Annotated in this window: 34 protein-coding genes; 6 read left to right on the top strand and 28 right to left on the bottom strand. The window is 38.7% G+C overall.

Annotation, left to right across the window (positions count from 1 at the left end):
- Window positions 1-665: 665 nt before the first annotated feature.
- Window positions 666-1,040, top strand: coding sequence for a hypothetical protein (locus VB797_RS27960; protein WP_323241037.1), 375 nt, complete (start codon window positions 666-668; stop codon window positions 1,038-1,040).
- Window positions 1,041-1,105: 65 nt separating this feature from the next.
- Here the strand turns inward: VB797_RS27960 and VB797_RS27955 are convergent, their stop codons facing one another.
- The 5 genes from VB797_RS27955 to VB797_RS27935 all read right to left on the bottom strand — a co-directional run bounded on the left by VB797_RS27955 (window position 1,106) and on the right by VB797_RS27935 (window position 3,254).
- Window positions 1,106-1,468 carry an aspartyl protease gene (locus VB797_RS27955; RefSeq protein WP_323241038.1) on the bottom strand — a complete coding sequence of 121 codons (363 nt, stop codon included), beginning with the start codon at window positions 1,466-1,468 and terminating at the stop codon, window positions 1,106-1,108.
- Window positions 1,465-1,782 carry a hypothetical protein gene (locus tag VB797_RS27950; protein ID WP_323241036.1) on the bottom strand — a complete coding sequence of 106 codons (318 nt, stop codon included), beginning with the start codon at window positions 1,780-1,782 and terminating at the stop codon, window positions 1,465-1,467. The genes VB797_RS27955 and VB797_RS27950 overlap by 4 nt, the downstream gene beginning before the upstream one ends.
- A 150-nt stretch (window positions 1,783-1,932) precedes the next feature.
- Window positions 1,933-2,274 carry an HNH endonuclease gene (locus tag VB797_RS27945; protein WP_323241035.1) on the bottom strand — a complete coding sequence of 114 codons (342 nt, stop codon included), beginning with the start codon at window positions 2,272-2,274 and terminating at the stop codon, window positions 1,933-1,935.
- Window positions 2,275-2,310: 36 nt separating this feature from the next.
- Entirely contained in the window at window positions 2,311-2,595 is a 285-nt protein-coding gene (locus VB797_RS27940; protein ID WP_323241034.1) for a hypothetical protein, read from the bottom strand.
- A 44-nt stretch (window positions 2,596-2,639) separates the two neighbouring features.
- Complete coding sequence (locus VB797_RS27935) at window positions 2,640-3,254, bottom strand: hypothetical protein (RefSeq protein ID WP_323241033.1); 615 nt, start codon at window positions 3,252-3,254, stop codon at window positions 2,640-2,642.
- A gap of 465 nt (window positions 3,255-3,719) precedes the next feature.
- Here VB797_RS27935 and VB797_RS27930 point away from each other — a divergent pair, with 465 nt between their 5' ends.
- Together VB797_RS27930 and VB797_RS27925 are read left to right on the top strand one after the other, a co-directional pair.
- Window positions 3,720-4,685: a tyrosine-type recombinase/integrase gene (locus VB797_RS27930; protein ID WP_323241032.1), complete on the top strand. Its 966-nt coding sequence runs from the start codon at window positions 3,720-3,722 to the stop codon at window positions 4,683-4,685.
- Between the two features lie 192 nt (window positions 4,686-4,877).
- A complete protein-coding gene (locus VB797_RS27925) occupies window positions 4,878-5,150 on the top strand; it encodes a hypothetical protein (protein WP_323241031.1) in 273 nt (90 codons plus the stop codon).
- Window positions 5,151-5,480: 330 nt separating this feature from the next.
- Here VB797_RS27925 and VB797_RS27920 read toward each other — a convergent pair whose 3' ends face one another.
- A complete protein-coding gene (locus tag VB797_RS27920; RefSeq protein WP_323241030.1) occupies window positions 5,481-6,806 on the bottom strand; it encodes a hypothetical protein in 1,326 nt (441 codons plus the stop codon).
- A 218-nt stretch (window positions 6,807-7,024) separates the two neighbouring features.
- Between VB797_RS27920 and VB797_RS27915 the strand changes: the two genes are divergently transcribed.
- Entirely contained in the window at window positions 7,025-9,178 is a 2,154-nt protein-coding gene (locus VB797_RS27915) for a hypothetical protein (RefSeq protein WP_323241029.1), read from the top strand.
- Window positions 9,175-10,881 (top strand): hypothetical protein, encoded by a 1,707-nt coding sequence (locus VB797_RS27910; RefSeq protein ID WP_323241028.1) that lies wholly within the window; start codon window positions 9,175-9,177, stop codon window positions 10,879-10,881. The genes VB797_RS27915 and VB797_RS27910 overlap by 4 nt, the downstream gene beginning before the upstream one ends.
- Window positions 10,882-11,010: 129 nt before the next feature.
- Here the strand turns inward: VB797_RS27910 and VB797_RS27905 are convergent, their stop codons facing one another.
- From VB797_RS27905 to VB797_RS27820, 18 genes are all read right to left on the bottom strand, one after another.
- Complete coding sequence (locus tag VB797_RS27905) at window positions 11,011-11,949, bottom strand: ParB/RepB/Spo0J family partition protein (RefSeq protein WP_323241027.1); 939 nt, start codon at window positions 11,947-11,949, stop codon at window positions 11,011-11,013.
- Window positions 11,949-12,701, bottom strand: coding sequence for a ParA family protein (locus tag VB797_RS27900; protein ID WP_323241026.1), 753 nt, complete (start codon window positions 12,699-12,701; stop codon window positions 11,949-11,951). Before VB797_RS27900 ends, VB797_RS27905 begins: the two co-directional genes overlap by 1 nt.
- A gap of 881 nt (window positions 12,702-13,582) precedes the next feature.
- Window positions 13,583-14,743 carry a sucrase ferredoxin gene (locus tag VB797_RS27895; protein ID WP_323241025.1) on the bottom strand — a complete coding sequence of 387 codons (1,161 nt, stop codon included), beginning with the start codon at window positions 14,741-14,743 and terminating at the stop codon, window positions 13,583-13,585.
- Window positions 14,656-16,746, bottom strand: coding sequence for an iron ABC transporter permease (locus tag VB797_RS27890; RefSeq protein ID WP_323241024.1), 2,091 nt, complete (start codon window positions 16,744-16,746; stop codon window positions 14,656-14,658). The genes VB797_RS27895 and VB797_RS27890 overlap by 88 nt, the downstream gene beginning before the upstream one ends.
- Window positions 16,747-16,867: 121 nt before the next feature.
- Window positions 16,868-17,806, bottom strand: a complete 939-nt coding sequence (locus VB797_RS27885) for an iron-siderophore ABC transporter substrate-binding protein (protein ID WP_323241023.1) — start codon at window positions 17,804-17,806, stop codon at window positions 16,868-16,870.
- Window positions 17,803-18,609 carry an ABC transporter ATP-binding protein gene (locus VB797_RS27880; RefSeq protein WP_323241022.1) on the bottom strand — a complete coding sequence of 269 codons (807 nt, stop codon included), beginning with the start codon at window positions 18,607-18,609 and terminating at the stop codon, window positions 17,803-17,805. Before VB797_RS27880 ends, VB797_RS27885 begins: the two co-directional genes overlap by 4 nt.
- A 104-nt stretch (window positions 18,610-18,713) precedes the next feature.
- Window positions 18,714-20,567, bottom strand: coding sequence for an IucA/IucC family siderophore biosynthesis protein (locus tag VB797_RS27875; protein WP_323241021.1), 1,854 nt, complete (start codon window positions 20,565-20,567; stop codon window positions 18,714-18,716).
- 145 nt (window positions 20,568-20,712) lie between these two features.
- Window positions 20,713-21,912: an MFS transporter gene (locus VB797_RS27870; RefSeq protein ID WP_323241020.1), complete on the bottom strand. Its 1,200-nt coding sequence runs from the start codon at window positions 21,910-21,912 to the stop codon at window positions 20,713-20,715.
- Complete coding sequence (locus VB797_RS27865; protein ID WP_323241019.1) at window positions 21,909-23,246, bottom strand: lysine N(6)-hydroxylase/L-ornithine N(5)-oxygenase family protein; 1,338 nt, start codon at window positions 23,244-23,246, stop codon at window positions 21,909-21,911. Before VB797_RS27865 ends, VB797_RS27870 begins: the two co-directional genes overlap by 4 nt.
- The gene (locus VB797_RS27860) at window positions 23,210-23,785 is read right to left on the bottom strand and encodes a GNAT family N-acetyltransferase (RefSeq protein ID WP_323241018.1); all 576 of its coding nucleotides are present in this window, start codon (window positions 23,783-23,785) and stop codon (window positions 23,210-23,212) included. The genes VB797_RS27865 and VB797_RS27860 overlap by 37 nt, the downstream gene beginning before the upstream one ends.
- Before the next feature lie 34 nt (window positions 23,786-23,819).
- Window positions 23,820-24,713 carry an IucA/IucC family protein gene (locus tag VB797_RS27855; RefSeq protein WP_323241017.1) on the bottom strand — a complete coding sequence of 298 codons (894 nt, stop codon included), beginning with the start codon at window positions 24,711-24,713 and terminating at the stop codon, window positions 23,820-23,822.
- Between the two features lie 2 nt (window positions 24,714-24,715).
- Window positions 24,716-25,669, bottom strand: a complete 954-nt coding sequence (locus VB797_RS27850; protein ID WP_323241016.1) for an IucA/IucC family protein — start codon at window positions 25,667-25,669, stop codon at window positions 24,716-24,718.
- A gap of 244 nt (window positions 25,670-25,913) precedes the next feature.
- Window positions 25,914-27,446: an aspartate aminotransferase family protein gene (locus tag VB797_RS27845; RefSeq protein WP_323241015.1), complete on the bottom strand. Its 1,533-nt coding sequence runs from the start codon at window positions 27,444-27,446 to the stop codon at window positions 25,914-25,916.
- Entirely contained in the window at window positions 27,446-28,924 is a 1,479-nt protein-coding gene (locus VB797_RS27840) for an aspartate aminotransferase family protein (RefSeq protein WP_323241014.1), read from the bottom strand. The genes VB797_RS27845 and VB797_RS27840 overlap by 1 nt, the downstream gene beginning before the upstream one ends.
- 323 nt (window positions 28,925-29,247) lie before the next feature.
- Complete coding sequence (locus VB797_RS27835) at window positions 29,248-31,881, bottom strand: TonB-dependent receptor domain-containing protein (protein ID WP_323241013.1); 2,634 nt, start codon at window positions 31,879-31,881, stop codon at window positions 29,248-29,250.
- A gap of 328 nt (window positions 31,882-32,209) precedes the next feature.
- Entirely contained in the window at window positions 32,210-33,214 is a 1,005-nt protein-coding gene (locus VB797_RS27830) for an AraC family transcriptional regulator (protein WP_323241012.1), read from the bottom strand.
- Between the two features lie 155 nt (window positions 33,215-33,369).
- On the bottom strand, window positions 33,370-33,774 hold the full coding sequence (locus VB797_RS27825) for a biopolymer transporter ExbD (RefSeq protein ID WP_323241011.1): 405 nt from the start codon (window positions 33,772-33,774) through the stop codon (window positions 33,370-33,372).
- On the bottom strand, window positions 33,758-34,411 hold the full coding sequence (locus VB797_RS27820; RefSeq protein WP_323241010.1) for a MotA/TolQ/ExbB proton channel family protein: 654 nt from the start codon (window positions 34,409-34,411) through the stop codon (window positions 33,758-33,760). The genes VB797_RS27825 and VB797_RS27820 overlap by 17 nt, the downstream gene beginning before the upstream one ends.
- Before the next feature lie 418 nt (window positions 34,412-34,829).
- On the opposite strand from VB797_RS27820, the gene VB797_RS27815 reads away from it, so the two are divergent.
- On the top strand, window positions 34,830-36,161 hold the full coding sequence (locus VB797_RS27815) for an energy transducer TonB (protein WP_323241009.1): 1,332 nt from the start codon (window positions 34,830-34,832) through the stop codon (window positions 36,159-36,161).
- Between the two features lie 226 nt (window positions 36,162-36,387).
- On the opposite strand, the gene VB797_RS27810 is transcribed toward VB797_RS27815, so the two are convergent.
- The 4 genes from VB797_RS27810 to VB797_RS27800 all read right to left on the bottom strand — a co-directional run bounded on the left by VB797_RS27810 (window position 36,388) and on the right by VB797_RS27800 (window position 42,175).
- Window positions 36,388-37,167 (bottom strand): hypothetical protein, encoded by a 780-nt coding sequence (locus tag VB797_RS27810; protein ID WP_323241008.1) that lies wholly within the window; start codon window positions 37,165-37,167, stop codon window positions 36,388-36,390.
- Between the two features lie 97 nt (window positions 37,168-37,264).
- Window positions 37,265-40,276 (bottom strand): Tn3 family transposase, encoded by a 3,012-nt coding sequence (locus VB797_RS27805; RefSeq protein ID WP_323241007.1) that lies wholly within the window; start codon window positions 40,274-40,276, stop codon window positions 37,265-37,267.
- Between the two features lie 58 nt (window positions 40,277-40,334).
- A complete protein-coding gene (locus VB797_RS35075; RefSeq protein WP_416350943.1) occupies window positions 40,335-40,586 on the bottom strand; it encodes a double zinc ribbon domain-containing protein in 252 nt (83 codons plus the stop codon).
- 126 nt (window positions 40,587-40,712) lie between these two features.
- Window positions 40,713-42,175, bottom strand: a protein-coding gene (locus VB797_RS27800) for an IS5 family transposase (RefSeq protein WP_416350942.1) whose coding sequence is annotated in 2 segments (ribosomal slippage) — window positions 40,713-41,753 and window positions 41,756-42,175 — 1,461 coding nt in all. Because the reading frame shifts where the segments join, the coding sequence is not laid out codon by codon here.
- Window positions 42,176-42,316 lie beyond the last annotated feature (141 nt).

The raw sequence follows: 42,316 nt of genomic DNA, 5'->3' as shown, positions 1-42,316 counted from the left end.
ATTTAGTTGAAAGCGGAGATTATTTATCCTGTCAGTGCTTGGGCTGTAAATATGCCTCTGGCGATTATTTATTACCTTGCGCTGTTAATCCTAGTCTTCAAAAAGATGAGCATTGTAGTTACTTTGAAGTGACATCTTGAGAATACTATATAATGTCTCGTCATCAATTTTAACAAGCAAAAATAGTGGCATATTCAATATTTTTATAGTACAAATTGTACATGGCTTAGTCGATAAAAACGGAAACGAATTGTCAGAAGTGGAAAGAACGTTACCAGTATGGTTAGAAGCGAATAATATTTATGGGCATTTCAATAGGAATCCGATTAACTTTGAAGGCTAAATTATGAACGCAACACCATTTACTAATTGTTGAATGAATAAGAAAATCCCTCTCTAATAAGCGATCGATTAATTTAAAACTACTTTATTGAAGCATCAGCATTCCCCCGCTAGATGTTTTTATCTCCGCAGGAATAGCAAGTTTAATAGAGGTTGAATTTCATATTATTAAATGCTCAATAGAGAAGCAACAAAGCCAGCGGTTGCATTTAATTTAGTTAACAGGCTATATAGTGAAAGTTTGGTTTAAGATTAATAGCACTCAAGCTGAACTATAACTAAAACTTGACTATTTATAAGTACAAAATATCGTCATAATGAAAATGGAAGTAACACCTGTCGAAATCGATATTATATTTACCCAAACCCAACTAGCGCAATGCTGTAACGTATCGCTAACCACCGTAAAGCAGTGGTGTAAATATGGATTGGGGGAAGATAGCGCACCTAAGAAAGGTGAATATTTTAGCTATGATGAAATTGTTTTACTATCAGAATTTATCTTTGCTACTAGATACTTGGGAGTATATCAACACAAATATTTAGATGTAGTTATTCCTATTGGCTCCATAGATAAATATCTTCAATGGAAATTCCGTATTAGCTTGCATGACTATCTTGATAAATACCTAACACCGCGACAAAAACAAGGATTCTGGGAACACATTTTTATTAAATCTTTGTCAGATAAAATCTAGAATACTGCAATCCAAATGCTGATTTATTATTCACAGATGTTCTACTGACACATCAATAAATAATCTCATCCCAACGTCAATTCCAGAGACGGCATATCCACAACTAATCGTTTAGTTGTAAGCCATTGACGACCAAGTAAAACTTCCGTTAATCCTTCACCAACATGAACGGGGATGTCGTATTCTTGACCGCCAAATATTACTTTACCCAAATAAAGCTCAAATTCTGCTTCCCCCCGTGCGGTAAACATTGGCTGCTGTTTTATATATGTCCAACCAAGCGCATCTAAATCTTGATTATTGATAGCTAACCAAGCAGAAAAACCAGTATCAAAAAGTGCATCGACTGGTAACTCTAAACCATCGGATGCTATTAATTCAATCTCAAAAAATAAAGCATCCTCATCACCGAAAAATCCGTTCATTATATTGTTCCGCACACTCCGGTTTCATTAATGCGGAAAGTATACAACTTTGCACCTGGATATTTCTCATGTGCGATTTGAGCGCCATGCATATCATCCTTGTTGACAAAATATTCACCGCTCAGAGGTTCAATCGTTATATACCAGTTGTAATGGGTTTGCATTAAAGAAGGCTTTACACGGTCAAAAATAACTTGACAACGCTTCCGGAACTCCTCGCGTTCTGCTTTCCATTGCGCTAATTGTTCTTCCGTCCACTGAATTTCTGGGAATATTCTTCCCCGACGAGCGGTGCGAGTAGATTTATCTGTTGTCATAATCGTTTCTCCTTTTTTAATTATTATAAACCGCGAGTATTTTTGTAATTAAACCTTTATTAGCTCCTTATAAGTGCATTTTTTCTAATTGACACTTCTCTTTATTAATTTATTTTTATCTAAAAATATTACATAGCATGAGCAATTTTATTAATATGTCTCCTCTTCAAAATCAATTCCTAACTTATCAAAAAAAGATAGCTGTCCTGGAGAAATATTTCCTCTTCCCCTTGTATGATAAAATAAATGACATCCAGGGCATAATGCCGCTAAATTAGATATTCTATTATCTGCGGGATTTCTATTCCAATGATGCACCTGTAACGTGTATGTCCTACGTTGAGAATTGCTCCAATCCGAGGGTATTTTTTGCCCTGGCTTTATGCATATCCTACCACATTTTTGACACTTCCAATCCTTAAGTGCCTTGATGCTAGTGGCTAATTCCTTCCAATTGTCTGGGTATAATATTTGAGAATTACTATTAGTCATCTTCTTCTATCCAAATTATCCTTCTATCAATTTATATTACGATGCCCTTGTTAATTTAAAAGTACAAATTAACCGTCCTGGATATTTTATTGTAAGTTCCCTTTGAGCGACTTCTTTGTTAGCATTAAATACATACTCTCCACTATCGGATTCTATAGCAACATATCCCGAACGCCCGTGATTATTACTTAATTCAGAACAAAGCTTACTATAAATTGAACGCGCACCCGCAATGTATCCTGGACTTGCCTTCTTAGATGAAAATCCATTGGTGTACTGCCTCATTCCTACCCAGGGGCTTCTAAAAGAAGAATTGCTCATATTATTAATTACTCCTACAAGAAGATAAATTATTACTTATTTCTTTACATTACCGGATGATATAAACCTGTATCTTGATTATATTCCCACCCAATATTAGAAGTATCTCGACGCTTGCACCACGCCACAAAATGCGGAGATGGTAAATCAATTCTTTGCTTGCGTACAGTTTCTAAACTTACACCGAATCTCAAAGCTAAACCTTCCTCTGTTAACGGCTGTATTCGCGGAGTTTGCCTAGAGGAAGAAGAATTGTTGTAGTAAGATTTTTTATTATTTTTATGTTGATTATTTAGATGATTTTGTATCTGTCTGATGGCATCAGTAAATTGCTCTATTCTAGAAACAATAGAATCAACTTTATCTTCTAAATTGTTTATGCGTTCGGCATCAACAATTTCATTACTACTACATTCATCCGTCTTATTTGACTCAACTTTATCAAGACGTTCCATTATTTCAGATAAAGTTTTAGAATTAGTATTGTACCTACTACTGCTGCTACTTTCTAACGTTGAAATTAACTCTTCTAAACCTTGAAGAATCTCACTTGTTCTTCCTTGACGATGCAACCGGGATAAGGAGCGTACTGCCCCTATTATTGGAGTAGGCACGCGAATCATTTGACTGGGCTTATGTTCTGGAGAAGAATCGGGCATAGCAAACAGCGTAGACTACAAGCGATCAAATCGATATCAAACCGATAGCAATGATATCAGCATATCTTGTATTGGTTACACCCGTTGCAGCCAATTGTGTAGGGAAGGCGCATAAGTTGAAAATTTCCCCACGGAATCATAGGGATTGAAGCGAGTGTTGTCGTGCATAAAGTGAAAAATTCCTGCACAATTCGCGCATAAGTTGAAAATTTCTGCTTCAACCGTTCGGAAAGTTGCTGTCCTCTTACAGGATAAAGAAGACGGCGCTTTCTTTATGAAGGCGGTGCTACAAGGGTGTCACGAAAACACAGGGATTACAGCCACTCGTTTTCATCTCCAGCGCGACAAATTTTCATTTTATGCGCGACATTTTCACTTTATGTGCCTTCCCTACATTGTGTAAGGGAAGGACAAAGAAAAGGTAGAATAAATATCGAAAATAAAACTTTTCTATAGTTGTTTATTATGTTACTCCCAGACAAGTCGCATACCGATATAATTACTAATCCTTTTGCCATTGCAGCAGAACGCGATTTGTTGCAGGAGTTGTTAGTGGGGAAGCGCAACAAAAGTACCCGTCATGAGTATGCTAAGGATTTAAGAAAGTTTTTTCAAGCTGTGGCAGCAAAGGAACCGACACCTGAGTTGGTGGCGCAGTTTTTAGAGATGGAAAGGTTTTCTGCTGTAACTTTGGTGTTGCGGTATAAGGCACAGTTGATTGATTTGGGATTGAAGGAAGCTACTGTTAATCGGCGGTTGGCGGCGATTAAGGCGTTGGTTAATTATGCTTATAATGTGGGCAAGTGCAGTTGGACTTTAGCTGATATCAAAAGTGAAAAGGTAAAGCAGTACCGGGATACGACGGGAATTAGTCCCGAAGCATTCAAAAAAATGTTAGCAATACCAGATAGGGACACGTTGAAAGGTAAGCGGGATTATGCCTTGTTGCGGCTGTTATGGGCGAACGCGCTACGCAGGGAGGAAATATCTCGATGTAACATTGAAGACTTGGATTTAGAAGCAAAGACGCTGGCTATTTTGGGGAAGGGACGAGGTACGCAAAAGGAAATTATTGATTTACATCATAAGAGTTGTGCGGCGCTTATGGATTGGTTGTGGGTGCGGAAGGAATTAGACATTAAGCAGCCGTTGTTCGTTTCTTTACGTCCGCGCTACGGGCATAGGTTGACGGGTGACGGTATCCGCAAGATTGTGGTGGGAATATCCAAGGAGGCGGGAATTTCTAAAATCATCAGCCCGCACAAAATCCGGCATTCGTCGGTAACTGCGGCGTTAGATGCGAGTAAAGGGGATGTTAGAAGCGTGCAAAAGTTGAGCCGTCATGCGAGTTTAAATACTTTGATGATTTACGATGATAACCGCACCAAGGCACAGGGGAAAATTACTGCACTTTTGGAAGATTTGGTTTGATAAAGATAATCGTTATCATATGCTGCTTTGTAAAAAACTGCTTTCCTTCAATGTCTACAAGGATTTTCTTTTAAAATTGCCCGGATAACGGGACAATTATATCATCAATAGCGTGCGATATTTTGCCTCGAAGGGCGATCGCCTATCGCGGAGAAGCAAGATATTAGCACTTTCACGGGAGGCTTTATCAAATTGAGTGAACCACTTTACGAACCGCCGAATCAAGAGGAACAAGAAGCGGAATACCGCCAACAGCAGTGCGAAGCAGGTCTGGAACAGTTTAAAAGCGAAGCGATTAAACTACAAAGATTAGTTGACGAATTTGTGAATCAAGAAGTTTTTGGCAGTAGCTTCAGCGCGGATGACGCGGACTTTGCTTTGGGCGAAGTTGAAGATGTGGTTGACGAACTCAGAACAACTTTAGATTCTTTCTTATTTACGGAAGAAGACGAAGAAGAAGAATAACGGGAGCAACAGTTATTTCCATTTTGCAGCCGAAGTGGAGGGCAAAACGAGAATTTATCTGTGTCAAAAAAAGGATGACGCATAACATATATATAGAATAGTTTCTAGCTAAAAATAGTTAGTGCTATATGCAATATCCCCAAAGCGGTCAGTCAACCACGCAACAGCTTGTGTGTTGAGTTGCAAGTCAACTGCTCCATAACAGTCCCGTCATTTCTACCGTTGAAACGAATACAACTATTTGCCTGGTGTTCATGTGATAAGGAAGCATATTGTTTCTGAGCGGGTTTTTAATTACAAGTAGTAATAATCGCTACTTAATATAAGACCTTAGTCTTCCTCTAAGTCGTATAAGTAAGCATACGGGTAATTAAAGAGTTTTAGTAGTACAAGTTCTAGGTATTGTAGTCCAAGATTCCATGCCTCGTTTTTAACAACTGGGGAGGCACCGCTTCCTTTATGTCGCTTTTTAGGGTCGGGGTGAATAATTGCGTTTCGTATTTCAGTGATTGCCTGCGGTCCGTCATCCCAATTTTCAGCTTTTGACACATTTTTTATGTTATTCAAACGAGCGGGGATTTCTAATTTAATTTCCAAATGAGACAATAACTGCCTAATTTTATCAGCTGCTGACAGTTTATGAAATCCATCTTTACTAAGGTTGCGCTTTTCTTCTACCAGAAAAACCCATGCCAGTCGTTCCAACGCTGCTTGCTGCAAAACAATAGCACCCTCTGCACCTCCAGCTTGTTTACTGCTTTCTACGTACCATTGAATGGATTCTTGAATTAATTCGCGCCATGCAAGCGAATTCCAGCGCTGCATAAAACCAGGAAAAGCTTGGACTAATTCGGTAGAATCAGGAGAAAACCATTCGCAAGTGTTCTGCCATGAGTCGGCACTACAATCCGACCATTCTTCAAAAACCTGTTCTCCTTGGGCATCATAGCCGAATAAAAGAATTGGTGCTATCCAAATTCCCCTAGCAAACGAAAGGTAGAAAGAAAATGCCTGTAACTGCTCCCTGGCATCCTCTAAGGAGAAGGGGCTTCTATCCAACCGCTCTAGCTTGCACATATGGGTTAAAGCATAGCCGCCTTGCGTTCTTAGTAAATCGTGGATATCCCAACTATCGGGTAGCGTTGCCAATATTATTCGCCATTCGTCAGTTTGAAAAACAAACTGACCTTCAAAGTACAGTTCTAACCAACCTTCCAGTTCTTCTTCCTCTATCCCCCACGTATTGGAAATATTAAAAAACGGAAAGTTAGTTATGTAAAACGCTAAGGATGCTAATTCTTTTTGGCTGCCTTGGACAACTGGTTCGCAGAAATATCCTGAAATTACCGACTTGTCATCAGCACCGTAATACCTTTTCTCTGAAACAGATGCTAAAGCACTTACCCCGATTTCTGTTAACTTTAGGGTGAAATCATCTAATTCTACCTTCGTCTTTCCAAAGTAAGTAAACTCGAAGGAAGCATGGGGGCAGGGGAACCATACTAAAAGTACGGTAGCATTGCCTTCAAAGACTTTTTCATCCAGAATAATCTCCGCAAAACCTTTGTAGAGAAGCATCGGTTGGTTGGGGTACTTAGAGCGGTATAGTCTGGGTTGTGGTAGATATTGACACGATGGCGAATCAGTGGGATTCATTAGTCGAATTATTGAAACAATTGTACTAATATAGTATAAAAGATTATAAAATGAGTTGTGTGTCTTCTAAGACTCACAGTGACCGTAAATTGAGGTAATTTTTGCAGTATTTGTGTATAAGGGAATGTTTATCCGCAAGTAAAGACAATTTAGATTATATTTACCCGTGCAGCTTTCTTGAATTATGAGTATTAATAAATACAATTATAATTTATCGTATGATGGACTTGACTCCACACTGGCAACAAACTCAACAAAGTAATGGGGACGCACACGCATCTTTACAATGGGTTGCTGCAAAAATCTACGAACAAACTGAGCAGAATGTTTCTGAACCGCAGAGTGATGAAATTAATTTAAGTAAAGCACTTGTACTGGGGTTGCTTGCAAGCAATGATGGAAAGATAGGATTTTCTGACCCAGAGGTTCTTAGCGATTACTTGGTACGTCACGCTATAGATTTAGCACTTGTAGCTTGGGACGAGAGAGAAAAATTTGCTAGTGTGTTTGATGACATATATAGATGCAGTATTCGCATAAATGCTAGCAGGAAAATCACAGGTATTGTACTGCTTGTGCTGAACTACGAATACAAGAAAGATATAGTGGGTTATGTAGCTGATATAGCTAGATTGGATAATGCAAGAGAACAACGCGACAGGTCATTCTTTAACGTTTACAACCCATTCTATGACGTGCTTCCACAACTTAATTTTGAGTTTGAATCTCTAGTTGATGCACTAGAACCAATGTATAAAACTAGTAATGGATATAGAATATCCTCGATTGTCGAAAATTTAGCAGCCCTTTCTGGAAATAATGCTGATTTTCTCTACAAAAATTTTATAGAGCGCCCGGAATCGCCTATTGGTGAATTAGCTTTTGATGCGCTCCTTGGGCTAGCTAAGTTAGATTTACAAGAAGCCCATCATCGTGCTATGGCTTTGACCTATTCTGAGCAGCCAACGCTTTGTCGAAGCGGTATTGCCGCACTTGGTGTTTTTGAGTATGACACTGGTGAGCAAAATGACCTAATGCAGATAACTTTGAACAGATTTAATGACCTTAAAGGCAAATTAAATGCTGATATTGAAATTATACTAGTTCGAGCCTATGGTAATTTAGCAAGTAAATCAGAGGAAGCTGCAAGTTGCTTAGTTGAATTTGCATCGTTTCATGACACTGCGGTACATAACGAGATGTCAAGCATCTTATTTCAGAAAGGCAACAAGGCATACAATTCACCGTGGTATAAAGAATCCCTATTGCATTTGGTAAGGGCAGTTTCATTTCCCGCACAAATACTAGAGACTTTGAATTACTGTATAGAGCATTATGCAAAAAATGACTTAAATACTGCCTTTCAAGTAATTGAGTTAATAGCTTTAGGTTGGGACTACAGTAGAAGTGGAAGAGAAACTACACTGCCACAGATGCTTAATAGCACCTTTATTGAGCTATATAATAACCATATTAATGCACTGAATGCAGCAATTACTCGTTGGTTCTCATCTTCAGATATACGATTACACCTCGCTGGAAGTAATGTAATTAATTTCTTTAATTCTATTCCAGTGAATGATGATGCAGCAGCACTCAACACAAACGATAACGATGAGTTTCACTCCATTCATTCTCGTGGCGATCGTCATCAAGAAACTACAGAAGTTGTTCGCAAAAAAGCTTTCGCAAATCGAGTATTCACGCTAAGTAAGGAAGAACTGGATACTCTTGACGAGCAAACGGTTGCCTGTGTGCTGTATCGGCTCGCAGGTTATATAACAGATGCTCGTTCTCTTGCAGCACTATTACTATCGGCAATCAAGCGCGAACCCTATTCACACAATATTGCTAAATTGATCGTGGGCTTGTTAAGCGAATATGTGCTTTACAATTATCCGCATGAAACTGGTGATTACTTGAAATTCCGAATAGAAGATTCAGATGTCACTTCAGAAGAACTAGTAAATATAATTGAAGAAGCATTGAATCGTTCCGATGCTTATTTTGAAGCAAGGCAGAAACTGCCCCGCCTAAAAGAACTGCAACCCCCGTCACAACGAACCTATAGTTTGCAATTAGCTAAGTGGAAATATCAAAACGCAATGATGGAGGAAACTCAGCAGCGTTCTGTGCTTTCGAGTTTATTCCCTACTGTAAACCTTAAGCATGGTCGCGCTGTTTCCTATGAGCGAGATGGTGATTTTACAGAACCTTATAAGCTTGCTAGTTTTTTCTACGAATGTGAATTGCCACAAGGAGAATTTATCGACCCTATCGGGCAAGATTATCTGCGAAGGCTATGGCGAAATATAGGGTTGTACAAAACAAAAAACGCAGAAGATGAAATTACTGGGGAGAGTAATGTATGAAATTGGTTATCCGTGAGTATCTGAGTATGCTCAAAGAGTCAAAAGAGATAGATGCTCTACTTCCTGACCTTCTTCTATCGATGGGGATTGATTTATTAAGTCGTCCAGGTATTGGTTCGCGCCAATTTGGTGTTGATATTCCTGCTGTTGGTATTGACCCTAAAGACAATAAACAGAAACTATTTTTATTAACCGTCAAAGAAGGGGATATAACTCGAAGCAGCTGGGATGCTGGGAAAAATGCTGTGCGTCCATCGCTCAACGAAATACTTGACTCGTACTTGCGTAACCGTGTCCGACCCGAACATGAGGCATTACCGAAAAAAATTATCCTTGCAACTGGGGGTGAATTAAAGCAGGATGTCGAACCGGACTGGGTAAACTACGTTCATAGAAATACGGGTTTAGATCCAAAATATGGGGAAATTGAGTTTGACTTTTGGGGTGGCGACCAGCTAACTTTGCTTATTGAGCAATATCTTATTGATGAGTACCTATTTCCAGAGTCAGTCCAAAAACATTTACGTAAAACAATTGCACTAGTTGACCAAAACGAAGATGAACCGCGCTACTTCTATCAATTAATTGAAGGAATTTTGTTTCAGGGGAATCTACCAAAAGAAAAAAATAAAAGTGCAGAGCGCAAGCGTCAGAAAGCACTGTGTTTACTTGATTTGAGTCTTAACATTGTTTTTTATTGGTGTCAAGAAGCAGATAATCTCAAACCTGCTTTACTTTGTGCCGAACGTGCAGTTCTGCGTAATTGGGACTGGATGCGTCAAAACGAGCTTTTTGATTGCAAGGTCACGAACGAGAAATTTACCCAACTTTTCTTTACTTACCTCAAAGTCACTGGTGCATATGCTAATAAGCTTCAGCCACACTGTATTGTTAGGGATGGTTTGTTTGGCTATGGTGCTGATGAGTTAGAGTACCCCCTTCGCACCTTTGAAGTAATCGGAATTATTGGTGTTATGGGCATGGTATTCTGGAATTTATACGCAATTACACGCGATGAACAGCTTTGTAAAAGATATGAAGAGCAGATGCAAGCAGTTGCACAAATGCTTGCAGCCCTAATAGAAAACAATCCTCCTGCGTTTGCGCCACGTTATGACGGTCATGTTATCGACATAGCCTTGGGACTTTTTACGCTCATCGCTGCTGGGTACACAAATCAAGCTGCTCGCTGGGTCAAAGAACTCAGTCATCACATCATTTTCGCTTATCAGATTGGTAAATGCTTTCCCATAGCTTCGGATAATTATAACGACCTTGTTGCTCTGGAAGTTGGTTTAGCTCCACCAAAAGAAAAGTTGATGGAACTTTCAACGCTCCTGCCCATGCTAGCTGGTTTGTATGCTGTGTTGAATCTTGCTGATGATTATAAAGCTTTTCAGGAAGCTGTGACTCGAACTTTTAATAAGATTAGTCTTCAGCTTTGGTTTCCGGACGACGACACAGATAACCACCTGTACAGTACTAATGCAGGATATGCTGGTGGGTTTACTCTCCATCCGTTTCGCTTGCCAGAAAATTTTGATGACCTTAAAACTTACATCATTCGCCTTCGCGAAAAATATAAAGATTTCAACAATATCTCGTGCGTTACTTGTGGGTGGTTTGTAATAGGACTTATTGCCAGCCGCCACTTGCGAACGCCGATTATTCCTGCATACTGGCTGAATTATCTTCGTGAATGACTTTTACCCGCTCCGCAAAACTCATAAGAATTAATTGAAAAAAGACATTGCAAGGTGTTTGAGCGAAGGTGTATAAAATAATTATTGAACCCGTGACTTGTAGTTTGATTAAGCGCTTCATGTTGAAGCTTACTTTACCTCGCTTTCCGAAAGCAACTTTTCCAAATCACCCAACAATCTCTCTAACTTCTTACGCTTTCTGGTGTCGTCCCATATTTTAGTACTCTTCAATCGCTTGCCAACATCCGAGTATCGTCTAGTAAGTTGTTGCTGGGGTGTTTCTTCAATATCGGTTTGATTTTGTTCTAGTTTTTGTATCAGTTCTTTAATTTGAGTTAGTGATAAATTTTGAGAAATTGCATCATTTAATAAGTCAGAACGTTGTTGCTCGTCTTTAACTCTTGCAATCGCTCTCGCCTTGGTATATTCTATTTTCCCTTGGCGCAGTACCTCAAGCACATCCAAGGGTAAGTTTAGCAGCGGCAAACGGCTCGTGCGGAAGCTTTCGGCATTAAATTTACCAATACCAGCTAAAATAGTTTCGATTTGTTCTAACTTACGGGAAACGTTTTCCGTTAACTCTAATTTGCGTTTTTTAGCGTTAGCAGCTTCGTTGAGAATTGATTTAATTTCTTCTGGTTTAATATCCAGTTGGATTGTTAATAGTTCCAGTATTGCTTCTACTTCTTCTACTGGATTGAGGTCTTCTCGCTGTAAGTTTTCTAAGAGTGCTACTTGTAGGGCTTGTTTGTCGTCGAATTGTTTACTGACGATTGGTACTTCTGTAAGTCCTGCTTCTTGGGCTGCTCTTAGTCTTCTTTCTCCGGCGATGAGTTCATATTTGTCTTGTTTTAAGGGGCGTACTAATAATGGTTCTAAGATGCCGTGTTCTTTGACGGAATGCACTAGTTGTGCCATTTTATCCGGGTCAAAGTAGCGGCGGGGTTGCTTATCATTTGTTTGGATTTTGTTGATGGCTACTGTAGTTTGGCTTGTTTCCGCATTCATGCTGATTAAGTCTTGAACGCCGCGCATTTGGGGAACTTGTGTTGTTTTTCTGGCTGGCATTAGAGTTTCTCCATTCCGAGTTGAATTTTATTTAAAATTGTTATTGCTGGGTGTTTGGGTGCGTATGTAGCTAATGGTTGGCGGTTCATTGCTGCATCGGCAAAGGCGGTAGCGCGTGGAATTGGGGGGTATACGGTAGCAAGTGGTTCTAGTTGGTCAATGAGCGCTTCTAAGATAATTTTATCTTGGTTGGCGTTACTGTAAAGTGTGGGAACGAATCCTGCAATAGTTAGTTGGGGGTTAACGTGTTTTTTGACTTGTTTTATAGTATCAAGCAGTAGTTCTGTACCTTTGAACGCTTTGAAGTGGGTTTGGATGGGAATTAGTACGTGGGTAGCAGCGGTAAGGCTAAGAATGCTGAGTATTCCCAACGATGGGGGACAGTCAATAAGGATGAAGCGATATTGGTTTAAAAGAGGTTCTAAAGCTATTTTTAGTCGGGTTTCTCGTGCCATAACGGTAGCTAGTTGCAGTTCTACAGCACTCAGCGTAATGTTGGCTGGCAGCAAGTCCATGCCGTGTAAGTTGTCTTGAATTGAAGGTGGCGTTTCTTCGTTGAAAATGGAATCGCCAACGGTTTGCTCTAACTCGTGGGGTTCCAGACCCATAAAAGTTGTTAAACTTCCTTGCGGGTCCATATCAACGAGGAGCGTTTTGTGTTTCTGGAGGTGTAGTTGGTAGCCAAGATTCATGGCGAGAGAGGTTTTCATTACTCCGCCTGCTTGGTTGAAGATGGCAATTATTATGGTCACATCCGGTACGATTTTGGTTTAAGATATTGTGATGTATAACACAAGATAGTTTAAAACAAAAGCGTCACAATAATTCGTAATGCTTCCCTTCAGGAGGAACTGAACGCTAACACAATTTGTTTCAGAGTCTTTCTCTTAAGTAGATGCCTTCTAAGGAAACATTTTACGGTCTTCATAAAGTGCAGTTTACAGGCTTACACAGAGTGCGTGCGATACGGCATCGAATTTAATTATTTAGTCAACAACGCCGCTTCATACATCAGAAGGAATTCGATACCAGCCGTCAATAAAAGCGCACGTTCCTTAATGCTTCAATACTGCGCCGTAAACATATCGGTAAATATTGACATCACTTCGGCATTTCCTTGTATTAATATTTGCATTCAAGGACATCTCTGATTGCAACTGCATGATTTTTAACAAGACAGCCATTGATTGCTCCGATAACTTAATTTTGGCAGGAAAGCTGTTATATTAGGAGCAATATTAGATAATACGCCGAATTCAGAATCTATCATCATTAGTTGGCAGCTTTTTATTAATCGCGCTGGTGTTAGGAATAGGCGTATGGTTTAATAGCTATATTTTTCGGGGATTAATAGGTAGATAAGGCTCTGCGGTAGTAAGATTTTAATATTCGTCTCGCCTTTTCTTTGACGAATTGCGTAGTGCGCGAATACAACAAGTATACAAATTTTATGATTAAAATTGACTCCCATCCAAATATAATCAAGCACTATATTATAATAATGATTTTCATTATTTGGGGAAAATAGGATGACTACCCTTCACATTAGATATAGTTCCTGTAACGGTTTTAACTGGCTATGGAGGGAGCGGAAAAACAACTGTGGAAGGCAGCAGAACCATAAAAGCGAACATCAACTCATCCCAAATTCCTTCCGAGTAGTGATAGATTCGTCGTTTCCACTCTTATTTAATTCTACCAACCGACTTACACGATACTGCTTTACTTTCTGTCTTGGTTGATTCTTGCCAGAATTTAAAGCCGTGATTACGTAACCGCTCAGTTCTACTCTGGCTTTATAAGCTTGGCTTACATGGGCATCTATATTTATACAATTTATACGAACTTCTGCCCAACACTCGTGGTCTTTATCTATTACTATTAATTGCCCAGCTTTATCATATTTGAGCCATTCCCAACCCAAACTCAGAAAAATTTCCCGCTCGGCTATTTGCTCAAACTTACTAAGTCCAGCCCAACCTCGATAATGTTTATAAAGTTGTGCAAAGGAACTATTACGATATATCAAATTATCCAAAACTTCTGGTTGCAGATGTCCCCAATAATGTCCTTGAGGTAAGTCAACTAAAGTGGGTGCAAACTGGTGTCCTCCAAAATGGCTACATCGCCATACCCGCAGTTTACCTTCCGAATTCGCTGCATAATCAGAACGCAGTTTTTGATATACAGGATAGCCTCTTCGGGCGCAAGCAATATCAACGTTACCATGAGTGCAAGTTAGAATCTCGCGGATATGGCTTGAAAGTTGCTTGTATCGTATAAAGGAATGTAATTCATTTGGTTGGTTAAGTAGTTGTAAAAGAATCGATTTTGCCAAACGAAGGGTAAGTGTTATTGGTACGATAAATTCTTGCTTATCAAACTGATTAAATAATCTTTGGGGACGGTAATAATAAAATATACGGGTATAGCCAGGACGAGAATATTCGCGATCGGGAGCAATAGCTATTGGTTGGATTTTGATTCCATGTTTAACAAACAACTCTTTTATCAAAACTAACAGAGGCTTAAGTATGGGATGTTCTTGCCAAAGCATTTTTGCCCAGGGTTGGGGTAATTCGACAATCAGCCAATGGTCGCAAGGAACTGCACTACCAATGGGGTCTTCACCCACCATTAAGGAGACAGTAGAGCAAAAATGACAATTTGTGAGAGAATAATCATCGTTTAACATATTCTTGCTGGCTAAAAAAGTTTTTTTGAACGCGATTCGGGGTAGCTCAAACAGCCCCAAACCATCGAAAAGAGCGATTGCTTGGGTAATAGCAGCCATAAAAAATAAGGTGTACCAATCAGTGCGGTGACTAATCCGGAGGGTATTTCTTTTGGTGCTAAAATCACTCGTCCTAAAGTATCTGCTAAGGTGACTAAAATTGCGCCTAAAATTGCTGTTAGCGGTACTAACTGACGGTGACGATCGCCTATTGTCAATCTTGCTGCATGGGGAGCTATCAAACCGACGAAGCTGATGGTTCCTACTGTTGATACTGCTGCACCGGCTAAAGCAACGGCTACTGTTACGCAGATAGCGCGGGCTGTTTGCAGTCGCATTCCCAAGGTACGGGGTAAGTCTTCCCCTAATGCCATCAGGTCAATCTTACGGGCAATTACCCAAGCTACGGGTAACAAAATTAAGGGAAATATAATTAGTCGTCCTACTTCATCCCATTGACGGGCATAGGTACTTCCAGATAGCCAAACTAAGGCTTGGGCTACTCGCAATTTGGCGCTGACTATCATCAAATTTATACCCGCACCGCAAAACGCCGAAACTGCAATACCTACTAAAGCCAGTCGTGCCGGTACTATTCCCCCTTGCCAAGCAGCTAAATATACAATACCGAATGCTGCAAATGCACCGATGAAAGCTGCTATCGGTACCGCTTCTACTGGGGCATTGGGGATAACAATCATTACTAATAAAGCTGCAAAGCCAGCACCGGAAGTAATGCCGACAATTTCTGGTCCTGCAAGGGGATTTCTCACTACTCCCTGTAATAGCAAACCACTGACTGCTAATGCGGCTCCTGCTAAAGAAGCAACTAAAAGACGCGGTAGCCGGAGTTGAAATAAAATTCTTTGAGCAAGAATATTTTCACTGTTTTGAGTATCGATTATTTGATTGAAACTAAAGTTAATATTGCCTAATAATAAACCGGCAATTAAAGCGAGTATCAAGCAAAAAATTGCCGTTGATAATACAACTGAATAGGAAAAAGCTGGTTTTGATTTTATTTTAAAGCTGCTTTGATTTCCATTATTTTTACTTAACAAATGGTGGGAACGAGCCAACCAAATTAAAAACGGCGCACCAATCAAAGCTGTAATACTACCTGCTGGTAATTCACTCAAATTAGTTGTCAGTGACATTGCTACAGTATCCGCAGCTAAGAGGATCACCGCACCCCAAATGGCAGTTAATGGTAATAATAAAAAGTGTTTTCGACATCCCATTAATTTCACTAAATGGGGAGCAACTAAACCCACAAAACCGATCGCACCCACCACACTCACCGCTACAGATGCCAAAAACACCGCCACTAAAGTACTGCTGAGACGATTCAATTGCACTCTCGCACCAAGAGCAACCGCTAAATCATCTCCCAATAACAAAACATCTAGCTGTTTTGCCATCAAGAGCGCGATCGCAATTCCAATTAATATTCTTGGGGCTGCATAAATCGTATTATCCCAATTCGTTTGTACTAAAGAACCAGCACCCCAGAAAAATAAATCGCGGGTTTCATTTTCGTAAAATAGCTGCAAAGCTGCGGTTAAAGATGCCAATGTGAGAGAAACCGCTACACCCGCAAGAGTTAGACGAATCGGCGTTATCTCCCCAGCAGCGGCGATCGCATATACTAAAAAAGCCGCTAGCAATCCACCTACAAATGCTACCAATACGGGTGAGAGTGCGAATAACTTAGGTACAAAGATAATTGTAGCTGTTACTGCTAGATAAGCACCCGCATTTACCCCCAAAGTTGCTGGAGAAGCCAAGGGATTACGAGTCACGGTTTGTAATAACACTCCCGCTATTCCCAAAGCCGCACCTACGATTACAGTAATAGTTACACGGGGTAAACGTAGATAACGCACAATGTTATCGGCATTGCTGTTATTAGGTGAGAAAATTGCCTTAATTACTGTATTAAAACTTAATTCCGCCTGCCCTTGGGTAATGTGAATAAAAAATAATAGGAATAGCAAAGTTATTCCTACAATCAAAATTAAGAAAGTATTTCCTTTAAATTTGGACAGTTGCAAATGGGACATATTAATTCGTAATTTATAAATTAAGATATAGCCTTGATTTTAAGATTTGCATTTGTAGTATGATGCAGGAATAATTGGGATAATAAGTTAAAAATTAAGAGTAATTACATTAATTCGTAATTCATCCTTTATCCTTCATCTTTCCTCCAAAAGCGTTTACTATCTTATTTACCAAAATTTCTGCTGACAAAGGACCACCAAACACCCAAGTATCTGATGCAATCGGATAAACTCGATTTTCTTGCACAAACTTTAAGCCTTTCCACACCGGATTATTCTGCAATTGCTGCCAATAAATATTGCTATCTGTAGTAATATAAATAAAGTTCGCTGCTTCTACTTTTGGTAACGCCTCTATCCAAACTGTATTAAATCCAAAAGCATCAAATTTACCTTGCCAAGCATTCTCTAAACCAATTTTTTTGATAATTTGTACCGCCATTGCATTATCTGTAAACAACCGTAACTGCGGCGCACTATCGCTAAATTGACCTAAAATAAATTTTTTATTTGCTATTTTTAAATCGCTCAATTGTTTCTCAGCTTGTTTGAAAGTAGCCTGCATTTTTTCTAATATCGCTCTTCCTTGCTCCCCACGCTTCATAGTGTCAGCAATTTTGATAAATGTCTGCTGCATTTCTTGCAATTGATTTACACTATCTGCTGACGGATAAGCATTAAATAACAAAGTTGAAGCGATGGAAGATAAAGTATCGTAAATTACTTGATGCCGTAATTCCACACTGATGATTAAATCCGGCTTTAGTTGAGCTATGGCTTCTAAATTCGGCTCGGCTCGCGTCCCTACATCGACCACGGATGCTGCTAATTGAGGCTCTATGTTGACAAATTTTTGATAACCCTCAATATCTGCTACCCCAACGGGCTGAATTCCCAAAGCCAGCAAATCTTCTACATACACCCATTCTAAGGCGACAACGCGAGACGGTGTTTTTGCTGAGATAGATTTGTCTGTTGGGGAAACAGCAGAATTATTTCCACAAGCAACCGCGACAGACATCATCGCAGTCAAAAAAAAGCGCCTGCTGTATTTATTCATACTGCCTTCCTCACTGTCGCTAATCCCCAATCGCAGGGCAAACAAGTCGGATAACCGTTAATGGGATGGGGTATAACGGTCATTTCTACGTCAAATACTTGCTGAATATTGCTGGTTGTCATCACCTCTTGAGGACTTCCGCTAGCAACTACCTTTCCTTGGGAAATCATAATTAGATTATCGCTATAAGCCGCAGCTTGGTTTAAATCGTGTAGCACCCATCCCACAGTAATTCCATGTTCTTGATTTAACTGTCTTACTAAAGCTAAAACATCCAATTGATGGCGGATATCTAAAAACGTTGTTGGTTCATCAAGCAATAATACGCTGGTTTGTTGGGCGATCGCCATTGCAATCCAAGCTCGTTGACGCTCTCCTCCGGAAAGGGTATCAACAGCCCTTGAGGCAAGGGCTTGCAGCCCTGTCACCGTCAGCGCCCACTCTATCGCTGCCGTATCTTTTGAGGAGAATCCCCCCAGTAAATTTTGATGGGGATAGCGTCCGTAACCTATCAATTCCTTAACGGTCACTGCTGGTGGAACCTCTGATGATTGAGGTAGCATTGCTAACTGTCGCGCCAACTGTTTTGTCGGCATTTTAGCAATATTGCGACCGTTGATATAAACTGCACCCCGATTCGGTTGCAATAATCTAGCTAGAGTCCGCAATACTGTACTTTTTCCCGAACCATTTGGTCCCAATAAAGCCGTTATTTCACCTTCATGGAGCGTGATGGAGAGGTCAGAAACGATGATTGTGCGGTCATAAGCAATTTTTAGGTTATGAGCATCAATTGCTACCAATTCCTAACCCCCAGTAGTTAATGATATATTTTGGCAACTATTAGTTAGTTTTAATGGTTGCCCAAAAAGAAGACAACCTTACTTATAGCTAACCGTCTGGCGAATCATTTTGTCAAGTAATTTGCCGAGTATTGAGAAAAGTTAGCATTGGATGAAGATAATTCACTCACCTCGTATAAAGCATTATTTACTTTTCCATAGGCAGCTGCATGAGGGCGATCGCCATCGTCAGCGTAGCCATAAGTTAACAATCGATTGCGATTCAGGCACAATTTTGTAAATTGGGGTGCAAGTAGGTTAAATATTTCAAATCTGGCTTGCATTTCGGGAAAACGACTTTGATAATTTAAAATCGTCTCTCGTACTTGCAGCCAAAAGCTTTGTTCTGGATAGTTATGGTAATCTGCTAACAGGTCGGAAAGATAGCGATGATGGCAAATAAATAACCCAGCAAAGATAAACTGACATAAGCCTTCTGGGGGTTCTGTAAGCAATACTGTTTTTAATTTTTCGGGTAAAGTTTCTAATTCTGGTAGAGGATGACGACTGATATTCACATCATCAACAAAATCTTTCATCGCTAAACGGTGGGGAATAGAATCCTTGAGTACCACAATCGTGTTTTCCCCGTGGGGAGAGAACACCACACCGTAGCGATAGAGATAGTGTAGTAATGGTGGCAAGATTACGTTAAATAAACGAGATAGCCATGCTTCTAAACTGATTCCAGAACGTTCCACAAGTTGGGATACAAAGGGTTTACCGCTACCATCAACGTGCAGTAAAGCCGCTAAAGTAATCGGATGTTCGTCGGGTTCAGTATAAGTTAATACGCTTTCTCGCCACAAACAACCTAACATTTCCTTGTATTGGTAAGGTGCGCCGGAAAATTGGCTGTAGTAAGGATGATCGTAATTGATAGTGGCAATTTCTCCAGGAAGAATGAAGCGACATTCATCTTTAAGGAAAGAGTCATTATCGTAAATTGATTTAATCCACTCGGTTACTTGGGGAGCAACTACAGTTCTTTCACCGGGTAAACCGCGATAAACCAAAGTATTTAAAATGCTCAGTGGTAACTTGACGTAGCGTTTGTGGGGATTGGTGATATTTGCAAAAGTGCGGATGGATTGTTGGGGGAGATATTTATCGTCGCTTTCACCAAGGGGAACAATGGATTTAGTCGCGATTTCGGAAGCGAATAAGGGGATAATAATATTCTTCCACTGCCATCCATGAACTGGCAAGAAATAATAATTTTCGGAATCAATATTTTGCGATTTCAAGACAGAGGTAAATTTAGCAAGGATTGCTTCTCCTAATTCCTCTTGCATCAAAGTTTGGTAATCTAATTCTTTGATAGCCTGAAACTGAGAACGATGGTGTTTAACTGCAATCCAAAATAGATTTACTGGTTGTTTTTGTTCCGGAGCATAAGCCAGGTAATCATCATAACCAAAACCGATACGTCCTTTATTAAAAGTAATCCAAGGATGTCCTTCCATTTCTCCTTCTAAATGGGGATAATCTAACTCTGTTAAATCAATATTTTGAGTTGCTTGTTTAAATTGAATATGGGCATCTGCAAGTAAAGTATTGCTCAATTCCTTGATTAAATGAGCAGTAGTTTCCGCTGTCATTCCCACAGCAGTATGAATATCCAGAACAAATTGTAGAGGATTAGCAGCACTGAACCATTCTTTCCCCTCCCGACGTTGTAAGGATGTGGGAATAACCCGATAAGAATCAAACAAGCGTTTTTTCGCTTGGAAACGGTAAGCAATACCTTCAGGTAAAGAAAGATGATAAACTGTAAAATCTGGCTTTTCTTCCACTACTTCCGGTTGAATAATCTCCTCATACATAAACTCAGAAAGCATTTTTGCAAGTAAATTATTCCCGACAATTTGCCAAGTTTCTGGTTGTAATGCTTGATTCAGAATTGATAAAGAATCCATTATTGTTTTTCCTATTTAATGAAATATTTTTGTTGAAAACTCCGCGCTCCTCTGCGCTTATCTACCCTTGGGGAAGACGCTCCGCGTCAATGCGTCACTTTGCGTTTAAAAAGATATTATTTTTATGTCAACGCATCCCGAAAAACTAAGGATGATGACTAATTTTAGAAAGCGGAAGAGAAGACTTCTTAAAAACTGCAAATCTTGCAAAGATTAAATTGACGCTGCCAATTACCCCAGCCGCTAAAAAAGGCACGGCTAAACTATAAGTATTGACTAACCAAGAAGCCATCAAAGGTGCTGCGAGATGTCCCACATTGGCGAAAGAAGTTGTCAGGCTGTAATTAAAATGCAGACGATTAGAAGCACTACTATTAAACAATTGTAATTCTAAAGCTGCTTGCGTCACTGCCAAACAAAATCCATAAACCACTCGCGCTAAGATTAAAACCACAATATTTTGCGTCCAACCTTGGAAAAACAAACTAGTAGCTAATAAGCATATTCCTACTAAGTAAATAGACGGTAAAGCTTTGGGTTTGCAAGCTTTACGAATATAAGGTAAAGCAGCGATCGCCATGATGCTGGGTATTAAAAACAGCAAACTACTAGAAAGCAGATTGATGTTAATAAAGTTGGTTGTGACGTATTCCGTAAAGTAGGGACGGACTAAATTATTTGCTAGTTGAAAGCTGAGAATTACCATCCCGATGGCAACAATAAAACCCAACTGATTGCTAACTACAGGAGCATTTTCACTATTTTGTTTATCCTCTTTTCGAGCAGAAACACCTTGCAAAATGTAGATGCAAATAATTAGTTGTACAACATCTGCAATTGCAATTAGATAAAACAACCTTAAGGGTGTGGCAAAATTCACCATTCCCGCACCAGCAATGGTTGCAGCAACAATTGCACCGTGAAACACGGCTTGGTAAATTCCTGCAACTGTAGCCCGTTTTTGTTTTCCTGCTAGCTGAATAATCAAGGGATAAACCAACAGGTAGCTGCTTTTAAACAGCAATAGGATGATGGTATAAACCAGAAACTGGGAAGCACTGTTACTTGTTCCCATCAAAGCCGTCATAATTGCCGTACCCGCTTGACCGATGTAGAGTAGATATTTAACCTCGATATTGCGGGATAAAATACCCCATATCGGCGCACACAGCACCACAGTCAAGCGACAGATAAAGATGTAGTACCCGGTATAGGCTAAATCCTCAACACCAAATACCTTGCGAAAAAACTGAGGATAAAATGGTGAGAGTAATACCTCGTTAAATACCGCTAGGAATACGCATAAAAATAGTGCAAAAGATACTAAGTTTTGGCGATATCTCATGCCGCTATTCCAAATTGCTGAAAGACGTTCTGACGTTTTACCGGGTAAACTGTTTTTCCCGTTAACGTATTAATAATTACAGAGTTGCGATAACAACCCAAACCTAAATCTGGCGCACCAACACCGTGAGTGTGTAATTCTGCGTTTTGGACAAAAATCCGGTTGGGGATATCTTTTGTCAAACCCAGATGATAATCAAAGTTGACTTGATAGCGTCCTTTTTCATCCCACTGCATCAAATCGCGGATATTTGCAATACAATCCGGTATAGCGTGACGATATCCCGTAGCGAGAATAATACAGTCAGTTTCATGACTAAATGGTTCGTCTTGATGGGAATGACGATAGCTAAGACGATAGCGGTTATTTATAGTTTCGACTTCCTTAACTTCTACCCCAGAAATTAATTTGATATTGGGATAATTATCGGCGACGGAACGCTCGTAAAGCAAGTCATATATTTTGCTAATGGTACTAATACTAATACCCTTATAAAGTAAATCTTGCTTTTTGATTAAATCGTCTCGTTTCTGGGGAGATAAACTGTAGAAATAATGGATATAGTCAGGAGAAAAATGTTCTAATCCCAGCTTAGAATATTCCATTGGCAAGAAACCAGAGGAACGAGTACACCAATTAATTTCATACTGGTAATTTTCCTGTTCTTGTAACAGTTCGTAGAAAATCTCTGCTGCACTTTGTCCGGAACCAATTACCGTAACAGATTTTGATTTTCGGGGGATTTCTCGTCTATGTAAAAATTCCGCTGAGTGAAAAATATGCTCGGATTTAATATCTTGGAAACAAGCAGGTATTTGAGGAGCAGAACCAACTCCTAAAACCAAATTTTTGCAATGATAAATTAAACTAGTATTATGTTTAACATCTTTGATTTCAACTTCAAATAGCTGAGATTCTTCTTGCCAAGAAATAGCTTGTACTCGTTGTCCAAAACAACAACTTGATAAATGTTCTGCTACCCATTGACAATAATGATTGTATTCCCGTCTCGGAATATGAAATTCCTCCCAAAAGTAGAATTGATAAAGACGAGATTTAGCTTTTAAATAGCTGAGAAAACTAAACTGACTGCAAGGTTCAGCCATTGTGACTAAATCAGCTAAAAATGGTACTTGAATTGAACTTCCTGCAATTAATAAACCCGGATGCCATTCAAACTTGGTTTTTTGTTCGATAAATAAAGACTTGATTTCGGTAACAGGTTCTAAGAGTGCTGCTAAACCTAAATTAAAAGGTCCAATCCCCACACCAATTACATCATAAACATCATTTTCCATCACTTCCATTTCTCCATAAAATGCTGACGTTTGCAAAACATCAAAGCCGCGCTTTTATCGGGCAACAAAATCTCTTTTTGAAATACAAAGCCACATTTTTCAAATATGTAAATCATCTTTTTATTACGAATATCTGGCTCTGCAATCACTTTCTGAGTTGGGGAATTTTTAAATTTAAAAAAGGTCATGGCACGTAATAAAGGTAAAGCATAACCCTTACCTAAAAAATTGCGATCGCCAATCAATAAATGAATTCCTTGGTCATATTTTTTCGCAGGATAACAACCAGATATAACATCATCAATTGTCCAGTATGACTCCCAATAACTCATGGGAACATCATCGATAAAGCCAATATAGAGAGTTTGATGTTTATCTGCTAAAGCCTTTTCTAAATGCTGCTGAATTTTATCTTTATCAAATCCTAGCTTCCAAAAAGAAATCACATAATCTTGATTCATCCATTTGTGAATTTTATCCAAATCTTCTGATAAACTGACTGGACAAAAAGCAATGGTTTTATTAATCTCTGAGTCAAGCGTTTTGTAGGTGTAATTATCAGTAATTAACGACATTTTATTTGCGTTTACTTATGATTGGTTTTAATTTCTAATTGACAACATATAAAGGATTGTCAATACTTACATAAACAGATTGGGTAGCAACAGAACCTACCAATTCATCCATATCGTGAAAACGAGTTAAAAGATTTGCTTTACAACGTAATTGTGATTGAAAAAGTAAATTATCTAATAAACTTACAGATTGTGGAGCTAAATCTATATATTCTTCTAACTTACTTCTTAAATCTTTGAGCAATAACTTTTCATCCACAACACCCGCTACTCCAAAAGCATTAATTAATCCAAACAAATTGTTAATAAAGAGGTAATAACCCAAACGCTCATCCACAACAGCATCATCGCAAATTGTTTCACTCTTTTGACTGATACCCGGTAAAATACTATCTAATAATTGATGACAAGAGCGACGATAATAATATCCTTGATTATCTCGATAAAAGAAACGTTTGGGATAACCATTCTCCAACTGCAATACGCTATTCTGTTGATGCGCTTCTAAACCAATACCGTAGGTAAAATACAGCCATAGAATTGGTTCCAAATAAATCTTTAGATAATCTCTAAACCAATCTAAACTGACTTCCTCAGTTGAACGAGATTCTTGTTGCGCTAATTGCTGAATAATTTTCTTTAATCGGGAAGTATCACCAAAAATTGAATCCTGACATAAAGAAATTAAACAAGTTGCATCAGTTTCAGGACGATCTAAAAATGGATTTTCTCGTAAAATTGTTGAAAAACCATCCACGGGTACACCATCAATTTGAATTGTAATATAAGCCGGGTCACGAATAATATTGAAATCCGGAAATTTGTCATGTAATTCGTTACCTATCTTACCCGATAATATCCGATAAACTTCTACACTTCTTTCTAATTCTTTATATAGATTTACCCGCAAAGAGTTAGTAATTTTCACATTTAATGATACAGCATAAATGCCGATTGAGGATGATAAACTGTCCGAATTGAAGTTGTAGGTTGATATGCTTTACCTTTCTCACCCAAGTCTTGCAATAATCCCCGATTAATTAACTCTTGAACTTCCGGTTTACTAAGTAGATAATTTGCTTCCCAAGGATGAATTGGTAATAGAGAATATTCATCTTCTTGACAATACTTTTGCTTAAAATCACCATCAACTGTTGTATCTTGAATTAATTCAGTTTTAATTAATGCTGTCGCTGTTTGCGATAATCCAGAACCTTCTACAGTAATTGATTGATGAGCGCGAAAATAATGTAGGGGAAAACTACCTTTTAATTCCGGTGAATAAGTAAATAATTCCGACTCAGAAAAACCTTGACGGCTTTTTGGTGTTGGATGCAAATGATGTCCAAATACTAACGCTTGTTCTGTATCAATAAAAGAGTTGTTAAAATTATAAAGTGATTCCCGATCTTGTTTTCTCTCCCGAACAAACTTTTCAATATAGCTATTGCTTTGAATTACTCTTGACAACAATTCATCTTGATGGCTGTTGCTACCACTATCTAAAACCAACTCTTTAGTAATCAAAGCTACTAATGTCACATAATCTAATTCTAATAAATTGCCCGTATTTGGTTGATAAAACAGCGGGTATGTAAATATATGTCTGCCCGTAAGTGACCAATATTTAACTCCAATTAAAATTCTTAAACATTGATGCTTTAAAGTACAGCAAAACAGTGAATTAGCACCAGTCCGATTCAGAATTTCCGTAAATGCTATATCTTTACTTGTAGCTGTATTTTTAATAAATTCACCAATATTAGTTTCTCGCAAATAGCAATTTAAGAAACTTTGAATTGTAGCTTGTTCGGCAATTCCTTTCTCACTAAGATGTTGTGTTTGTAAACTTACTTCAGGTTTGGTAATTGTATGTTGCATCATAGTTTTTTTATTTCTCAGATTTTATACTTAAAAAAAAGAGGAACCGATAGCAGTATATTTATTGAATTCGGAGCAAAATAATTCACTCCCTCCTTGCTCTAAAATTAGCTATCTCTCTCTCTTTCTTCCCTCAGCGTTCTCAGCGTCTCTGCGGTTGTTTTAAAACCAGTAATCATTGAAAAAACGAGTAATATTCTTGAATTTTACATTTTAAATTCTTCAATCTATCTATATCTGTGATTTATTATTCAGTTCCCCGTAACTCATCACCAATGTTTTGAATAGCTTGCAAAACTCTCTTAATATCTACAACGCTCGTGCGGGGATTGAGTAAAGTAAACTTTAAGTACGTCAATTCACCAATCTTGGTTTGCGCTAATATAGCTATTCCTTGCTGCATTAACTGCATCCGAATTTGACTGTTAACCTGATTCGCTCTTTTACAATCGAAATCTGTTGCATTTTGACTGGGAAGATAACGAAAAACTACAGCATTAATCGCGGGATAATTCGCTAATTCTAATTTCTCTTTACTTTTAATTAAACTTGCTGTTTCTTGAGCTAATTCGATTGTGCTATCAATCATCCGAGCAAACTTTTTTCTCCCCAAACTGTGAAGCGAAACAAACAATTTCAAAGCATCAAAACGTCGAGTCGTTTGCACCGACTTAGTGACTAAATCCGGAATTCCAGCATCTTCATTAGTTTCGGGATTAAGATAATCAGCGTGTAACTTAATTAATTCAAAATTATCGCGCTCTTTAACCAAAAAAGCCCCGCAACTTATTGGTTGATAAAACAGTTTATGAAAATCAACGGTAATCGAATCAGCAGCCCAAACACCATCTATTTTATGTTTATGCTTGTCGCTTAATATCAACGCACCACCGTAAGCTGCATCCACATGAAACCACAACCCATATTTTCTCGCACAATCTGCTAATTCTGACAACGGATCGATACTGCCAAAATCCGTAGTTCCCACCGTACCCACTAGCGCTATAGGTAATAAATCTTTTGACTGTAATTCTGCTAACTTGCGCTCTACAGCATCAGCATCAAGGCAATAATTGCGATCGCTCTCCACCATCACCACCGCTTGCTGTCCCAATCCCAACAATGAAGCTGCTTGACGAATAGTAAAATGCGATACATCAGAGCAGAGAATGCGAAAACGCTGAAATTCCGGGGGTAATCCCTGCTGCTGGATTGACCAATTCAACCTACGAAGGGCAAAGGCATCTCTAGCCAGCAACAACCCCATAAAGTTAGACTGAGTACCGCCACTAGTAAATACACCGTCCCCCTTCGCATCATAGCCAAATATTTTACACAACCAATCGATTAACCGTTGTTCTAGTAAAGTTGCACCCGGACTCTGATCCCAAGAATCCATTGATTGATTGCTCGCACTAATTAAGACCTCCGCAGCAAGAGATGATAATAAAGGGGGACAATGTAAGTGAGCAATGCAAGTAGGATGGGAAACAATCGCCGAGTTCTTGAGAATATTCTCACTAATATATTTGAGAATTTGTTGCAATTGACAGCCAAATTCCGGACAAGGTTCGATAGTTGCGAGGATTTTTGCTAAATCTTGGGGGTTAGCACCGCTATAAGGTTGCTTTTGACTGGCAAAATCCTCAATTATTGCTTCTTGGGCTGTTACCATCGCTTCTCGGTATGCGGCTATACTCTGGGGAGAGTCGGTTAAAAAATAGCTCTCAAAGCTGTCTAAGTCCTCCACAATAGAGGAATTTACCGATTGTATTACCATCAGGATGCTTGGGAAAGAACGGATAATAATTGTTGTTCTGCTGCTTTTACAGATGCTTGAAAAATCTCGCTGATGCTGTCAATCTGTTCGGGGGTAACGATTAAAGGAGGTAAGAAACGAACCACACTACTAAATCTACCGCCAATTTCGATAATTAAACCCCGACGCAAACACTCGGCTTGAATGCAACTAGCGAGTTGGGGATAAGTCGGATAATTGCCTCGAAAGTCTTTTTCTGCTGAGGGATTAATGATTTCTACACCAATCATCAACCCCCTTCCCCTAACTTCACCCATACAGCAGGATTCATTTTGAATTTGACACAGATGCTTCATCAAACGCTTGCCCATTACATCTGAATGTTCTGCAAGGCGATTTTCCAAAATATACCGCAATGTAGCACCCCCTGCTGCCATAGCCAGTTGATTTCCCCGGAATGTCCCAGCATGAGCGCCAGCAGCCCATTTATCCAGCTTTTTATGGTAGAGAACAACTGATAATGGTAAACTGCCGCCAATTGCCTTCGATAACAACAAGACATCTGGAATTATCCCCGAATGCTCAAAAGCGTAAAGTTTTCCAGTTCGTCCCAAACCAGTCTGAATTTCATCCACAATTAAGGGTATCTGACGTTCGCGGGTAATGCGGCGAATCTCTCGCATCCAGTCATCGGGAGCCGGAATTACTCCCCCTTCTCCCTGAACAACTTCCAAAATCATTCCTGCTGGAGTCACAATCCCGCTTTCTGGGTCGCTGAGAATCGACTCTATATAGCGGCTACTAGTTTGATGTCCTGCGTCACCACCAAAACCAAAAGGACAACGATAATGATATGGATAAGGTAAGAAATGCACATCTGGCATTAAACCGGCGATCGCCTGCTTGGGATCGAGACTACCAGTCAAGCTCAAAGCTCCATGAGTCATACCATGATAGCCACCATGAAATGACAATATACTGCGTCGTCCGGTAGCAGTTTTCACCAATTTAATCGCTGCTTCCACTGCATCCGCTCCCGATGGTCCGCAAAATTGGATTTTGGCATTCCGAGCAAATTCTGCGGGTAAACTGGCAAATAGTTCTTCTACAAATGCATCTTTAACTGGGGTGGTTAAATCTAAAGTATGTAAAGGTAGATTCGCATCTAAACTATCTCTAATCGCATCAAGTACAACAGGGTGATTATGTCCTAAAGCTAAAGTTCCAGCACCCGCCAGACAGTCAAAGTAGATATTACCATCAGCATCTTTGATATAGATTCCCTTAGCTTCTGCGATCGCCATACAGATACGACGGGGATAGCTTCTAGCATTAGATTCCCGAATTTTTTGACGTTCTAAATAATGCTTTGATGCTGCTCCCGGTATTTCATAATAATTCTCAAGTTTGGATTCTGCACGGCTAATCTTTCCAGATACTAATGGTAAAACGACATTCTCGCCATGACAAAGATGCGAACCATTTTCTTGCGGTTGCATTTTAAATACCTCTTTGTGCGTTTAACAATAAATTACTTGGCTTATTGAAAAATACTTTCAATTATCTTATAACTTTTTGGAAATAAAAACACTACTTTTTATAAACAATTATTTATCATGATAGAAAAGAATATGAGCATTCAGTTATGACATAGTTGTAATCACTACAAACTCATATCATGTCCGCAGATGAGTGATTTGCACCAATGTTTTAGCGCATTTTCCCGTTTTATTAAAATCAATTTTCCGAAAAATTCTGTGTAGTCTCGTTCCCAGTCTCTAGGCTAAGAAAGCATTTGGTGGGCTGCTGCCTTTCTCAAAGCTTACCAGTCTACTGAATATCTAACGCTCAAAGTTCTACCTCTTGCAGCACTATAAGAACTATCATTAGCCTGTAATTGGGAAACAACGGGAAAATATTGGTTATCTAAAAGATTTTCAACACCAATTTGCAGTGTCCCCGCACCAAGTTTAATGCTGCTGATATAGTCTAGTACAAAATAGCTTTCTACAGGTCTTCTACCAAAACTAGTATTATTTTCAAACAAATCTCGGTTTCCTGAGAATAAAGCTTGTAGACGATTGCTCCATCCTGGTAGAGTTTCATTCTCCACATAAGCCGTCAGCTTTAATGGTGGAATCCGAAATCCATCTAAAGCGCTGTAGTTACCATCATTATTAATATCAATTTCACCTCCAGTTAAAGTAAGAGTTCCGCCCAAAGCAAAGCTGGAACTGGGTTTGACATCAAGGGCTGCTTCTAAGCCATATATTCTTTCCGGTGCGCGGATAATTGTTCCTGGAGCAGTAAAGGTAGTACCTAATTCTGATTCGTTATAGAAAGCAGATAAAGATGCTTGAAGTTTATTCCATCTACCCCGTACACCGATTTCATAACTATCTACTTTTTGCGGTTCCGGACGTAAAGTTTCTACAGAAAATCCTGGTGGTGCGTTGCGGAGTGATAAACCAATATCTGAGAGGGAGAATCCTTGCGAAAAATTAGCAAATACACTGACGTTATCGGTAATTGAGTATACTGCTCCGGCGTTAAATAGAGTTGCATCAAAATCAAGGTCGCCACCCTCTATATTAACGTCGGGATTGGCTAAAGTACTAAAATCCTCAACGCTAACATCGGAGTTTTCATAACGTACACCGCCATTTAAAACTAACTTTTCGCCAAGATTCAAATTTAACTGAGCAAATATTCCCAGACTGCTTAAATCCAGAGGTGGAACCCAAGTGCGTTCGTTATTTTTACTAAAAACTAATCCCCCACTAGAATCAAAGACATCTCCATCAAAGGTAGAAACAATCTGGGATGTTTCTTCTTTGAAATAATCTGCACCCCAGAGTAATTTGGCTTTTTCCCCATCAAATAAAGGAGTTTCAATCTGCAAGCGTCCACCATATTTTTCCGAATCTACTTCTGATTGAATGATTTCGTTACCCAAACTAGCGAATGCACGACCATCAAAAGGGAAGAATCTTGTCAGATAGTTTCGATAATATACTTGAGCCTGAACTTTACTATTTAACAGGTTGTCATGATTGTATTGTAAATTTAACAGCGTGTTTTCATTACCTGGAAGTTCGTCTAAACTAAGTCCTTCAATAGCGCGAGCCTTTTGTCTTCCCGGTATAGTATTAACAGTTGGGTCGCTAGCAATATCTGTATCTTGTTTTTCGTCAAAGCGGTTAAATGTTAGTTGCAATCGTTGATAATCGTCAAAATTGACACCTAATTTACCGAATAAATTAATACTGCGAGCATCGGCAAAACCACCTTGGGCGTTGGGGTCGGAAGGAATTTTGTCTCCTTCTGCATCGAAATAACTGCCAGTATTAGTAAATGAAATATTGCCCGTAAAATCAACCTTACCTTCGTTAACAGAAATTGTATGTTGAAAATTAGTGCCGAAACTATCTTCTTCTAATTCTCCCAAAGCAGCATTTACACCGAATTCTGTTTTTGAACTCAATCTATCTGTATCGGCACGTTTGGTAATAATATTAATCACACCACCCGTTGCACCATCACCATAAATCGCACTCGGACCGCGTACAACTTCCACACGTTCGATTGCAGAGGGATCGATGGTTTTCAAATCTCGGAAAGCGTTACGAGTTGTGGACTGAGGAACCCCATCAATTAAAACTAAAGTATTGCGTCCCCGTAAAGACAATCCAAAATTACTCCCGCTTTGAGTCGGAGGTGCTAAACCGGGTACTGATTTACCGAGAATTTCGATTAAGTTACGCGATAATCTAGTTTGCTGTTCAAGTTCCGAGCGATTGATAACCGTTATCGAACGCGGTACCTTTTGAATATCTTGCTGGGTTCTGGTTGCAGTTACAACCAGTTCAATGGGCTGATTATTATCTCCCTCTCGTTGAGAAGTGGTAGGCTTTTGCGGTGTTTCCGATTCCTGTGATGGTGGAGTTGCTGCGGGTTTTTCAGGAGTTTGAGCGGTAGGTGCTGTTGGTTGTAATCCAAAAATTAAACTCGTATTATTATCAAATAACTCAACTTGTGGTGAAGCTGTTTCTCCCGTTACTTTTACCTGAATAGTATTTGCATCTTTATTGATTACTTCTATCTCACTAATTCCCTGTATCGGCTTGCTAACCGTAAATGCATTTCCCTCAGACACGCTGAGTTGAGCGTTGGGAATTTCTGCAATAAAATCATTACCCTGACTGCGATTAACAACTTGCAAATTTCGAGCAGAAGTTGTTTCTAAAATTATTTCTATACCTTTATCCGTTTGATTTAACCTAACCCCAGTCACTTTTATTACTTGAGGTGATGACTGTGCCAACTTGCGGGAACTCTCAATTTTTTTCGTTTCTTCACTTTTAGCAAATACTTCCTCAGCTTGAGCAAGATTATTTCCCAACACTCCGACTAAACCAGTCAATATAATAATTTGTAGTAATTGCTGTAGTTTCATTCTTTCCTTACAAGATGAATAAAATAATTAAGTGTTTGAGAACAATACCGAGTTGTAATTTAGATACGGCGAAAATATCCTTTAAAAGCATCATCAGACTTACATAAAAGCCTATTAAACAAGGCTTTTAAGATTTGCAGCGGAAAATGAGGTAGTGCGAGATTAAATGAATTATTTTTTGTCAGTTGTTTATCAAAGCAATAATTTAATCAAAAAAGCTTCCATTGCATTTACCGTAAATTTTTGATAATTAAGAATTTTTTGCAATTACTAGAAATAAGATTACATTAAATTCAGGTTTAAAGTCTTATCGCAAACGGACTGTTTTTTATTCCAAAGGTACTTTCTGATTTTTTGTAGTATAAGTTCGCGGACAGATGCCGAATTTTTTGCGAAAAGCCGCACTAAAAGACGGTAAGCTAGCATAACCAACACCGTAAGCCACTTGAGTTACACCCATTTGAGTATCCGTCAATAACAGTCTGGCTTGCTCCATGCGGTAATCATGTAAATATCCAAAAGCAGTAGTACCAAAACAAGCACGAAACCCTTGTTTGAGTTTGCGTTGATTCAAGCCCACCTTACGGGCTAATTCTGGTAAGGAAGGGGGATTTTCAAAATTGCAGCGTAAAATTTCTTTAGCATGGTAAATTCGCTCAATGTCATTCGCCCGAATCACTTTAGATACAGAATGTTGGGATTCATCTTCTGAAAAAACTTCTTGCAAACGCATCGCAATTAATTCTAAAGTTTTACTTTCTAAATAAATTTGTCGAGTCGCACCGTGATAGGGACAATTTAAAATTTGATGCAAACAAACTTGCATTTGAGGTGTTGTTTTACCGGGGTGAAAATAAAATTGATCGTCTTTCCCTTCTAAAAGCTGATTTAATTCGGAAGGAGTTTTTTGATTATGGTCGCGTAAATAAATTCCTAAAATAGACGGCTCAATATGTATATCAACCTTGAGAATTTGAGTATTAGCAGACCATTCTTGAGTCCCACTTAAACAAGGTCCTACCGCTAAGAAGTTTTCTCCCGCTTGATGATAAATTCCATCTACTAACTGACGCTTTCCCTTGAGATGAAAACCAAATTCAGGTAAAAACTTTTGAGAACAAATTATTTCAACAATATTATCTACAAATTCTAATTTATGAATATAAATAAATATACCCGAACGAAGAAAAATTTGTTGTTGATAACCCTTTCCTAAATGATTAGAAAAACTCCAAATGTGTTCGTGGTTATTTAAGCAACTCGAATCATTTTGCTGTTGTTTCTCTTCTTGCCAAAACTCTTTCCAATCGTGGCTTGAGACAGTGATTGTCATGTCTATTTTATCTATATCTAATATGGGCGCAAATCTTATTTAGATCGCATCTATTTCCAAGAGACGTAGCAATATGCCCCGTCTCTCTACATTCCGTGGTGAATTTACGATGCATATTTTGATGACAACAAAACTGATAATCAAAGTTAATTAAATTAGTCTCGACGAGTGGCTATAGCTAAAGAAGCACCCTTTACCCGTCGCACCCTATCCATAACCGCGACAATTTTTCCATGATTCACCCCTTCATCTGCATTCAAAACCACCATTAAAGGCTGTTCGGGCTTGACTTTTGCTTTCACCCCTGCTTCTAACTTATCTAAAGTAATCGGCTGCTTGTTCAAAAATATTGCACCTGCTTTATCTACAGTTAGGGTAACTCGTGCTGGTTGAGTTGCTTTTTTGGCAGTTGATGCTTGGGGTAAATTGACTGGTAATCCTTCTTGACGAGTCAAAAACAGTGTTGACATGATGAAAAATGTCAAAATCGCGAATATCACATCAATCATCGGCACAATATTAATTTGTGCTGGTACATCCGCTTCATCTGGTAGACGCATAATCTTTTTTTCCTCGTTCGTAATAACGACGGTAAAGTAATTCCAATTCTCCACCGTATTCTTGAATCAATGCTATCTGTCTTTGATACATGGCTCGAAATGCATTGGCAAACATCAGCGTGAAAATCGCTACGACTAACCCCGCAGCAGTGGAAACCAACGCTTCACTAATACCACCAGTTACATTCGCTGTTTGAGTACCTCCTACATCACCAAGATTTAAAGAAGCGAAAGAACCAATTAAACCTAAAACTGTACCGAGAAGACCCAATAACGGCGCGAGGGAGATTATAGTATCAAATATATTTTGGAAGCGTTTGAGTAAAGGTATCTCAGCTTGCGCTTCACTTTCCAATGCCAAACGAAACTCTTCCGGAGTCGGTTCTTCTAGTTCTAAAGCAGTGAGAAACATCCGAGCGATGGGTAAATCTGCGTTATGACGCAATCCATCAATTGCACCCACAACATTATTGCGACGATAGAGATTTAAGACATCTCGTACTACTTTAGTCTGACGATTATTTATTTTCAGCCAAAAGCCGATCCTTTCGACAATCAGCCCTAATGCCAACACCGAAAAACCCAGCAGCGGTATCATGACTACCCCACCTGCCGAGAATAGATTATTCATTCCCATTTATAGCTCTCAAACGCATTAATGAAAGTTACTACTAATATCTATAGAGGTAGATGATAGTAGTTATCAAATTAACTTAGAGCAAATGAGAATATATGTCAATCATTCTAAAGCATAGAAAATTAAGAATAGAGTAAGTTCAAAGGTATTTATACCTGCTAAATGAAGGTGTTTAGTTGCTATGATTGTAAATATAGCAGGCAACCAAAAGTCTATATAACAGGAGTTGTAGTACTTTTAATCTAAAAAATGTATTTGCTGCAACAATGTAGTTTAAGTTCCGAATTAAAGGTATCGGTAAGCCAGTAATTGCTACAAATTATGAAGTAATTATCTAGAAAAATTGATTGACTTCTACCTTTAATTCTTTTACAATTCCAAGTTAATGCAAATTTATATCAATTAATTATTTTAAACCATGAGCTTTTCAAGCACGGCTTTACAGCAGCGGGAAAGAGAATTAAAAGCTCTAAGACTTTTTCTAGCGTGCAGTTTAATCGGCTCGCTTATATTTCATGTAGCGTTGCTGGCTTCCGGTATTGGCAGATATTTATTAAACAAGGTACCTGAAATTGATTCAGAACCAGTTGAAATAACTCTTCTTGATGCTCCTCCTGAAGAAATTGAGCCAAAACAGGAAGTAAAACCGAAGCCAAAGCCAGAACCGAAAAAGATAGAGCCAAAGCTAGAACCAAAACTTCCGATTGTTGACACAAATAAAGTCAAACCTGATTTAGACAGTATTCCGAGCCAGTCTCAAATTAGCGGTGGAAGTCGAGCAACGTCAAAATCCGAACCGATACCAACGCAACGCAGAGTCAGAGAGCAAGCACCACCCGTTGTACGGCAACAGCTTCCTTCATCTGAAACTGCCCCCTTTAAACCATTCAAAGAACCATTATCGCCCGTTTTACCTTCAGACCCTCCGGTAGCAGTACGTGAAAAGCCAGTAATTCCACCACAACCAAAGCCGGAACCGAAACCAGAAAAAACTGAACCCATCGCTAAAAATAATAATCAATTATCAATACCTCAATCAAAGCTAGAAGCAGAACCTAGAACACCACGGGAATTTTCTACAGATACTACTCCCCCTATAGAACCACCGAAGCCAACTCAGGAAGCTGACGAAGATTTAAAACGTTTGCTCGCACAAGAAAGAAACTCTAGAAGAACACCACGGGAATTTTCGACTCCTTCCAATCCTCCTGTACAAGCACCCCAACCAACTCAACAAGATAGTGGAAATTTAAGAGATACTCTTTCAGGAATTAGAGAGAGCCAAGAAAATACGAAAATCAGCAGCAACAATACAGCACCATTTTCACCTAATACTTCTAATAACAGTAATTCTGATATTGGTGAAAGTAGCAATAGTAGCCCTAGAAGGAAAAGACGTACTTTTGGAGGTAGTAATGTTGCAACTGCACCTACCTCTCCTAGTTCTGGAGGTAATGGTTTGGGTAGCGGTACGGGTGAAGAGGTTGGTGACGGTGACGGACGCGCAGCTTGTCGTAAGTGCGACAAGGTTTACCCAGTTTGGGCAAAACGTCGAGGAATTGAAGGGCAAATAACCGTAACTGTTGATACTGATGCCCAAGGTAATGTTACTAACGTGCGACTGCTTAGTTCTAGCGGAAACAGCAGATTGGATAAGGAACATCTGAAGTTAGCACGTAACTGGAAACTCAAACCCAGTTCCAATGGAAGACAAGGAGTAAGGATTGTTACTAAATACGAACTTCAATAAAGCCAATTACTTTTTTGTTAGGAGAGGTTAACATTAAAAACATTGGTTAATTACAGCAGCCTTCTATGAAAAAACATCTCACACTTTGTAGCTAAAAGCACCTGTGAAAAACGGGCGTTGTGATGCCCCGCATTAGAGGAATAACGTTAATAAACGAGTAATATACTGGATTGCGGGAGCATCATCGCCTGTTTTAGCGCAGCGTTCGCAGGTGCGGCTCCCCGTATTAGTCTAATTCAATACCTCGCTTAACCGATTTTTGTTTTTGTTGCAGTCTTTCCCTTTCTTGTCGGAGTTGTTCGCGAAGAAGTAGTAAATCATCATTCCAAGTTTCACCCGCTTGGGGCTTGACTCTACGAGTTTCTTCTAATTGTTCCGATACTTGTTTGGCTAGCTTCTCTCCATAAGATGTAGCGCTCGTCGCTAATATGATTTCGCTACCATTTGACTGAATGCGTTGCAGTAAATGTATCTGACTTTCTGAAATAGAACCATTTGCTGTTAGAAATACTGTTGGTTTTTTAGGCTTTGGATTGAGCGATGCAAGGGATAATACCTCAATCGGCGAATCTGCTAGAGCAACTTGAGGTAGTTTACCTTCGTTAAATCCGATACCAAACCAACCTTCTGTACGACTGGAGCCTAATGCTACTCCATTGAATTTCTCACCTACAATACTAGCTCCCGTTACCACAGTTTCTTGCTTTAAATGTTCTCTACTGGGGGCAATTAAATAGTGCTTAATTACAGCATTACCTTGATTGTCAGCATAGATACGATTGTGGGAATGTTCTGTTTCTAAAACTTTGTCGCTAATTCCATAGGTGTTGGTAAGATAGCTTTTTGCTTGCTGCCATTTCGGTTCCGAAACTGCGGGTAGTTGAAATTTAGGTGTGGGGTATTGGAGAATGTCTGGTTTTATCTTCTTCATGAGATTTGCGATCGCCATTTCAGTTCCAAACTGAGAAGCGAGCCAACCAATGCTTTCACGTTGTTCTACATCCAAAACGGGGTATAGCCGGGATACGCGCAAAATGGGACACGTTGTAAAGTTATGTAACAATAACTCTACAACCCTTGCTCTGCAATACCTTGACAATTGCTCAAGCTAAAACCAAAAGCCCTTCATCATCCAACAAATTCGGTACAGCATCAATATCAATTAGATAATCGCCGAAACGCTTGATATTACTGGTCATATAAGGACTTAACGCTGCCACATCTTCACGAGTAATTGAATAACCAGCTTTCAGTAAGTCCCGCAAAACATCAGTTAAATCTACAACGTTCTGGAAGATAACAGCATTGGCAACCAAATCGTTGTATTTAATAATCTTCTCCTGTTCGATTGGGTCGTTATTAGAAATAACTCCAAAACCACCGAAGAAAAACCACTTTGAAAAACCGTTATAAGCTTCAACGATATTGGTTGCCGCAGTAATCTGTTTTCGCAACTTCATATCCGAAATATATTGCAACAGAAATACCGTTCTTACTACTCGCCCCAATTCTTGAAAAGCCTGGTATAACCTATTTTTACGACTATAATTCCCCAGCTTTCGTAACAATACCGCACTCGAAATCTTACCAGTTTGAATCGATAACACAACCTGTAAAATATCTTGCCAATGGTTTTTTATTTTATCCCAATTAATTGTATCCTTGAACAAAGAATCTATATGTTCGTAAACCGTATCATAAGAGGGGCGGAAGAAAATTAAATCCTTCCAATTCCGAATTCGGGGCATCAATTTAATCCCCAACATATGTGACAATGCAAACACAGGTGTTGATTGTCCCTGAGTATCAGCGTGAACCGTATGAGGCTGAATCTCAGAACAATTTTTTAATAAACCCTCGATAATATAAACGGCTTCCCAAGTTCCGCAGGAAATAAAATGGCTAAATAAAGCTATGTAGGTATCAGAAACATGGTGGTAAGCAATACCCCCATAGCCACCGTAGCGAATGTGATATTCAGACAGCAGATTTTCTTCGTAGAGTTCATATTTAGTACCATCCGCAGCAGCAGTTGTCCCATCGCCCCAAATACCTGGAAGTTTTAAAACATTGTAGCGATTAATAATATCTACAAGGGCTGCATTAAGTTTATCTACACTCACATGACGGCGATTAACAAATGATATCTCCTTCGCAGTAACAATACCTCGCATATGTCTTGCAGCTTGAGTTGGCCCGAGATTACAACCATAAGTGAAACTAGTTAGCAAATAACGTTCCGTCGCTCGCTCCAACTTCGGATCACTCCCGCTCATGGGTCCAAAGTGACGTGTAAAATTAGTCCAGTAGTCAACATTCCGTAGAACATCAATTAAATTGCGTTCCGGAAAACGTTCTTCCACAGCTACAAGCAGAGCTTTAGCTTCGGGACTTAAATCATGGCGCAATGATTTTTTTAATACAGGTTCACCCAAATCATTAATTACAAGCTGACGATTATCGGGATAACCAGCGTCTACAATGATTGCCGTATCAGTTAACCATCCCTTAAGTTGTTCAACAAAATCCGAAGCATTCGATGCAAAACCTAAATCTTCACAATACTGGTCAATTAATGGTAAACATTCAGACCAAGGTAATAGCTGTTCTCGGTGGTCGGCATAATTTTCGCTACCAATAACGCAGATATCTCCCGTCCTCAGTTCAGTCATCAAGTAAGAAAACACACAAACTTCTAGATGGCGACGAACAATTTTAGTTTTGTTTCCTTGTTCAACAAATAAAAGTTTCTGCCATTGAGGAGAAGCAAATTCTAAATCTAAGTCAATAGCATTTCCTAAATAGTGCCCTCGCTTTGACTGATTTTTTAGTATAAAATTTAATGCTTTAACTACACTTTGTTCGCTAGTAGTAGATTCAAACTTCAAAGTATTTAACAATCGGAAGAAAGTACTGCGGTGACTTTTATAAAATTGCCATAATAGAGGTAAGTAATTATTCCCTTTATAGGCATTTATTGCCTCACATTCACTCAACAACTGTTCAGCACCACCTTCTGTAACAAGTAGCTGATTAACTTGTTCGACTTTATCGGTATTATTAACTATCTCTTTCTTATCAACTTTCTCAATGTTAGTCAAATCTTGCTCTTCATCAACCCATACATGGAGAACATTTCCGAGAATCAAGAGTAACTTTTCAACAGTTTCCTGATATCTTTGTTTGATAAGTTCTAATTCTTTCCTGGCATTGTTATGTATCAACCGCATTTTTTTTAGAAACATCTCAACCAAATTATCTCGCGTTGTCACTTGTGCCGAGTAAATTAAACATAGTATAAGAGTAATGCGCTTTGGTAAATTAAATTCTTTGATTTCACTCGCATCTAACACCCTCGCTTCCGCAGCAAAGTGTTGAATCTTAGCTGCTGTAATTCCGGTAAGTAATGGTTTAATATCTCCTAAAGAATCAAGCCAGATTAAATGTACAATTAAATCATTGAGATGGTTGCGAGTTGGGCGCTTAGGAAGTTGCTTAATATTATTATAGAGACTTCTATATTCCACTGGATGATTATCTAGAAGGTCAAGTAAGCGTTGTTGATAATCATTACTCAAACGACCAAGTACTACTTTAAATAAATTTTGGTTGACTAAATTCCTAACTCGGCGTACCAATCTATTTAATGTATTAAATCCTGGTAACTCATATCTATTTTTGATTAATTCGGCAATCGCAACATTCATCAAATCCGCAGGATTATCCATTACAGTCGCAGATTCATTTACTGCCGATACTGCTAGATGTAGCGCAGTTTGATTAAAAGATTTAACAGTCAGATATTCGCGGATAGCTGTTCGATGTCGATACATTGTTTTTTTGCTTTCATAGCCTAAAACAATATCATCTTTAAATTTTAAATGACTGCGAATATGGTTTATTATTTTTAGTGGGATATCCGCAATAGAAGGAAAATAACCTAGTCTTTGGAATGATTTCAATATAACAAGTAGATTAAGGATATTACTTTCACCTTTTGTCGCACTGTAAGCAAAAGCAATTTCTGAATTGGTCGGTGTATATATTTCTGTAAGTTCTTTGGTGGTAAATTGGCGTTTAAATCTTGGGTAAGCGGTGCGTTCTATAGATGTCACTCTGATATTGATGGATTGCCCATCCTGGTATTACTTTTATAGATATAAAACAAAACATTCACTTTTTCTTAGTTTTAGATTTTTTTCTTTTAAGTAGTGTTTTCTTACTACCAATTTCAGCAATTGTATTTTTGTAGTAAAAGCCACAATAAGGACAGTAGGAGTGCTGAAAAGTTCTTACTGACTTTCCACACTTAAGACAATGAGAAATAAGCTCATGCCCGCACATGAAGCAGTGTAATGACCTAATATCATTCCAAATTGGTTCTGTTGGTGTTCCTGGAATCCAGCATTGAGGACAAAATTTTATACTAGTAAATGGTTGTAATATTTCGGAACCGTTACAAATTGCTTCTAAGTAGGGCTTGCTGAAAAAGTAACAAAAGAGCGGTATGGAGATTTATTATTTATTAGAGGAAGGATAAAACATAAGTTTTTATTTGCTTAAAGTAAGTAAAGTATAATTCTTAGTAATACTAAGCTGTAAAAAAGATGTATTTCTGAAAAATAGACATAAAAAATCCTTCAGTAGACGTGATAGATGAGTAGAAAGATTCATCACTAAAAAAGTAATTGCAATCGCAGTTTGAGAAGTTTGAGAAAGCTTAGTCATTACCAGATTGAGACCAAATCTTCTTTTACCTTGGCCAAACTTTCCCTCAATAGAACTACGAATTTTCTCGTCCGAGGCAGCTTGCTTTTTTTGTTCTTTAGTAATATTGGAAGAAGGTCTACCCAAAGGAGGTCCACTGATTCTAATACCTCGTTCTTTACACCAATCTCGGTTTTCTCGTGTGCGATAAATTTTATCAACATGAACGGATTCTGGATAATAACCAGTATAGTTTTTGAAAGATTCTATTTGTGTTTTTAAGTCTCCTGATTCATTAAAGTTATTCCAACTTATATGGTCTAAAAATACATATCCGTCAAAGTAGCTAGCTGATAATTTCGCTCCAAACTCTACAGGTTTCCCCGCTTTACCTCGAACAATTGGACGGATATGTGGTTGATTTAAACTAACAATACGGTCTTCAATAGTCTTCTTATTGTTTTCGTATAGCCACAATTGTTGACGATAAACTTCGCTTATTACTAATAATATTTTATATTGTCTATTACTCAATTCAGATAGAATGGCTCCCATATTAACTAACTGTTTAATATGAGAGATATTTCTCTTTATATACTGTAGTTGTTTTTTAATTGCTTTTGTTCTTTCCTGTTTGGATACTCGACGTTTTTTAGCAACTTTTAAGTAATTTTTTCGGGCAATTTGACGATAAGCTCTTGGCTTTTTATCTAGTTGACTTTTAACTTGTTCGTATAGATAATCTATGATTTTTTCAGTATGCTTTCTAGCTTGATTCAATAGTCCCAAATCCGTAGGATAACTAATATCGCTTGGCGCACAAGTTGCATCTAATATCAGCTTTCCACGGTTTCTTGAATTATTTAATTCTTTTTTTTTTGATTTGATTGAGAAGATGTTTCTTCTAGCATCTTCTTAACCATCTCTTGATTTATTTTATTTACTAGTTCTACTCCTATCCTTTGACGAAAGTGAACTAGCATAGATGAATCAAATGGAGTTTTATCGTTATAGGATGATAATCCTATAAAATACTGTAGATAAGGGTTCTCCTTGATTTGTTCTACAGTTTCTCTATCACTTATCCCTAGTTTCTCTTTAATTATTAAAGCACCTAATGCCATCCTAAAAGATTTGGCAGGTGCCCCTATCTCCTCGGAAAAAATTGAAGCATATTCTTCTTCAAATTCTGACCAAGGTATCAATGAAGCCATAATCACCCAACGATTATTTTCCGATAACTTCCCCTCGAAAGGAAGTTCAAAATTTTCTGTTGGGATTTGAACTTGCTCCTCAAAACGGTACATATATACTATTCGCAGATTTTGCTGCTTCTCACGGTAATGCAAGGGTTTTAAGACATTTTAGAGTTTTTTCTTGCACATGAATATATACCTTTAGTCTGAAATGTATGCTGCATTACATTTTTGTATTTATTCAGCAAGCCC

The sequence above is a fragment of the Rivularia sp. UHCC 0363 genome (assembly GCF_034931125.1).
Taxonomy (GTDB): Bacteria; Cyanobacteriota; Cyanobacteriia; order Cyanobacteriales; family Nostocaceae; genus Rivularia.
This window is presented reverse-complemented; position numbering and strand designations above follow the sequence as displayed.

Bases quoted from the DNA above. Each gene is read 5' to 3' on its own strand.
- VB797_RS27825 (WP_323241011.1), bottom strand. From the start codon at position 33,774: ATGCGTCTACCAGATGAAGCGGATGTACCAGCACAAATTAATATTGTG.
- VB797_RS27815 (WP_323241009.1), top strand. From the start codon at position 34,830: ATGAGCTTTTCAAGCACGGCTTTACAGCAGCGGGAAAGAGAATTAAAA.
- VB797_RS27960 (WP_323241037.1), top strand. From the start codon at position 666: ATGGAAGTAACACCTGTCGAAATCGATATTATATTTACCCAAACCCAA.
- VB797_RS27835 (WP_323241013.1), bottom strand. From the start codon at position 31,881: ATGAAACTACAGCAATTACTACAAATTATTATATTGACTGGTTTAGTC.
- VB797_RS27870 (WP_323241020.1), bottom strand. From the start codon at position 21,912: ATGAGATATCGCCAAAACTTAGTATCTTTTGCACTATTTTTATGCGTA.
- VB797_RS27930 (WP_323241032.1), top strand. From the start codon at position 3,720: ATGTTACTCCCAGACAAGTCGCATACCGATATAATTACTAATCCTTTT.
- VB797_RS27905 (WP_323241027.1), bottom strand. From the start codon at position 11,949: ATGCCAGCCAGAAAAACAACACAAGTTCCCCAAATGCGCGGCGTTCAA.
- VB797_RS27940 (WP_323241034.1), bottom strand. From the start codon at position 2,595: ATGAGCAATTCTTCTTTTAGAAGCCCCTGGGTAGGAATGAGGCAGTAC.
- VB797_RS27950 (WP_323241036.1), bottom strand. From the start codon at position 1,782: ATGACAACAGATAAATCTACTCGCACCGCTCGTCGGGGAAGAATATTC.
- VB797_RS27820 (WP_323241010.1), bottom strand. From the start codon at position 34,411: ATGGGAATGAATAATCTATTCTCGGCAGGTGGGGTAGTCATGATACCG.
- VB797_RS27890 (WP_323241024.1), bottom strand. From the start codon at position 16,746: ATGTCCCATTTGCAACTGTCCAAATTTAAAGGAAATACTTTCTTAATT.
- VB797_RS27830 (WP_323241012.1), bottom strand. From the start codon at position 33,214: ATGACAATCACTGTCTCAAGCCACGATTGGAAAGAGTTTTGGCAAGAA.
- VB797_RS27845 (WP_323241015.1), bottom strand. From the start codon at position 27,446: ATGGTAATACAATCGGTAAATTCCTCTATTGTGGAGGACTTAGACAGC.
- VB797_RS27850 (WP_323241016.1), bottom strand. From the start codon at position 25,669: ATGATGCAACATACAATTACCAAACCTGAAGTAAGTTTACAAACACAA.
- VB797_RS27935 (WP_323241033.1), bottom strand. From the start codon at position 3,254: ATGCCCGATTCTTCTCCAGAACATAAGCCCAGTCAAATGATTCGCGTG.
- VB797_RS27860 (WP_323241018.1), bottom strand. From the start codon at position 23,785: ATGTCGTTAATTACTGATAATTACACCTACAAAACGCTTGACTCAGAG.
- VB797_RS27885 (WP_323241023.1), bottom strand. From the start codon at position 17,806: ATGAATAAATACAGCAGGCGCTTTTTTTTGACTGCGATGATGTCTGTC.
- VB797_RS27915 (WP_323241029.1), top strand. From the start codon at position 7,025: ATGATGGACTTGACTCCACACTGGCAACAAACTCAACAAAGTAATGGG.
- VB797_RS27840 (WP_323241014.1), bottom strand. From the start codon at position 28,924: ATGCAACCGCAAGAAAATGGTTCGCATCTTTGTCATGGCGAGAATGTC.
- VB797_RS27875 (WP_323241021.1), bottom strand. From the start codon at position 20,567: ATGGATTCTTTATCAATTCTGAATCAAGCATTACAACCAGAAACTTGG.
- VB797_RS27945 (WP_323241035.1), bottom strand. From the start codon at position 2,274: ATGACTAATAGTAATTCTCAAATATTATACCCAGACAATTGGAAGGAA.
- VB797_RS27895 (WP_323241025.1), bottom strand. From the start codon at position 14,743: ATGGCTGCTATTACCCAAGCAATCGCTCTTTTCGATGGTTTGGGGCTG.
- VB797_RS27910 (WP_323241028.1), top strand. From the start codon at position 9,175: ATGAAATTGGTTATCCGTGAGTATCTGAGTATGCTCAAAGAGTCAAAA.
- VB797_RS27920 (WP_323241030.1), bottom strand. From the start codon at position 6,806: ATGAATCCCACTGATTCGCCATCGTGTCAATATCTACCACAACCCAGA.